Below are 57554 nucleotides of genomic sequence, written 5' to 3' on the forward strand. Positions count from 1 at the left end.
GTGTCCGTCAGCGGGCACGGCCTGATGACCTCGTGGAGTTGCAGCAAGAACACCGTCCCGAAGGGCTTCAACTACATCCTCGAGTTCACCGGCTACTACGAGAGCAGGTGCCCCAGCGGCTCGCGGAGATGGACCGACTTCCGCAAGGGCGTCCTCTGCGCCCGCGTCGTCTGAGCGCGGCATCCCAGCGGGCGGCCTTCGCCTGCCGCTCAGGCGGTATCGGCGCCCTGCTCGGCGTCGGCGGTGACGGCCACGGCGTTCGTGCGCAGTTCGCGGACGAACCGGCCGGCCTGCTCCAAAGCGTCGGCCGCCTCTGGGAGGAAGGACCAGAACAAGTGGAAGACGTGCGCTTCCGCCGGATACAGCTCGAGCCGGGCGTCCACCCCATGCTCATGGGCGAGGTCGGCCAGTGCGTGCGCCTCGTCGCTGAAGGTGTCGCCTGTCCCGACCTGGATGAGCATGGGCGGAAACCCCGTGAGGTCGGCGTTGAGCGGACTGGCCAGCGGGTCGTCGACCGGATGCGGACCGAGGTAGAGGTCGCGAAAGGAGCTCACCTGGTCTCTCTGGACGTCCGTCATGGCGTCGTCGCCGGACGGCGGGCCGAGCACGACACGACCGATGTCCACGCCGGGGCTCAGCAGGACGACGCGGCCGGGCAGCGGCAGGTCCTGCTGCCTGAGGCTGAGCAGCAGCGAAAGGGCCAGCCCTGCGCCCGAGGAGTCCCCGGCGACGGCGAGCTCCTCCGGTGGGGTGCCGCGGTCCAGGATCCACACGTAGGCGCGCAAGGCGTCCTCCACCGCCGCCGGGAACGGGTGCTCGGGGGCCAGGCGGTAGTCCGCCACCAGCGTGCTGACGCCGGCGGCGACCGCCAGCGCACCGGCCAGAGGGCGGTAGCCGTACGCGGAGCCCATCACGAATCCGCCGCCGTGCAGATAGAGCAGCCCGAGGGGGGCGTCCGGCGCGGGGTCGAGCTGCAATGCCTGGACGCCACCGGCGTTGACGGGCCGGACCCCGACCTCCGGGGGCTCGAACTTGGCGAGCAGTTCCTCGTTGCCGTCGCGCATCGCCTGAAGGCCGGCGTCTCCGGCGGCCAGGTCGAGCAGCGGCTCCCACATCCGTGCGATGCGGCTCTCCAGCTCGCCGCCGACCGACCGGGTCGCGGAGACCGCCTGGTCGACGTCCGCCAGGACGCGTTGCGCCCGCTCCAGCAGCACCTCGCCCGCCAGCGCCAGCTCCACCCGGTGGGTGGACCGCCGCAGCAGCGGGCAGCCGACCAGCCGTTCCAGGGCGCGGACCTGCCGGCTCAGCGCCGGCTGGGAGATGAACAGCCGCGCCGCGGCCCTGCCGAAGTTGAGCTCCTCGGCGACGGCGACGAACGCGCGCAGATGGCGAAGCTCGATGGCGTCCGGCGCCCGGAGCGTCGACAGCGTCGCTCCGTCCTCCGCGTCGCGATCCGGGGACCCGCGCTGGTTCATGCATCCGATTGTGGCGGACGCCTCCGGCCGCGGGCAGGTCCTCGTCCGTCCCGGCAATGCTGATCGCGTATGACCGCCATGCGCACTCGGCCTTTCCCTCCGGGCCTCTCCCCGTGTCAGCGTTCCGGGCATGACCTACTCGCCCGTCGACCGGCAAGGCGCCGCCCAGCGCGGGACCGTCGCACTGCGCTTGCGCGGCCGCACCGCACCGCAGGCGGCGCGCGTCTACTGGCCGCAACGTGCGTCCCACACCGCGGCACTGCTGCTGCTCTTCAACGGCGGGGGCGTGCCCGGTCTGATCCATGACGACGCCAACGCCCGAACGCTGTCCTCTCGGGCCGGCGTCGTGGTGGTGACCGTCCCGCACATTCCGGGGCCGGACGACTTCCGCGATGCGGTCGCGGCGGTGGAATGGGTCGCCGACCACGGCGCGGAACTGGGCGCGGACCCGGGCCGGCTTCTTCTCGCGGGGGACGGCGGCGGGGGCGGCGCGGCTGCGGCCGTCGCATTGCACGCCCGCGACCAGGGCTGGCCGGCACTCGTCCGGCAGATCCTGATCTTTCCCCGGATCCCGCTCCCGGGCCCCGGAGGAGCCGGGGGCCTACCCACCGGGCTTCTGGCGGGCGTGTCGCCGGCGATCGTGCTCACCCTGGACGGTCCGCGCCAGGACGACGGCGCCCCCTACGCCGCCCTGCTACGCGACGCCGGGGTTGAGGTCGACCTACTGCGCTACGACCACCGTCCCGGCGGCGAGCGGGTCGTGACCGATCTCGCCGTCTCCCTCCGGAAGGCCCTCAGCGCCCGCGCTCCGCCGCACCGGCCGGACCCCGCCGCCCGGCACACGCCGGAAGCCGCCGCCGTCAACGTCCACCAGCTCAATCGATCAGCACGAACCACAACGGAGGTTCTTCAGATGCGCAAGGTACAAGCAGGCCTGTTCAGTTCGGTCGACGGCGTGATCGAGTCACCCGACCAGTGGCAGCCCGGTTTCGACGAGGAGATGGGCGCGACGCTGGCGAGGATGCTCGACGAGCAGGACACCGTCCTCCTCGGCCGGGTGACCTACACCGAATGGGCGGAGTACTGGCCGACCTCGACGGACGAGCCGTTCGCCAGCTGGATCAACGGGACGCAGAAGTACGTCGCGTCGGAAACGCTCGACACCGTCGGCTGGGAGAACAGCACCCTGATCAAGGGCCCGGTCAACGACTTCGTCGCCCGGCTCCGTGAGAAGCCGGGAGGGGCCATCGGCATCGCCGGCAGCCCCACGCTGGTGCGCTCGCTGCTCCAAGCCGGCCTGCTCGACGAGCTCACCCTGATGATCAGCCCGGTCGTCGCCGGCGGCGGCCTAGCCCGGCTGTTCCCCGAGGACAGCCCCCAGACCGGCCTCAAGCTGGTCGAGGCCAAACCGACCAGCTCCGGCGCCGTGATCGCGACCTACGGCCCGGCCCGGTAGCCCCCGCACTCGCACCCGAGAACACGGCCTCTGGGGGCGGACGGGGCGGCGCGATGGAAGCGCGCCGCCCCGCCCGGGATGAAATGATTCACGGGTACCCGTCATGAGCTCCGTCCCGGGGTGGAGGGTCGTCGCATGCGGTATCTGGGGTTGGGCCCGCTGTCGTTGCGCGCCGGGGACGAATGGGAGTCCCTCGGCCCGACGAAATGGCGTGTCCTTCTGGCGGTCCTGTTGTGCCACGCCAACCAGCCGGTCTCGGCCGAACGCCTGCTCGACGAGATCTGGGGGACGTGCCCTCCGCAGAGCGCCCGCAAGGTTCTCCAGGGATACGTCTCCCGGCTCCGGCGGATGCTGCGGGACGATTCCGGCCAGATATTGGTCACCCAGCGGCTGGGATATCAGGCTCAGGGGTACCGTCTCGTGGTGGGCGAGGACGACTATGACGTCCACAGATTCGATCAATTGGCCGAAGAAGGGCTGCGTCAACTCGACCAGGCCCCGGACGGTGCCGTCGCTACTCTGAGCGCAGCGCTGGAGTTATGGCGCGGCGCCCCGTTCGAGGACGTCCCGTCGGCGCCGACCCTTGACGTGGAGAAGGCGCGGCTCCAGGAGCGCCGGGTGCGGATTCTGGAGGCCAAGGCCAAGGCGGAACTGACTCTCGGCCGCCACGAGATGGTCCTGCCTCAGTTGGAGAGCCTTGTGGCAGAGCATCCCCTGCGGGAATCGCTCCGTGCTCTTTTCATGACGGCGCTGTACCGCGCGGGCCGCCAAGCCGAGGCCTTGGCCGCCTACCGGGAATTGCGCGGGGCGCTGGTCGAGGAACTGGGCGTCGAGCCGGTGCCGTCCGTTCAACGACTGTACGAGCGAATTCTGAAGGGCGACACGGAACTGTCGCCGCCGCGCCCACGGGCCCATCACCGCCATCCGGTCGAGGATTCATCCGGGAGAGAGCGCGGGGTGCGGCAGTTGCCACCCGCCAGCACCACCTTCACCGGACGCCGGGGCGAGATCGCCACCATCCGGACCCTGCTCACCGGGCAGGACGAGCACGCCATGCCGATCGTGGCCATCGACGGTCCCGGCGGTGTGGGGAAATCGGCCGTGGCGATTCACGCCGGGCACGCTCTGGCCGACCGCTTCCCGGACGGCCAGATCTACGTCGATCTCCACGGCACCTCGGCGGGCACGGCGCCCCTGGACCCGAACGAGGCCCTCGGCCGGTTCCTGCGCGCGCTGGGAATGAAGGAGTCCGGGTTCCCCGTCGGCACCGAGGAGCGGTCGGCCCTCTTCCGCTCCCTGACCGCGAACCGGCGGCTGCTGGTCGTCCTCGACAATGCGGCAGGAACCGAACAGGTCAGGCCCCTGTTTCCGGCCGGGGCGGGCTGCGCGGTGCTGGTGACCTGCCGGACGGCCCTCACCACCCTGGACGGCGCCGCGCACCTGCACATGGCCGTCCTGCCCACGGATCAGGCCGTCGAACTGCTGGAACGGCTCGTCGGCGGCCAGCGGGCGAGGGCCGACGCGGAGGCGGCGGACGCGGCCAGGGAGATCGTGCGGCTGTGCGGCCGGCTCCCGCTGGCGCTGCGCATCGCCGGCGCGCGGCTGGCGGCGCGCCCGCGGTGGTCGCTGCGGGATCTCGTGGACCGGCTGGGGGACGCCCGCAGCCGCCTGGACGAACTCCGCATCGGCGATCTGGCCGTGCGAACGGGTTTCGAACTGGGATACAGCGGCTTCCGCACGGGCAGGGCGCCCGGTGACCTGGAGGCGGCGCGTGCCTTCCGCCTGCTCGGCGTCGTTCCCGGGCCGGATGTGAGCCTCTGGACGGCCGCCGCCCTCCTCGCGATGCCGATGGAGAGCGCCGAGGACGCGCTGGAGCGACTGGTCGACGCGAATCTGCTGGAGTCTCCGGCGCCTGCCCGGTACGCCATGCACGACCTGCTGCGCCTGTTCGCTCGAGAACGGGCGGAACAGGAGGAGTCGGAGGCCGACCGGTCGGCGGCGCTGGAACGCGTCCTCTCCGGTTACCTCAGCACCGCGCGGCGCGCCGTGGCGATCCTCGATCCGAAGCGGCCGTGGCCGGACCTCCCCGTGAACACCGATCCGTTACCGCTGCGGAACGCCGCCGAGGCGAAGTCATGGCTCCGCACCGAACATCCCAACCTGATCGCCACGGTCTCCCATGCTCTGACCGGGTCGGGAACGGCCGCCCGCCACGGAATCCTGCTGGCGCAGACCCTGCAATGGCTGCTCTTCCCGCGCGGGCACGCGCAGGAATTGCTGGCCATCGACGAACTCGCCGTCCAAGCCGCGCGTCGCCTGGGGGATCCGCACAGCGAAGCGCTGGCCCTAGACCACCTCGCGGGGGCCTACTGGCTGCACCAGCGGTACGACGACATGCGGGCCGCGCTGGAAACGGCCATCGCCGTCTGGCGCAGGCTCGGCGACCGCCAGGGTGAGCAGCGGTCACTGTGCAACCTGGCGGACGCGCTCACCGAACTCGGGCATTACGACGACGCCATCGCCGTGCAGAAGCGCCAGCTCGCCATCGCGGACGAGCGGGGGGACCGCGGGGATCGCGAGGCGATGCTGATCGGTCTGGGGAATCTCGGACGCAGCCAGCGCGGGCTGGGGCGGCTGCAGGACGCGCTGGCGTCCTTCGAGAGAAGCCTCGAATACGCCTCCGAAATCGGTGACCTGCACTATCGCGGCTTCGCCTTGTACGAGATAGGCGTCACCTACCTGGCGCTCGGAAGGTACGGCGAGGCGCGGGCTCACATGGACGAGGCGCTTCCCGTCTGGAAGAGCCCGGAGGCCGGTTTCGTCTGGCGGGGCCGCACCTGGAGTGCACTGGTCCCGTGGTGCGCGCGGTTCCCGACCGAACGGATCTACCCGGCGGCGCCCGCATCCTGAGGCTTGCGGGCCAGCACCCCGTATCTCCACCTGGAACCGGCGGACCGAAGGCCGGCGGTCTGCCCCGGGTGCGGCGACCCGGGCCGCAGCGGCCCCGCGAGGAGGACGTCGAGGTCGCCGACCATGGCGTGGGTCTCGGCACGGGTGCGGGGATAGACCGGAATACCGGCCTCGGTCATGGCGTCGGCGGCCGCGTGGCCGCCCGCGTCGGTGACGAAATGCGAGATGGCCAGGTAACTGCCCGGGGCCACTGCCTTCAGCAGCTGCTCGACGATGGCGGTGGGATGGTCGCCGTGGGGGACGAAGTCGAGCACGAAGAACAGCAGGAGAGCCACCGGCCGTTCCAGGTCCAGGAGGCGACGCAGCTCCTCGTTCTCCACGATGCTCGTCGGATGGCGCAGATCCGCCTCGATCATCGTGCTGCCGCCCGTGGTCAACAGCGCTTGGCCGTGCCGCACCACGACGGGGTCATTATCGACATAGACCACCCGGGAATCGGGCCGCACATCCTGCGCGATCTCGTGCACGTTCCGGCCGGCCGGAAACCCGGCGCCGATATCAAGGAACTGGGTGACGCCGCATGTGACCAAACGACGGACCGTCCACTCCAGAAAGCCGCGGTTCGCCAGTGCCGCCGACCGAACGTGCGGCGCCACTGACATCATGCATTCCATGGCCTCACGGTCGGCCGTGTAATTGTCCTTTCCGCCCAGGAGTGCGTCGTACAGCCGCGCCGGGTTCGGCCGGTGGTGATCGGGAAAGGCGGTCCCCGTCGTCATATCGTGTAGGGCGCCAGGCCAGGCGACCATGAGATCCTCCCGTCCGGGGTCAACACCGCCCACGCCACCGGATCGCGGGGGCTCAGGTGGAAGGGAAGCTCGTCGCTGGTCGTCCCATGGTCCAGTTGTCCCCACGCGAACACCCCGCGGGTGCAGGTGACGGCGCGAATCGCGGCCTCCAGGCACACCCGTGCGGTGGTCTCGTGCGTGCAGGTGCCGCTCGGACCGTAGTCACCGAGGCCGCCGCGGATCTGATACGTGTTCCACATGTACACCGGCCGCGGCTCCGCAATGGCGGCGTCCCCATTACGGGCATGACGTTCTTTGTCTGCACGCATTTCTTCCACGGAGGCTCCTCGGTGCCGCTCACGCTCCTTGATCCGCACATCCTGCACCGGTCGGGAAGTGCGGCGGTATAGCCGCGGTATAGCGGCGGAGTTCTTCGGAGATACCGATGACAATGCGATGAAGCCGTGTCACACTGGCCCGGAGCCGGTACCGCCAATGCACTCGTTTCATCTTCTCCGAGCACACCCGTGAGGTCCTCATGGAAGTGGATCAAAAAGTCGCCGGCACCCTGCGGGTCACGCGCGACACCGATCTCCCCGAACTCCGCCTCGAAGGCGAATTCGACGCCACGCAGCGCACGCCGTTCCTGGACGCCTTGGCGGACGTGACGCCCACCGCCGACGGGGAGATCCATCTCGATCTCGGCCGACTGCGCTTTCTCGACCTGGGCGCGTTGAACCTGCTGGTCAGGTACGCGAAGGAGACGGACGGCAAGACCCGTTTCGTCCTGCACAACATCCCGCCGGACGTGGACGGGCTCATCGAGAGCCTGGGCTGGGAGCGCATGCACGGCCTGCTACGAGCCGAGGAGGACGACCGATGACCGGAAACACCGAGACGCTCTCGCCCGCGAAGGGCCCGGGCACCTACGATCACCGCGCACTGTTCTTCGAGGACGAGAAGGACTTCCTCGCCACCACCGTCCCCTTCCTCCAGGAGGGCGTGGAGGCCGACGAGGTGGTGATGGCGGTCGTCACACCGGACAAGATCAAGCTCCTGCAGGACGCCCTGGGGCCCATCGGCCAGGCGGTCCAGTTCGCCGACGGCACCACCTGGTACCAGCATCCCGTGCAGGCCATGGCCGCCTACGACGCCTTCATCAAGTCGCAGGCGCTCCGCCCGATCCGCCTGGTGGCCGAGTCCAACTGGGAGGACCGCAAGGCCCACGAGGTGGTGGAGTGGCTGCGCTACGACGCGATCGTCAACGCCGCCTTCCGCGATAACGACGTCCGATGCATCTGCTGCTTCGACCGCCGCGCCCTCCACCCCGACCATCCCGAGATCCTCGAATACGCCCGCTACAGCCATCCCGAACTGATGGATGCCGGGATCGCACGGAACAACGACGAGTACCTGGATCCCGGATCCGTCAGCGAGCGATGCGACCGGCAGTTCATCGAGCCGTCCCCCGCCTCGGCCGCGAGCATGCAGATCGAACCCACCGGCCTGCACGCCGTCCGCGACTTCGTCGCCCAGCACGCCCAGCGCCACCATATGGCGGCCAAACCCCTGCGCGACCTCATCGTCGCCGTCACCGAGGTCGCCTCCAACGCCATCCGCCATGGCACCGCCCCCATCACCGTGAAGGTGTGGACCGCCGACGGCGGCCTGTTCTGCGAGGTGGTCGACGCCGGCCAATGGCACCCGGACGCACTGGTCGGCTACCTGCCGCCCCGCTCCGCCGCCGACCCCGGATTCGGCCTGTGGGGGGTCCGCATGCTCTGCGATGTCGTCAACGTCCGAGCCACTTCCGAGGGCACCACTGTGCGCCTGCGGACCCAGCTATAGCCCGTCCGCCACACGGGTTCGGCTTGGGGCCTTGCCACCTTCCCCTAGCGGCAAGGCCCCAACGCCCGTTCACCGTTGTCCACACCGAGGCCGTGGCGCCGAGGGCCCCAGCACCTCGCCCTTCCACCCGACGGGCCATTCCAAGAACACATCAAACCCACCACGCAAGCCCCCAGGCGGCACGCTGGACCCCGCGCCCGCCCCCACCGCGCCAACCACCGGCAACAGCACCCAACACCTATCTGCGATCTACCCCTTACGGGGAACCGCGCGCATGGCTGCACCACAACCCCACCGCTGCCAACCGACGATCCCGTCCCGCTTCCCAATTCCGTAACCGCTGTGTCGCCGGGGCGAACACAAGCATTTGCACATGCCCATCGCAGCGATCAGCGACGCCTGCCGAACCATGGTGCTCAGGGTCACCCCGAGCGCCGGTCAACCGTCTGCCGTCCTCGAGAGACAAACCCGTTGAAGCGCGTACGTGCGGCCCCGTGCGCGCCGTAATGTGCGTGACATGGCGCGGGCTGAGGTGCTGCGGGATCTTGTGGCGAGAGGACGGCAGTTCGATGCAGCGAGGCTGCACTCCCTAGCGGACGAGCTGAATCTCCCCATCTCCGACGTCTTCGTGATCGCGGGACATCCGGTGCCGGCGCACCTGCTGCCGCCCGCCCGCGATCGCGAGGTCATGCGCGAATTCGCCTACCGGGTGACCTACTGCGACCACGCCCTGCTGGCCTCCCTGACGGACTTTGTGTCGAACCTGGTGTCGACCACTCCTGCGCCCGCAGCCGAGATGCCCGTGGACGCAGAAGTCGCTCCGCCCGGCACGAGCGGATTCCCGAGGATCCTCAGCGGGCTCTTGCGCAACCGCGGTTTCGGGCTTTCGGAGCTGCCGTTCGCCGGGCTGTCCCGAAGCACGATCAACGGCATGCTGAGCGGACGCTGGTACAGCCTGCGGCAGCTCAAGGCAATGGCCGGGCCACTGGGATGGACATCCGAGGACCTGACCGCTGTGGCAGGCGAGCCGCTCGGTGCCTATAACGCCGGTTCTGTGCTCTGCCGGCACGTAGGGAAGGTGTACGTGGCCGCCATTCCCCTTACGACCGCGCAACTGATCCAGGCCGCCGTTGAAGCCGACCGCCTGAGCGGGCGGGAAGACCGGGGTGCGTGGCAGCCGTGGGCAGAGAACCTGTGCCCGGACGAGCCGTCGCCAGGGACTGACCTTCAGTGACTTGCTGCGGCCGGAGCCGACCGCCCTTGTCGAGCCGACCGGCGCCGGACGCGGCGGCATCGACCAATGACACCCCAGGCGAATGGCCCAGCCCTTGCACTACCGCTCGGTGCCTGGTCGCGGCTCGGTGAAGAGAGTTCAGCCGCGCCGTGAGGCTTGCAAGGTGATGCCCGCTAACCGGCTCGACCCGCCCCCGGCGCCCGCCCTGACTGGGGGCCGCCGGGTCGGTCTGAGGGGACGGCGTAGCGGCGGGCGCAGCGTCGTTGGCTTGGGCGTCTCCCGGGTCCACCAGGGCCGGGGGACTGGGTGAGGTGGGGGAGTCGAGTTGCGGCGGGTTGTGTGCGTCCTCGTGAACGTATAGGTACATATGATCATTTGAAGTGGGGGGTGGGCGTGCGGTCGCTGCAACCGGGGGACCCTGAGTGGGTCGGGCCGTACCGAATTCTCGCCCGGCTCGGCGCGGGCGGGATGGGGATCGTCTTTCTCGCCCGGTCGCCGGGTGCCCGGCTGGCTGCGCTGAAGCTCATCCGGCGGGAGTTCGCCGACGACGGGGCCTTCCGGGAGCGGTTTCGTCGCGAGGTCGCTGCCGCGAGCAAGGTGAGTGGGCTTTACACGGCCCCGGTGCTGGACTCCGACGCCGATGCGCCACAGCCCTGGTTCGCCGCCGGCTACGTCCCTGCGCCCACGCTGCGCGAGGCCCTCGCGAGCGTCGGAACGTTGCCCGAGTCCGCCGTCCGGGCGCTGGGCGCGGGACTGGCGGAAGCGCTGCGGGCGATCCACGGGGTCGGCCTGGTGCACCGCGATCTGAAGCCCGGCAACATCCTGCTGGCCGAGGACGGCCCCAAGATCATCGACTTCGGGATCGCCAAGGTCACCGACGCCACGCGGATCACCCGCACCGGCGCCATGATCGGCACGCTGGCCTACATGGCTCCCGAGCAGATCGCCGGAAGCAGGGACGCCGGGCCCGCGGCGGACGTGTTCTCGCTGGCGGGTGTGCTGGTCTACGCGGCCTCGGGGGCCAAGCCGTTCGGCGAGCGGGACCCGGCCAGAGTGCTCTATGAGGTCATGTACGAAGAGCCGTGCCTCGACGGCGTGCCCGCGTCACTGCGTGAACTGCTGGCCGCCTGCCTGGCAAAGGAGCCGGCCGGACGTCCCGCTCTGGAGTCGGTGCTCGCCGCACTGACCCCCGCCGATCCCCGGGCACTGAACTCACCCGCGCTGCGTCAGGAGGTGGCGGCCAGGGAGGCCGAGGCGACCAGGGTGGCGTCGCAGCCGGTCACCTCGCCCCCGCCGCCGCTGCGGGTCGATGACACGGAGGCGGGCAGGGTCGGGCGACGCCGGATCCTGGGACTGGCCGGAGCGGTCGCCGTCGCCGGCATCGGCGTGGGGACGACGGGCTGGGTGATGACCCGCGGGAGATCCAAGCCCGCCAGGCCCGCTCCCCGCGCCACCGCCCTCGCCGCGGCGCCCCCGCCCGCGTGGACGTTCACCCCGCCTCAGCCTGTCACCGGGACGTCGATGGTGCTGGTGGCGGACGGTGTCGTGCTGTGGGGCGGCGAACAGGAGATGTACGGGGTGGATGCCGGCTCCGGGCGGCAACTGTGGGCGAAGGACAAGGCCAACGCCGAGTATTCGGGCAACCTCGCCCGCGGATCGACGTTCGTCGTCCTCGGCGGCGTGGTCGGCGACTTCGAGGACCAGACGATCACGTTGGTCGACGCTCCGACCGGCAGGACCACGAACCTTCCCACGCCGCGCGACGTCAACCCCACGTCCGTCCTCGGTGTGGTCGGCGACACGGTCATCGTGCGTTCGAGTAGGGACTACTGGGCACTGGATCTGACCAGCGGCGAGATCCGGTGGCACCTCCCCGGCCGAGGGTTGACCTCCGGAGCGGTCGACCAGTCCAGCCTCTACCTCAGTACCGAGCCTTCCCTCGCCGCCCTCGACCCCGTCACGGGCCGCGAGCGCTGGGTCCGCACCTGGTCCGAGAGCGGCGGCGACCGGGACAAGGCAAGCCTGGACATCTCGGTTGCCGGCGGGCGGGTGTTCGGCAACTTCGGCGACACCCTCCAGGCGGTCGACACCGCCACCGGGAGGCCCGTGTGGTCGCGAGACACCGACGAGCAGTTCGGCACCGTCATTCCCGCAGGCGCCAACGTGATCTTCAAGGACAAGGTTCTCCAGGCCTACGACCAGGCGACCGGCGCAGCCCGGTGGACGCTGGCCGGTCCAGAACCGTTCGCCGACGACCGGGGGCAGATCGCGGCGACCGGCGGCTTCGTCGCGGCCGCCTTCAACGACCCGACAGGCCCGTCCCAGGGCATTCTCGTCGCCGGGACCGATGGCCGAGCACTGTGGGCGCACCGGGGGCCAGCGGAGACGCAGAGCGGTTGGGAAGTCGCGGCGTCCGGTTCGTCGGTCTTCGCGACCGACCACAAGCGGCTCTACCGCTTCCAGGTGGGGCGATGACGGCGGCGGCGCTGGAGCCCGGCGACCCCGAACGCATCGGGCGGTACCGTCTGCTGCGGCGCCTGGGCGAGGGCGGCATGGGGGTGGTCTATCTGGGCGCGTCCCCGGCGGGACGAGCGGTGGCCATCAAGGTCCTGCGTCCCGAACTCGCCGGAGACCTTGATTTCCGCGCCAGGTTCCGGGGCGAGGTCGAGGCCGCCCAGAAGGTCAGCGGCGCGTTCACCAGCCCGGTCGTCGAGGCCGAACCCGACGGCACCGTCCCGTGGCTGGCGATCGCGTACGTCAACGGCCTCAGCCTGAAGGAGACGATCGAGCGGTACGGACCCATGCCCGAGCCGCTGCTGCGCACCCTCGGCGCCGGACTGGGCGAGGCCCTGATCGCGATCCACGAGGCGGGCCTGCTGCACCGCGACCTCAAACCGGCCAACATCCTGCTCGCCAAGGACGGCCCCAAGGTCATCGACTTCGGCATCAGCAAGGCCGCCGACACCGCCACGCTCACCGCGGAGGGCCAGTTCATCGGCTCTCCCGGCTACATGTCCCCCGAGCAGATCCACGGAACGCGGCTCACACCGGCCGCCGACGTGTTCGCCTACGGCGCCGTGCTGGCCTTCGCCGCCACCGGCCGCCCGCCGTTCGGCAAGGACGCGGTCCCCACGATCATCCACCGGACCCTGCACGAAGAACCCGACCTGCGCGGCGTCCCGGCTTCCCTGGCGCAGCTGGTGAGCGCCTGCCTCAGCCGGGATCCCGACCGGCGTCCGCCCGCGAAGTTGCTGCCGACGCTGCTGGCCGCCCAGCCGGTCACGCCCGGCTGGCTCCCCGGCGACATGGGCGAGGAGTTGCGGCAGCGGGAGGACACCCTCGTCCTGGATCTGCGAACGGTCGCCGGCGCCCGCACCCGGCGACGGCTGCTGGTCGGCGGGGCCGCCATCGCCGGACTCGCCGCCATCGGCGGCGGAACCGCCGCGGCACTGGCCGCGACCCAGGACGCAAAGGGACACCGGCTCGCCCCGCCAAAGCTGCTGTGGCGGACCTCAATCCAAGACGAGGACGACATCACTCTCGTGGTTCGCTCTCGATCGGTCATCTCGGTCGCCCGCAAGGTCTTCGAGGACGATTTCCGCGGCTACTCGCTGGCCACCGGACGGCAGATCTGGTCCCAAACCGGCGACATGGCCGCCGGGCCGACGCTCATCTATACGACGGCCAACTCCGAAGGCGCGGTCGTCGCCATGGACGAGTCCCAGACGGTCAAGTGGACCTACAACGCACCGGAGAAATACCAGTACCCCGAACTCATGGTTTCGGCCAACGAACTGCTGGCCCTCAGCGGGGATCAAACGATCATCGGCCTGGATCCCGCCACCGGCCGCCGGCTCTGGATCCGCCAGTGGCCGCAGGCGTCGTACACCGTTCTCTACGGCATCCAGGGCCGCACCCTCCTTGGCGGGGCGGCCAAGGAGAAAGGCGAGAGCCGACACATCGCGCTCGACATCACGACGGGCGCGGTCCGGTGGTCCAGTCCGCGCGAGACGATGCTCATGGTGCCGGGTGACGGTGACCTGGTCTTCAGCAGTCCTTCTCACACCACTCTCGACGCGCTGTCGGTCGACACCGGCCGGAAGGTCTGGAGCGCAGACCTCCCCAACGCCGCAAGGGACCCTGACGGCAAGAACGCGCTCTTGCTCAACGTGACCGTGGCCAATGGACTGGTCTACATGAACGGGCCGACCATCTACGCCCTGGACGCGGCCACCGGCCGGCAGCGATGGACCTACACGCCGACCTCACCCGGCGGCCGGGCGGGAAACTTCCTAGTCGACGGGGGATACGCCTACGTCCTGGACAGCCCACAACTCGTCGCCCTCGATCCCCGCACCGGCAGGCGTCTCTGGTCCGCCAACACCCCCGCGCCCGACACCGCCCCACTGGTCGTCGCCGGCGGGCTGATCTGCCTCGGCGTGGCAGGCACCACGGGCTCGGGACTCTACGCCTGGGACGCCAAGACAGGACAAATCGTCTGGAATTACCCCATAACAACCACTGTCTCGAACAGGCAATGGGAACTCAGCGCCAACGGCCCCACCCTCGCCGCCGCACACGGCAAGGCACTGCTCGCGTTCCACCTCGGCTGAGAGGACCGGCATGATCGCCCGTGTCGCCGACCCGGGCCGGCCGGACAAGGGCCCGACCTACCCGTCTGTGATGTACCCCCTACCGGATTCGAACCGGCGCTACCGCCTTGAAAGGGCGGCGTCCTAGGCCGCTAGACGAAGGGGGCCTGGAAGTGGCGAGGTTGGCTGCCACGCGACCTGGCCAAGTGTAGAGGACGGGACGGGGCCGCGCGCAAACGGTTACTCGGGATCGGGGGTTCGGGTGGGGGAGGCGGTGTTGAGCGGGGTCGGGCTGCGGGACGGCCAGTCGGACGGGAACTCCGACGGGAACGGGGATGCGGGGGACGGGGGCGGGGACGAGGCGGGCGGCTGCGGGCTGATGGGGCGGTCGGGGCTGGGCTCCAGGTGGCGCTCGATGTGGGCGGAGGTCAGGCCGAGGCCGCCGAGGCGCAGGTCGTCCCAGCCCTGGAGGCGGTGGGTGGCGCGGCTGAAGTACAGGACGGACAGCTCGATGGGGGTCGGCTCCTCGTGTTCGAGGCCGCGGAGGCCGGCGCCGCCGGTGGAGCCCTGGACGAACAGGCGGGTGCCGGTGGGCATGAGCCTGGTGGAGCGGGCGTGGGCGTGGCCGCCGAGGATGAGGGGGGTCAGGCCGGTGAACGCCTCGCCCTCGGTGGGGTCGTGGGTGACGACGAGGTCGGGGGTGGTCCCGGCCTCGCGGAGCTTGTTCGCGAGGCGGAGGCCCTCGGCGCGAATCGCGTCGGCGCCGGTGAAGTCGTCGCGGGTGCTCTTGTCGGGGGTGAAGCGGGGGTCGCCGACGCCGTAGATGCGCAGGCCCTCGACCTCCCGGATCTCGTCGTCCAGGACGACGGCGTTCTTCTCGCGGTCGACGGCCTTCTGGGTGCCCACCGAGTCGTGGTTGCCGCGGACGTAGACGTAGGGGACCTTCAGGTCGGAGATCTCGCCGGCGAACTTGTCCTCGGCGGCGCTGCCGTGGTCCATGAGGTCGCCGGTGTCGACGATGATGTCGACCTTGAACTGGGTGGAGACGGACTTGATGACGTTCCAGGCGGCGGGGTTGAGGTGGATGTCGGAGACGTGCAGGACGCGGATGGTGGACGGGTCCGGCTCGTAGGTCGGAAGGGTCGAGGTGGTCGCGTACAGCTCGGAGACGTTGCCGACGAGGCGGGCGAGCTGGGCGCGGTATTCGGAGAAGCGCTCGACGATGCTGCGGGCGTCGCCGACGATCTGGGGGGCGTTGGCGAGCAGGCCCGTGTAGCGGGGTTCGGCGATGGACTGGGGGTTGAACGTCGCCCAGGTCAGGAGGGTGACGGCGGCGATGCCGAGGGCGGCGGACGCCATGCCGAGGACGGCCTGGCGCCAGGAGCGGAAGAGGGCGAGGGCCGCGATGAAGCCGGCGGCGAGGGCGATCAGGGCGGCGCGGACGAGGAGGTCGACGACGCCGTCGCGGATCTGGTCGGCGATGCGGTCGGTGAGGCGGTCGATCTCGGTGTCGTTCTCGATCAGCTTCTGGGCCTGCTCGGGACGGACGTCCTTAAGGCTCGCCTCCAGCGACACCGGGCCCCAGTGGGTGTCGAGCTGGAGGGAGCCGAGCGGCGGCAGTTCCAGGTTCGTCCCGCCGTGCAGGGACGGGCGGAGGCTGAGCTGGACGTCGGTGGGCCCGACGGGGGTCACGGTGCGTCCGCCGAGGAGGAGGCCGGCGTAGCCGGCGCCCAGGCCGACGACCATGACGAGGAGGAGCCGGGACGCGCGGCTGGTGATGACCGGGCGGACGCGGCGGGTGACGGGGGAGCAGAAGGCCCGGACGCGGGCGGCGGCCGCGGCGGTACGGGCTCTGGCGGGGGCGGAGCGGTCGAGGAGGACGCGGGGGATCTTCAGGGCGCGGGAGACGCTGAGACGCAGGATCGCGAGGGTGCCGGCCAGTGCGGCGCGGACCTTGGGCACATGTCCCCCTTCTGTCGAGCAGAATGAGCAGTGTGATCGAGTTGTCGCGTGATGCGTTCGAGGACCTGGTGGGCGAGGCTCTCGACACGATTCCACCCGAGCTGACCGCCCGCATGCGCAACGTCGTCATCGTGGTCGAGGACGATGCGCCTGAACGCGGACTTCTCGGGCTGTACCAAGGAGTACCCCTCACTGAGCGCGGCGACTGGTACGGCGCCGTCCTGCCCGATCACATTTCGATCTACCGCAATGAGATTCTCGAAATTTGCGACACCCCGGACGACGTGGTGGAAGAGGTCCGGATCACCGTGGTGCATGAGATCGCTCACCATTTCGGGATCGATGACCGGAGGCTACACGAGCTCGGATACTGAGCCGATGATTTGCGCACTGTAGGTCACATAACTGCCACGCAGCGTGAGTTAATGGGAGGGCCGCCCAACACCGGGCGGGCTGAACTGGAGCGTGCGTGGCGGGAAGGCAGACCGGGCGGCACCGTCGTCCCCCGGAACAGCAGGCGACCTACCGCGAGGTGTTCGCGGTGGGTGAGTTCCGTGCCCTCTGGCTGGCGCAGGCGCTGTCGTTCATCGGCGACCAGCTGGCGCAGGTCGCCCTGGCCGTCCTCGTGTACGACCACACCAGGTCGGCGCTGCTGACGGCGCTGGTGTACGCGCTGACCTACATCCCGCCGATCGTGGGCGGGCCGGTGCTGTCCGGGCTCGCCGACCTGTTCCCCCGCCGCACCGTCATGATCGTCTGCGATGTGGTGCGGGCGGGGCTGGTGACGTTCATGGCGCTGGTGCCGATGCCCGTCGCCGCGCTGTCGGGCCTGGTGTTCCTCACGGTCCTGTTCGGCACGCCGTTCTCCGCCGCCCGCGCGGCCACCCTCCCGGACGTCCTGGAGGGCGACCGGTTCGTGGCGGGGACGGCGATCAACAACATCACCCACCAGGGCACGCAGATGCTCGGGTTCCTGGCGGGCGGCGCGGTCGTCGCCGTCGTCGGGACGCATGAGGCGCTCGCCCTGGACGCGCTGACGTTCGGCGCCTCGGCCGTCATCCTGATCGGCGGGCTGCGGCGGAGGCCGGCGCCGAAGGGGCGCGAGGGCGACTCGCTCGGCCTGTGGCGCGGCACGCGGGACGGGGCGCGGCTCGTGTTCGGCGATCCGGTGCTGAGGTCGCTGGTGCTGTTCGCGTGGCTGTGCACGTTCTACGTGATCCCCGAGGGGCTCGCCGCCCCGTACGCGGCGACGTTCGGCGGCGGCGCGGTCACGGTGGGCCTGCTGCTGTCGGCGATGCCGACGGGGATGGTCGTCGGCGCGTTCCTGTTCAGCCGGTTCGTCCGTCCCACGAACCGGCTGCGGACGATGGGGTCGATGTCGATGCTCGCGTGCGTGCCGCTGATCGGGGCGGGCCTGCACCCTCCGTTGTGGGGGGTCGTCGCGCTGTGGGCGCTGTCGGGCGTCGGCAGCGCCTACCAGCTCGCCGCCAACGCCGCGTTCGTGACCGCGGTTCCGGCGGCGGGACGAGGGCAGGCGTTCGGCCTCGCCCAGTCCGGCATCCTCGCCGGGCAGGGCGCCGGCATCCTCATCGGCGGCGCCGCGGCGCAGGTGCTCGGGCCGGAGACGGTGGTGGCGCTCGCGGGTCTGCTCGGGCTGTCGGCAGCGGCGATGCTCACGCTCGTGTGGAACCAGGTCCGCGGCGGCGTCATCGGCGGCGTCCGCGAGCGCGTCGAACGCGTCGAACCCGTCGTCGCCGCGTCCTCTGCGGGCGGCGACGACCTGCCCGGCGGCATCAGCCGCTCGGCGTCCGCCTCCTAGGCGCCCGGCTCGCGATCCGGGGCGCCCGGCTCTGAGCGCCGTCTCAGGCGTTCGTGCGGTTCTTGTTCTTGTTGATCGCGTCCTTGGACTTCTGGACGGCGTCCTGGACGGTCGGGGAGTCGCTCGCCTTCTTGAACCAGTCCTCGGCGATCGACTTCGGCGCGTCCTCCTCGGGGATGATCACCCACGCGATCGCGTACAGCGCGATGCCGGCGCCGCCGAAGATCGTGAAGACGGCGAGTCCGAGCCGGATGATGTTGGCGTCGACGCCGAGGTACTGCGCGGCGCCCGAGCAGACGCCGCCGAGCATCTTGCCGTCGCGGGTACGTCGCAGCTTCTTCTCGGTGCTTTCAGGAGTCCCCATGGTGGTCTGCCCCGCGGTGTGCTCTGTGGTGTTCTTCTCCATGTCCATGCCTCGATCATGCCCAGCTGCGCGCGACTCTTACATCCGGATTCGCCCTGATCGGCCCCTGAGTGAACCCCTGCCCGGTCCCGGTGCCGTCCCCGACGTACCCTCATGGGCGGAACAGCCCCGCAGGAGGAGGCCGACATGGACGTGCTGCGCGTCGACGACCAGCTCACCGACGAGGAACGGATGGTCCGCGACACCGTGCGCGCCTTCGTGGCGGAGCGGGTCGCGCCGGGGGTGGCGGGCTGGTTCGAGGACGGCACGTTCCCCGTCCGTGAGCTGGCCCCCGAGCTGGGCAAGCTCGGGCTGCTCGGCATGCACCTGAAGGGCCACGGCTGCGCCGGGATGAGCGCCGTCGCGTACGGGGTGGCGTGCCGCGAGCTGGAGGCCGCCGACTCGGGGCTGCGCAGCTTCGTCTCCGTCCAGGGGTCGCTGGCGATGACGGCGATCCACAAGTACGGGTCGCAGGAGCAGAAGGGCGAGTGGCTGCCGAAGATGGCGGCCGGGGAGGCGCTCGGCTGCTTCGGCCTGACCGAGCCCGACCGCGGCTCCGACCCCGGCACGATGCTCACCCGCGCCCGCCGGGACGGCTCCGACTGGATCCTGAACGGCGCCAAGATGTGGATCACCAACGGGTCGGTCGCCGACATCGCGGTCGTGTGGGCGCAGACCGACGAGGGCATCCGCGGCTTCCTCGTCCCGAAGGGCACGCCCGGGTTCACGTCCGGCGACATCCACCAGAAGATGTCGCTGCGCGCGTCGATCACGTCCGAGCTGGTCCTGGACGACGTGAGGGTCCCCGCGGACGCGATCCTCCCCGGCGTGCGGGGGCTGAAGGGGCCGCTCGGCTGCCTGTCCGAGGCGCGCTACGGCATCCTGTGGGGCGCGATCGGCGCCGGGCGGTCCTGCTACGAGGCGGCCGTCGAGTACGCCAAGACCCGCGAGCAGTTCGGCAAGCCCATCGGGGCGTTCCAGCTCACGCAGGAGAAACTCGCCTGGATGGAGGTCGCGCTCGGGCAGGCCGGCCTCGTCGCCCTGCACATCGGGCGCCGCAAGGACGAGGGGAACGTCACGCCGCAGCAGGTCTCGTTCGGCAAGCTCGCGAACGTCCGCGCCGCGCTGGACGTCGCCCGGCAGGCCCGCACCGTCCTCGGCGCCAACGGGATCACGCTCGAATACCCGGTGATCAGGCACATGAACAACCTGGAGAGCGTCCTCACCTACGAGGGGACGCAGGAAGTGCACCTGCTGACACTCGGGAAGGCCGTCACCGGCCTGGACGCGTTCCGTTAAGGGACGCTTGAACCGTCCGCGTAGGGTTATTGACTGGACGTCCTGCCACGGACCTGGGAAGACTCACCAGCCCAGGTCGGATCTACCAGAGGGAGCGGCATGAGAGTCGGCATCGTCGGGGCCACCGGACAGGTCGGGGCCAAGATGCTCGAAATCCTGGCCGAACGCGGATTCCCCGTCGACGAGCTGCGGCTGTTCGCCTCGGCCCGGTCGGCGGGACGCAAGCTGCCGTGGAACGGCACGGAGATCACCGTCGAGGACGCGGCGGCCGCCGACTACTCCGGCCTGGACGTCGTGCTGTTCTCCGCGGGCAAGACCACGTCCAAGGCCCTCGCGCCGAAGGTCGCCGCCGCCGGCGCCGTCGTGATCGACAACTCCTCGGGCTGGCGGCTGGACCCGGACGTCCCGCTCGTCGTCGCCGAGGTCAACCCGCACGCCGTGGCGAACCGCCCCAAGGGGATCATCGCCAACCCGAACTGCACCACGATGGCCGCGATGCCGGTGCTGCGGCCCCTGCACGACGAGGCCGGGCTGTCCGCGCTCGTCGTGTCGACCTACCAGGCCGTGTCCGGCAGCGGGCTCGCGGGCGTCGCGGAGCTGCACGACCAGGCGTCCAAGGTCGTCCAGAACGCCGACAGGCTCACCGGCTCCGGCTCCGCCGTGGAGTTCCCGGAGCCGAGCGTGTACGTGCGGCCGATCGCGTTCAACGTCCTGCCGATGGCCGGGTCGATCGTCGAGGACGGCCTCGCGGAGACCGACGAGGAGCAGAAGCTCCGCAACGAGAGCCGCAAGATCCTGGAGATCCCGGAGCTGAAGGTGTCGGGCACCTGCGTCCGCGTCCCCGTCTTCACCGGGCACTCCCTGCAGGTCAACGCCCGGTTCGACCGCCCCATCAGCCCGGAACGGGCCAGTGAGCTGCTGGCGGGCGCGCCCGGCGTCGTCCTGTCGGACGTCCCGACGCCGCTTCAGGCCGCCGGCCAGGACCCGACGTACGTGGGCCGCATCCGCCGCGACGAGACCGTCGACAACGGCCTCGCCCTCTTCTGCGCGGGCGACAACCTCCGCAAGGGCGCGGCCCTCAACACCGTCCAGATCGCCGAACTGGTCGCCGCCGAGTAACGCCGGCCGCCTAGCTCGCGCGGCTGCCCCGGACTTCCAGGGCGTCCAGGAGGGCGGCGGTGCTCTGGGCGATCTCCTCGACGGCCCGGTCGAACGCCTCCGCGTTGTGGGACGCGGGGGCGCGGAACCCCGAGATCTTGCGGACGTACTGGAGCGCTGCCGCCCGGACGTCCTCGTCGGTCACGTCGGCGGAGTACGGCGGACGGAGCGTTTTGATACTGCGGCACATCCCCCCATTGTGCCCCGGCCTCGGACGTTTCACGGCCCCCCGGCGCTGCGAGCGCCGGGGGGCCGGGCGGGGGGCGGGGTCCCCGGTGTTGCGGCGGTGTGCACGGGCCGGGCCGAGATCCGTTCCGTGCGGCCGCCTGCGGTCAGCCCTGGGGGGTGGGGTGGGCTGTCCAAAAATGCACCGTGACGACCGGCCGGGTCAACGGATCAAGCCGCCACTGGATTTTCAATCCCGCTGAACAGGGCCCTGGAAAACTCTGAAACCGGGCCCTGAGCAGCACGGACGCATCGCTACTTGGTGATCGTGATGTCGTCCAGGCCGGCCTCCACGAGGCTTCCGGTGCCCGCGTCGGCGGCCTCCACGAGGATGCGGACGGTCTGCCCGGCGTAGGCGGAGACGTCGGCGGTCTGCGTCTGCCAGTTGCCCGCCCGGTTCGTCGCCGTGCCCGCCTGGTTCAGGACGGTCGTCGACCCGTTCGGCCCCACGACCGACACCCGCAGGAAGTCGGACGAGGAACTGTTGTTCAGGTGGGCGAGGTACCAGGCGAACGACAGGGTCCGCGTCCCGTCCGGCAGCGGGATCGCCGCCGACCGGATGCTGCTGGTGCCGCCGTCCAGGTCGTAGGACCCGGCGCCGGACCCGGCCGCCGCGCCCGTCGTCAGCGCGCCGCTGCCGCCGGACGCGGACAGCTGGAGGCTGGTGCCCGACCAGCTCGTCGGCTGCGGGGTGCCGCGTTCCCACGTGCCCGCGGTGGCCGAGTCGGTGCCGTCCGGGTCGGCCGTCCAGCCGGTGCCGGATTCGAGGTCGTCGGAGAAGACGGTGTCCCCGGGCGGCTCCTGCGTCCCGCCGTCGCCGCCCAGCGTCCAGACGGCGTGGGCGATGGCGTCGGAGTTGCGGTCCAGCGCGGTGTCGTCGATGTTGGACGTGGTGTCGCAGTACGCGTGGTAGCACCGGTCGAACGCGACGCCGGCCTGGCCGCCCCACATCTGCGCCTGCGCGGACGTCTTGCGTCCTTCGGCGCCGGTGAACAGGCCGCCGGCGGGGATGCCGACCCGGATGAACGGGCCGTAGTCGGAGCGCCCGTCGAACGCGGTGTCCTGGACGGGCACGTTGATCGTGGCGAAGTGGCTCCGCAGCACCTGCTCGATCTCGGCGGAGCCGGCGGGGCCGCCGCTTCCGCTGGAGCCGTCGCCGTCGTAGGCGAAGTAGCCCGGGTTGGGGGAGCCGACCATGTCGAAGTTGAGGTAGCCCCCGATGGCCGACCGCTCGCCTGACGACAGGTTGTTGACGTAGTGCGTCGACCCGATGAGGCCGAGTTCCTCGGCGCCCCACCAGGCGAACCGCAGGTGCCGGTCGGACTGGTGGTTCTCGCGGGCGACGGCGAGCGCCGTCTCCAGGATCGCGGCGGAGCCGGAGCCGTTGTCGTTGATGCCGGGGCCCGCGGTGACGCCGTCGAGGTGCCCGCCGACCATCAGGGTGTTGTTCGTGTCGCCGCCGGGCCAGTCGGCGAGCAGGTTGTAGCCGGTGGCGCCGCCGTAGCTGAACGACTGGATGCTGGTCTGGTATCCGGCCGCGTCCAGCCTGCCCTTCACGTAGTCGAGGGACGCGCGGTAGCCGGGACGGCCGTGGGCGCGGTTCCCGCCGTTGTTGTCGGCGATGTTCTGGAACTGCGACAGGTGGGCTTTGACGTTGGCGAGCGGGATGTCGGGTGCGGCGACCGTGGTGGTCGGTGCCGCCGCGGTGGGCGCCGCCGAGGCGGTGGCGCCGGGCAGGAGGGCGGCCACCAGCAGGGCCGCCGTGCCCAAGCTCGCGATCTTGCGCGATCTCATGTGTTCCTCCATGGGGAGCGCGGCCCGTGACGGGGGAGCGGGCCCCGTCACGGGCCGCGGGCGGGGGGCGGTCAGGAACTGGTGATCAGGATGTTGTCGATGCCGGCCTCGACGAGGCTGGCGGCGCCGGCGTCGGCCGCGTCGACCACGATGCAAACGGTCTGGCCGGCGTAGGCGGACAGGTCGTAGGTCGCCGTCTGCCACGCCGCGCCGCTGTCGGCCGCGGCGCCGCCCTCGCTCAGCACGGTGCTCGACCCGCTGGTCCCGACCACGCGGACCCGCAGGTAGTCGTCCGTCGAGCTGTTGTTCAGGTGGGCGAGGTACCAGGAGAAGCTCAGCGACAGGGTGCCGCTGGGCAGGCTGATCGCCGGCGACCGGACGCTCGTGACGCCGCCGTCGAGGTCGTAGCTGCCCGCGCCGGTCCCGGCCGCCGCGCCGGTGACGAGGTCGGCGCTGCCGCCGGCCGCGGCGATCTGCAGGTTCGTCCCCGACCAGCTGGTCGGCTGCGGGGTCCCGCGCTCCCAGGCCCCCGCGGACGCGGTGTCGGTGCCGTCCGGGTCGGTCGTCCAGCCCTGCCCGGACTCGAAGTCGTCCGAGAAGACCGTGCCCTGCTGGCCGTCTCCGACGGTCAGCGTGAACGTGGCCGTCCGTTCGACGGAGGCGCCCTGGGCGAGGACGGTCAGCCGGTAGGCGCCGTCAGCGGTTCCGGCCGGGACGTTCACCGTCATCGTGGACGACTGGCCCGTCGTCACGGTGCTCGGCGAGAACGTCGCGGTCGGGCCGGACGGGCTGCTCGTCGCCGACAGCGAGACCTGCTGGGCGCTGCCGCCCGTGGTCTGCGTGCTGACCGTCGCCGTCGCCGTCCCGCCCGCCGGGGTCCGGCCGGTGCCGGGGCTCAGCGAGATGGAGAAGTCGTTCTGCTGGGTGCCGCAGCTCGCCTCGCCGCTCTGCGCCGGGACGTCGATCGCGCTCCAGGCCGCCTTCACCGCGTTGCACTCGGTAGCGGACCCGGGGAACAGCTGCAGCGCCGCGTTGACCGTCTCGATGCGCGCCCTGGCGTGGCTCCAGTTCGACACCTTGCGGTTCAGTCCGCCCATGAAGATCTGGCCGGCCTTCTGGACGCCGATGCCGTTGACGGTCGAGCCGTCGCACGTCGGGCTGCTCGGGCCGTCGCTGGGGTTCGAGCCCTCGGCGAGCAGGTAGAACCAGTGGTTCTGCGGGCCCGCGGCCGCGTGCACCTCGGTGCCCGGGATCGCGGACGAGTAGCAGTTCGGGTCGCCGAGCGCGCCCGGGTTGTACATGTTGCGGATCGGGCCCTGGCCGACCAGGTCGACCTCCTCGCCCACCAGATAGTCCGGCGGGTCCAGGTTGGCGGGCTCGTTCATGTAGTGCTCGGTCAGCGCGCCGAAGATGTCGCCGGCCGACTCGTTCATGCCGCCCTTCTCGTTGCCGTTGCCGCCGCCGGCGCCGCCGGGCGTGGTGCTGAACACGGCGTGGCCGTTCTCGTGCGCGACGACGTCGGCGCCCGTGGCCTGCCGGGTACCGGACGAGTTGCGGCCGTAATTGGTGTAGCTGCCGTTCCAGTACGCGTTGGCCTGGTTCAGACCGACGCGCATGGGGAAGCCGCCGCCGCTGCCGTCGACGCCGTTGCGGCCGAGCCACTGGTCCAGCATGTCCCACTCCTTCTGGAGTGCATGCATGGCGTCGACGCAGGCGGTTTCCAGGCTGGTGCCGCTGCCGTTGCCCCAGGCGCTGTCGCTGCCGGTGTAGGTGGCGCCGTTCTGGCCGCCGCACCGGACGCCGGGACGCTGCGGGTCGCTCATCGACGTCGCCGCGGTGCTGAGGTCGACGGTGCCGTGGTAGTAGCTCACGTCGTCGGCCGCGTCCATGACCTCGTCCCAGGTCTTGACGACCTTGCCGGTCCCGGCGTCGACGAACACGTGCAGCTTCGTCGGCGCCTTCTTCTGGACGCCGCTGACGACGGTCTCGTAGACGAGGCGTCCCGAACCCTCGGCCATGACCTTCAGGACGGGCTTGGACGCGCTCTCGACCTTGGACACGCGGGCGCGGGACGTCTTCGCGGCCTGCGCCGCGGAGATCTCCGCCGTCGTCGAGACGTCGAGCTTCCGGGTCTGGGCGACGGACGTGCTCAGCACACCGCCGCTCGCGTTGGTGGTGACGACGAAGTCGCCGCCGTACACGGGCAGGCCGTCGTAGGTGCGGTCGTAGGAGACGTGCTGGAGGCCGTTGAGGCCGGACGTGACGCCGCGCCGCACGATCTTCTCTTCGGGGGCCTTCTTGAACTCCGCGGGCTTCGCCGAGACCAGGCGGTCGGCCGAGGCGGCGGCGACGGTGCGGGGATCCGGCTGCGCCGGGGCCGCTGGGGAGGTGCGGATCGTCGCACCTGTGGCGGGAACGGACATCGCCACGGCGAGGCCGACGGACAACGCCGCCGCCCCGAACGCGGTCTGGTGTCTCACGGGGGGTGCTCCTTCCACGTGCCGGGCAGGGCGGGGCACGTGGACGTCCTTGTGGGAGCGTTCCGCGGGGCCGCCGCCCGTCCAGCGGGGGTTGGGATGGGGGACTCATCCGGATGAGCTGACCCGAAGTGCACTCCTTGTTGTTAAAAGTGTCAATGAATCCATTTCATACTGAATTTTCAATTCCCCGGGAGCTGTTAATGAAAGTTCGGAAAAGGGGCTTTACGCAGCGCGGACGTGCCGGGCCGGCCGGGCCGGCCCGGCACGTCCGGCCGGGAACCTTCCTCGCGCGGTGAGCGTTCGGCGGGGCCGCCCCGCCGCCCGCCGCCCGCCGCCGCGGTCAGGGAGCGATCTTGTGGCAGAGCCAGGACAGGGCGAGCGGGTAGCGGTAGTCGATGCCGCCGTGCCCGGCGTCGAACAGCTCGAAGTGGATCACGTCCTCGGCGACGCCCGCGTCCAGCAGGGCCCGGTGGAACGCCTGCGCGCCCACGTCCAGGTACCACTCGTCGCGCGTCCCGCCGTCGATCCAGATCGCCCGCTGCGAACGCATCGCCTCGGCGTGGCCCGGAACCATCCGCACCGGGTCCCAGGCCAGCCAGCGCTCCCAGACGTCCTGCCGGATCACGCCGTCGACCGGGTCGAACGGCAGCTCGGGAGCGCCGTCGTCGCGCGCGGAATAGCACAGCGCCATGCCGAGGATGTTGAGCAGTTCCATGTCCTCGGGCTTGGTGAACGACGTGCGCCCGTTGAAGTCGTCCCACCACCGCCAGATGTCGCCGTCATATTTGCGCAGATGCCGGACGCATTTGGGGAACTCGGTCAGGTAGCAGTACTCGAACAGGGCGTCGCCCGCGTGCGTGGCGAGCGCGCCGAACAGGTCGGGGCGCAGCATCGGCGTGATCATCGCGCCGTAGCCGCCGCTGGACTTGCCGCTGATCGCCCGGTGCTCCGGCGCGTCCAGCGTCCGGTAGTGCCCGTCCACCCACGGGACGATCTCGTCGCAGATGTAGGAGTGGTAGCGGCCCGTGCCGGGCGAGTCGACGTACTGGCTGCCGCCGTGCGCCGTCCACGCGTCCACGAACACCACGATCGCGGGCGGCGCCTCCCCGGACGCGAACACCGCGTCGGCCGTCTCGGGGAACGGCTGCCGGTAGGGCATCCGGTTACGCCAGATCCCGACATGCCCGGTGAATCCGGTGATCACGTACACGCTGGGGTAGCGGCGCCCGGGGTCGTCGTCGTACCCCGGCGGGACGTACACCAGCACGGGACGCTGGTGCGGGTCCTTCAGCGGGTTGCCGCGCAGCAGCTCGCTGCTGACGACGTGCTCTTCCAGGCGTCCGGCGAACTCGGCCGACCACGGCAGCATGCGCACTCCCTCATCGCGGGGCGTTGATCACCTCCGACGCTAACCCAGCCCGCCCGGCGCCGCGCAACCGTCCGGGCCGGGTGTCACAATCCGGTAGCCCGGCTGGTCCACTGTCGAAAAGGGAAGGAAGCAGAGATGACCGAAAACGCCAAGCGCCTCCGCGAACTGCACCGCCCCGGGGACCCGCTGCTGCTGCCGAACGTCTGGGACGCCGCGAGCGCCACCACCGTCCAGGAGGCGGGCTTCCCGGCCCTCGCCACCGCGAGCGCCGCCGTCTCCGCGATGCTCGGCTACCCCGACCACGAGGGCGCGCCGGCCGAGGAGATGTTCGCCGCCGCCGGACGCGTCATCCGCGCCGCCACCGTCCCCGTCACCGTGGACGCCGAGGCCGGGTACGGACTGCAGCCCGCCGAGCTGGTCGAACGCCTCCTCGCCATCGGCGCGGCCGGCTGCAACCTGGAGGACACCTACGCCGGCGAACTCGCCGAGCCCGCGACGCAGGCGGCGTATCTCGCCGCCGTCCGGGACGCCGCCGGCGACGCCCTGGTGATCAACGCCCGGGTCGACACGTTCACCGACCAGGCCCCGGACCCGATCGACGCCGCGATCGCCAGGGGCCGCCTGTACCTGGAGGCCGGCGCCGACTGCGTCTACCCGATCATGGCGCCCATGGACGCCGTCCCGTCCCTGGTCAAGGGCCTGCCGGGGCCGGTCAACGCGAACAACTTCCCCGGCTCGTCCATCGCGGACCTGGCCGCCATGGGCGTCGCCCGCGTCTCCTACGGCCCGATGCCCTTCCTCCAGGCCCTGGAGGCGCTGAAGACGTTCGCGACCCGCGTCCAGGCCAAGGAGGACCCGTACGTTTGACGCTGTGAGGGCGCCCACTCCCGGGCGCCCTTGCAAGCACTCACTTACGATGGCACAGTGAGACGGAAATCGCCTCTATGTATCAGGGAGTGGGGCCGTATGACCGCGACCGCAGAGGAGACGTCGGCGGACGTCCTCCAGGAGTCCATGAGCGGCCTCGCACTCGCGGCCGCCGCCGCGAACGTAGTCATGCAGCTCGCCCGCCTCCCCGTCGGACACGGCGTCGCCAACAGCAAGGTCGACAGCGGCCGCGTCGACAAGCACCCGGTCAAGCGGACCCGCACGACCCTCACCTACCTCGCCGTCGCGCTGCTCGGCACCGACGACGAGCGCAAGGCGATGCGTCAGGAGGTCAACCGCGCCCACCGGCAGGTCCACTCCAGGGAACCCGTCCCGTACAACGCCTTCGACCCCGAACTGCAGCTCTGGGTCGCCGCGTGCCTCTACCAGGGCGTCGAGATCATCCACCGGACCCTCTACGGGGAACCGTCCCCCGAGGAGGTCGCGGAACTCTACCGGGCCGGCGCCCGCCTCGGCACCACCCTCCAGGTCAAGGAGGAGATGTGGCCGGCGGACCGGGCCGCCTTCGAGGAGTACTGGCAGGACGGCCTCAGCAAGATCGAGATGGACGACCTCACCCGGGGCTACCTGCGCGACCTGACCGAACTCCGCTTCATGCCCGCCCCGGTACGCGTGCCGTTCGCCGGGACGAACCGCTTCCTGACCCTGGGCTTCCTGCCCCAGCGGTTCCGCGACGAACTCGGCTACTCCTGGACGCCCCGCGACCAGCGCCGCTTCGACCGCCTCACCCGCGTCCTGGCCCGCACCAACGGCGTCCTGCCCCGCGCGGCCCGCGAGTTCCCCTTCAACTTCTACCTCCGCGACTTCCGCCGCCGCCTCAAAAAGAACCGCCCCATCGTCTGACGAGGTCAGCGGCCGTCGCCGAACAGGCACCGGCGGCCCTGCGGCGAGGAGAACATGGCGGTCGCGTCATGCCCCACCCCGGGCACATGCACCAGTTCGTGGACCACCTCTCCCGCCTTGTACGCCAGGTACCGGTGGTAGTTCTCACCGCGTTCCCTGCGCGTGCGCCCCTGGGCTTCGGCGGCGGGATGGACTTCCAGGAGGACCGCACCGGGGTCGGCGTCCTCCTCGCCGAGGAGATAGACGACGTCCCGCTCCGTATATCGGCGGAAGTATTCTCGGATCGGCTCTTCTACGTCTATATAAGGCGGGAGGGGGCCGCCGAAGCCGTACCGCCATTGATCTTCCAGGTCGCCGCACTGAATGTACGAATGCCCCTTCGGGCGATCCTTGTCGAAATACAGATAGGTCGACGGATTGGCGACGACGAACCGCACGGGAACCCTGAGATCGTCGGGTCCGTGCCCGACGGCCGCGTAGCGGTTGACGAACTGGCCGCCCGCCGAGTTGCCGACGACGGTCACCCTGCGGAGATCGGGGAACGCGTTCAGGGCGCGCAGCAGTTCGTCCATCACCGTGAACGAACTGACGTCGCCGAGGCCGCCCTTCCAGTCCTCGGTGCGCCAGTGCAGGTAGCCGGCCCGCTCCTCGCGTTCGCGTACGTCGTCCTCGGTGAGGAACTGCGGTGCGATGACCAGCCGGTGTGCGGCCTGCTCGATCGACCGGAAGTAGTCGAGGGCGTTCCGCAGCGCACCGTGGACGACCACTATGGCCTCGGTCAGCCCGCGGCGCGGCTCGTCGAGCGGTGCGGACGAGAAGAGGGCGAGCCGGCCGCCATTCACGCGCAGGCTGTCGTCACCCAGCTCGCCGATGGCCACGTTCTGGATGTCGGCCTGGTTGGCAAAGGTCATCCGTTCCCCTCGACGAGGCGCCATTCGCGCAGTGGTCCTTCTGGTTCATGCTCCGGCCGGCGGCGGTCAACCGGGATGATCAGGAGAACTTGATGGAACCCGCACAGTGCATTACCGATCTCATACACGCGAAACAAAGAGCTAACCACTCGCCCCGCGGGTCTGTCTCGCGGATGCCTGAGATCGGTCGCCATCCGGTCCATTGCAAGCCGTTCTGGTGAAACATGAGGTTAGAAGTCCCGTTTGTCCCCTTCTCTGGCGTCCCACACATCCCTCCCGCCCCACCCCTCCCACCGCCTCCCGAAGTCGATCGGGTCGACCCGTAGGTGAGGTACCTATGTCCTCGGCGGGCAGCGTCACCGCGGGCGCCGGCGGCGACAATGGGAATTGGAATCGGCTGGAAGGCTTTCCAATGGGTGTCGCGCTGCATATGGAGATCGCCGACAAACTCCGCGAAAGGATCAGGTCGGGGGACCTGGCCCCCGGTGATCGACTGCCGACCGAGCCCGAGCTGGAGCGCCTTTTCGGCGCATCCAGAAATACGATCAGGATCGCCGTGACCAATCTCGTCCACGAGGGATTGATCCAAATCCAGCCGGGCCGCGGGATGTTCGTTCCGAAGGGGCCGATCCCGTTCTTCGTGATCCTTTCCCGGGAGGAGGGCGGGGACGGGACGGATTCGCCGCTGGACTCCTACAGCTCCGGGGTCCGGGCGGCCGGCCGCAAACCGAGCATTCGCGACTTCGAGATGAGGATCGAGTATCCCGGCCGGGAGGTCGCCGGATGGCTGGAGATCGACGAGGACACGCAGGTCGTCGTGCGGGGCTCCAGGCGGTTCATCGACGACATCCCGTACTCGCTGCAGAGCTCGTACTACTCGATGGACCGTGTGCGCGGCACCGAGCTCGAGAGCAGGAAGGGGATTCCCCGGGGGACGATCCGGGTGCTCGCGGAGCTGGGGTACGAGCAGACCGGGTACCGGGACGAGATCGTCGCCCGGATGCCCACGCCAGAGGAGAAGACGTTCTTCCGGATCGGGCCGGGAATCCCCGTCATCGTCGTCTACCGCATCGCCTACACCAACGACTCCACGCCGATCCGCCTGACGGTCACCACGTACGCGGCGGATCGCAACAGGCCGTCCTACGACATCGGAGAGGTCCCCGAACGGCCCATGGCCTCGGGGCAGATCTCCATCGTGGGGTAGCGCTCACGCGTCCACCTGGGGCGGAGGGGCCCCGTAGCTAGGCAGGTGGCTCACATTTCGCGGACACTGCACTGCGGCATGTTCGCCGTTGACATCGCGTCCTTCGGCTCGCGACACGATCCGGCCGTCCAGCGGCACCTTCGCTCGTCGATTCACCGGATCGTGCGGGAGTCCTGCCGCGCGGTAGGGCTGAGCTGGGACGCCTGCTACTCCGAAGACCGCGGGGACGGCCTGTTCGTCATCGCCGGGCCCGAGGCCGGGATCGACGACCTCCTGGGCCCGCTGGCCATCCAGCTGCTCGCCGGCGTCCGGCGCCACAACAGGCTGGCCAACCGGGAGGCGCAGATCCGGCTCCGGGTGGCCGTCAACGCCGGATACATCCAGTTCGACGACCACGGCGCCACCGGTGTGGCGCTCAACCACCTCTTCCGGCTCCTCGACGCCGCGCCTCTGAAGTACAAGCTCGACGAAGTCTCGGGCGACTTCGCGCTCATCGTCTCCCACCGGCTTTTCGAAGAGGTCGTCGTGTACAGCGTCGGGGTGATCGAGCCGTCCTCGTTCCTGTGCGTTCCCGTCAAGGTCAAGGAGACTCTCGACCGCGGGTGGGTTTGGCTGCCGCCCACCCCCGGGTCCGTGCGGTCCGGGTCCGGCCTGGACGTGGAGGTCGCTGCGTCCGACGAGCAGCTTCTCGGCCTGCTGGCCGCGCTGGTGCGGCAACTGGATCAGCTCGTTCAGCGGCGGGCCTGAACCCGGGTCAGCGGTGGGTGGGGGCGTCGTCGGTGCCGGGTTCGTCGTTGGACGAGGGTTCGATCACCAGCTCGAACTCGCCGCGGTGCTCCCGGGTGCCCGTCAGGACGGCGTCCTCGAGGACTTCGGCGCCCTTGTTCTGGCGCTGCATCATCGGGTCGCTCCGGACGTCCTTGGTCAGGGAGACGCAGAGCAGGATCAGCACGATCGCGAACGGCAGCGCCCCGATGAAGGTGATGTTCTGGATGCCGTTCAAGGCCTTGTCCCCGCCGATCGCGAGCATGACCGCGGCGACGCCGCCGGTCATGGCGCCCCAGAAGATGACGATCCAGCGGGACGGGGTGGTCGAGCCGCGCTGCGACAGGGTGCCCATGACGACCGAGGCCGCGTCGGCGCCGGACACGAAGAAGATCGCGACGAGGATCATCACCACGACCGCGGTGACCGCCTCCCACGGCAGCTGGCCGAGCACGTTGAAGGTGATCTGCTCCTCCGACCCGTTCCCGTACGGGTTGCTGCCGTCGCGCTGCTCGCTGATGGCCGCGCCGCCGAAGATGGCGAACCAGATGAGGCTGACCACGCTGGGCACGAGGATCACGCCGGCGACGAACTGGCGGATGGTGCGGCCGCGGCTGATCCGGGCCAGGAACATGCCGACGAACGGCGTCCAGGAGATCCACCACGCCCAGTAGAAGATCGTCCAGTCGCCCAGGTAGGTGTCCATCGCCTCGCCGCCGGTGGCGCCCGAGCGGGACGCCATCTCGCCGAAGTCCTGGATGTACACGCCGATGGAGGTGGGCAGCAGTTCGAGGATGAAGACCGTCGGGCCGACGAGGAACACGAAGAGCGCCAGAACGGCGGCCAGGACCATGTTGATGTTGGACAGGTACTGGATGCCGCGGGCGATGCCGGAGACGGCGGACACGACGAAGCAGATCGTCAGGACCATGATGATCAGGATGAGGACGGTCGTGCCGAGGGTCTCGATCCAGCCGGCCTCCTGCATCCCGGTGCGGATCTGCAGGGCGCCGATGCCGAGGGAGGCGGCGGAGCCGAACAGGGTGGCGAACAGCGCGAGGATGTCGATGAGCTTGCTGACCGGGCCGGTGGCGTGGCGGCGCCCGAGCAGCGGCATGAAGGCCGCGCTGATCAGCTGGGTGCGGCCCCGCCGGTAGTGCCCGTACCCGATCGCCAGGCCCAGCACCGCGTAGATCGACCACGGATGCAGGGTCCAGTGGAACATGGTGGTGGCCATGGCCGTCTCGATCGCCGGCTCGCTCTGCGCCGGGTCGGTTCCCGGGGGCGGCTCGACGTAGTGCAGCAGCGGTTCGGCCGCGCCGAAGAACATCAGCCCGATCCCCATGCCCGCGCTGAACATCATCGCGATCCAGGAGACGGTGCGGAACTCCGGTTCCTCGTCCTCCCGGCCGAGGGGGATCTTGCCGTACCGGCTGAACGCCAGCCACAGTGAGAAGAGCACGAACCCGGTCGCCGCGAGGACGAACAGCCAGCCCACGTTCGCGAGGAGCCAGTCCAGCGTCGACTGCGCCGACGAGCTGAGGCTGTCGGTCCAGGCCGCGCCCCAGAGCACGAAGGCCAGGGACAACACCGCGGTGACGCCGTAGACGATCCAGTCGGTACGGGTACGCCTCCCCTTGTCCATGGAAACGGGGAAGCCGCCGGGCCCGTCGCCCCGTCCATCGGGCTCACGCTCGATCGTCTTCATGTTGCTCTGCTTTCCCCAAAGAAACGCTGTTCAGTGACACGGCAGAGCAATTCATTCTCGACCTGCGCACACCCGGCGGCCGGGAGGTGCGTCCTACGCCGTGGCCTTCCGGGCGTCGTTCACCGCCTGGACGAGTTCGTCCACGTCCGCTGACGTGGTGCGGTGGCTGATGACGCAGGCGCGGAGGGCGGCGCGTCCGTCCAGCCGTACGGGGCTGATCCACGCGCGTCCGCTGCGGACCACCGCTTGGGCGACCGCGTCGTGGTGTTCCCAGGTGCCGTCGCCGGGATCGGCGAAGCAGACGACGGGGAGCGGGGTGTCGTTGACGATGTCCCATCCGGTGGTCTTGAGCGCCACGCGGAGGTCGTCCGCCAGGCGGGCGTCGCGTTCGAGCTGCTCGGCGTATCCGGCGCGGCCCGCGACGGCCAGGCTGAGGAACAGCTTCAGCCCCATGAACCGCCGCGACCACTGCTGGCTGGACGTGTAGGGGTCGATCGTGCCGGGGACGTCGGCCGGCATGTAGGACGTAGTGACCCGGAAGGTCTCCGCGAGCCCGTCGGCGTCGGTGGACAGGAGGGCACCCGCCCCCATCGGGACGCTCAGCCACTTGTGCGCGTCCAGCGTGATCGAGTCGGCGCGCTCGATGCCGGCCAGCGCGGGCCGCAGCCGGTCGGACAGCGCCGCCGCTCCCCCGTAGGCGGCGTCCGCGTGGAGCCGCATGCCGAGGTCGCCGCAGAGGTCGGCCAGCTCGTGCAGCGGGTCGATGACCCCGGCGGCGGTGGTCCCGGCCGTCGCGACGACGAGGAACGGCAGGTCGCCGTTCGCCCGGTCGGCCGCCGCCCGGCGGGCCAGGTGCGGCACGTCCAGTCCCAGGCCGGGCCCGGTGGGGACGAGGCGCACGGCGTCCCGTCCGATGCCGGTGGCGTGCGCGATCTTCAACCAGGCGAGGTGGCTTTCGGCGGACGCGTACATGACCGGACGGCCGTTCAGCGCCCGCAGCCCCTCGGTGCCGTACCGCGGCCAGGTCCGCGTGAGGGCCAGCAGCACGGCGGTCATGTTCGCCTCCGCGCCGCCGCTGGTGAACGACCCGGCGACCGTCTCGGGTGGGTAGCCCAGCCGTCCGCCGAGGAACCGCAGCAGATGTGCTTCGATCTCCGCCGCCGCGGGCGCGTGCGACCACGCGGCGAGCTGCGGGTTGAACGCGGCGGCCAGGGCGTCGCCGATGACCCCCATCAGGGTCGGCGTGGGGTTGAACAGGCCGAAGTACCGGGGATGCGTCGTGTGGACGGTCGCCGCCCGCAGCAGCTCGGCGACCTCGTCGATCACGGCCTCGGGGTCGGCCGGGCGGTCGAAGTCGTACGCGGCGACGGCGGCCCTGAGATGACGGGCGTCCACCGGCGGGCTCACGTCCCGCGCGGCGATCAGCTCGCGCTCGTCCCGGAGCACGTCGGCGACGTGCCGCCAGAGCCGGTCTGCCACCTGCTGCGGCGGGTCGAAGGAGGCACGTCCAACGGGGAAATCGTCCATGCCTCCACCCTCGCCCCGAAGGGGAACCGCTCCAAGTGGCAGAAACGACCATTACCGCTAAATTAGTGACATGCATACGCTGGCCGTGGCCGTCACCGAGGGCGTGCCGATCTTCGAGCTGGCCATCCCGTGCGAGGTGTTCGGCTACCGGCGGCCGGGGCTCGGCACGTCCTGGTACGACTTCCGCCTCTGCGCCCCCGCCGGGACACGCACCGCCGCCGGGTTCGCCGCGGACGCCGAATACGGGCTCGGCACGCTCGCCGAGGCGGACACCGTCGTGATCCCCGCCTGCGCGAACGTCCTCGACGGCCAGCCGGACGACCTGGTCGAGGCCGTCCGCGCCGCCCACGCCAACGGCGCCCGCATCGTGTCGCTGTGCACCGGAGCCTTCGTGCTGGCCGCCGCCGGCCTTCTCGACGGCCGCCCGGCCACCACCCACTGGATGCACGCCGGGCAGCTCGCGGCCCGGTACCCGAGGGTCCAGGTGGACGCGTCCGTCCTCTACATCGATGACGGGGACATCCTGACCAGCGCGGGCACCGCCGCCGGACTCGACCTGTGCCTCCACGTCGTCCGCACCGACCACGGCGCCGCCGTCGCCAGCGCCCTCGCCAAACGTCTCGTGATGCCCGCACACCGTCCGGGCGGCCAGGCCCAGTACATAGACGCGGGCACGACCGTCCAGGACGCGGAAGAGCTGGGGCCCCTTCTCGACTGGGCCCGCCGGCGCCTGGACGAACCACTGACCGTCGCCACCCTGGCCCGCCAGGCCAACGTCACCACCCGCACCCTCATCCGGCGCTTCCACTCCGTCACCGGGACGACGCCCATGGCCTGGGTGCGCGGCATGCGAATCGACTACGCCCGCGAGCTGCTGGAGACCACGTCCCTCCCCGTGGACCAGGTGGCCGAATGCTGCGGCCTCGGCAGCCCGGCCAACCTGCGCCACCACTTCACCCGCACCGTCGGCGTCCCGCCGACCGCCTACCGGCGCGCGTTCTCGTCCCGTCCCTGGCAGCCGCCGCCGCGGTGACGGCCGCACCGGTACGGCCGCGCGTAGGGCCGGTTCACCGTGCGGGCGTGCCCGTCGCCCCCGTGGAGAACTCCTCGATGCCGAGCACCCGCAGCAGCTCCAGCCGTTCGCGGGCCTCGTCGTCCGCCGGGGTGAGCACCACCAGCTGCTGACCCTGGTCGGGGGTGACGAGGGTTTCGCAGTCCATCGTCAGCCGGCCCACGCGGGAGTGCAGCACGGTCTTGCGGTCGGCGCGCCGGACCGCCACCTCGTGCTCGGCCCAGAGCCGCCGGAAGTCGGCGCTCGCGGCCCGCAACCGCTCGACGAGCCCGGCGACCACGGGGTCGCCGGTCCGGCGGCCGGCGGTCGCGCGCAGGTCGGCGACGAGCTGACGGGCCTGGTGCTCCTGCTCCTCGGGCGGGTGTGCGGCGCGTGCGGCGGGCTCGGTGAACCAGCGGTACACGACGTAGCGCCGGTCGCCGGAGAAGCCGGTGTGATCGCCCGACAGCAGGACGGACGCCCGGTTCTGGGCGAGGACCTCTCCCAGGTCGGACACCACCATGGCCGGGGTGCCGCCGAGCAGGTCGAGCATGCGCACCAGGCCGGCGCGGGCCAGGCGGGCCGCCCCGTCGGCGGGCGGGGGCCGGTGGCCTGCCAGGTGGAACAGGTGGGCGCGTTCGTCGTCGGACAGGCGCAGCGCCCGTGCCAGCGCGCCGAGCAGCTGGGTCGACGGCTGACTGCTGCGGCCCTGCTCAAGGCGTACGACGTAGTCCACCGACATGCCGGCGAGCATCGCCACCTCCTCCCGGCGCAGGCCGGCGGTGCGGCGGCGGGGTCCTTCGGCGAGACCCACCTCGGCCGGGCGGATCGCCTCGCGGCGGCGGCGCAGGAAATCGGCGAGTTCGTCACGGCGCATGGCTCCATGGTGCCTCGCGGCGGACGAGCCCATCCAGGGAGCGGCTCTCCCACGATGAACGCTCCTCTCCCGTGCGCCGCCGCGCGGACGCAAGGTGGGTGACAGAGCGACGACGAAGGAGAAAACACGATGCAGACACGAACGTTGGGCAAGACCGGCCCGGCCGTTTCCGCGCTGGGCCTGGGCGCGATGGGCATGTCGGGCGCGTACGGCGCGGCCGACCGCACGGAGAGCATCGCCACCGTGCACGCCGCGCTGGAGGCCGGCGTCACGCTGTTCGACACCGGCGACTTCTACGGCATGGGCCACAACGAGTCGCTGCTCGCCGAGGCGCTGCGCGGCCGGGACCGGGACGGCTACCGGCTGAGCGTCAAGTTCGGCATGCTGCGGGGTCCTGGCCACGAGTTCGGCGGGATCGACGGCCGTCCCGAGGCGGTGAAGAACTTCCTGGCCTACTCGCTGACCCGGCTGGGCACCGACCACGTCGACATCTACCGTCCCGCCCGGCTGGACCCGGCGGTACCGATCGAGGAGACGGTCGGCGCGATCAAGGAGATGGTGGACGCCGGGTACGTGCGGCACATCGGCCTCTCGGAGGTCGACGCCGCGACGATCCGCCGGGCGCATGCCGTGCACCCGATCGCCGACCTGCAGATCGAGTACTCGCTGATCTCCAGGGCGGTGGAGGCGGAGGTCCTGCCGACGCTGCGGGAGCTCGGCATCGGCCTGACCGCGTACGGCGTCCTCAGCCGCGGCCTCATCTCCGGGCACTGGACCCCCGGCCACACCGCCGGCCCCGGCGACGGCCGCGGCTTCAGCCCGCGGTTCTCCGACGGGAACGTCGAGCACAACCTCGCCCTCGTGGACGCGCTGCGCCGGATCGCCGCCGCGAAGGGGGTCACCGTCGCCCAGCTGGCCATCGCCTGGGTGGCCGCACAGGGCGAGGACATCGTGCCGCTGGTCGGCGCCCGCACCCGCGAGCGGCTGGCCGAGGCGCTGCCCGCGATGGAGGTGGACCTCACCGCGGACGACCTCGCCGAGATCGAGGAGGCGGTGCCGCCGGGCGCGGCCCGCGGCGACCGGTACCCGCCCGCCTTCATGTCCGGCCTCGGCGTGGGGAACTGAACCCCGTCCCCGGTGGAACCCGCTCCGGCGCCCAGGGCCGGTTGCGTTTGAGGGATGCCGGTCAGGCTCGCGACCGGAGCGGGGCGGGGCGGGACGGGAACGGGTTACGGGCGTCACCGGGATGGTGGGATGGGCGACCGAAATCGGGGGATGAGGGAAGTGTGGCCTTGGTCACACTTGTCGCTTGCGTCCCAGTAGATCACCTCTAGAACAGTGTTGTTCCCTTTTAGTCACTGTTGCCGGTTATAGCGTTTCGTGTTCCCCTAATTTAGGCAATGTCCGGTTGCAGATCACTCCTGGCCGATTCCCTTCCACCGACGCACCGACACCTGACACACCGCCACACCCGACACGACGCACGCCACCCACCCACGACGCACGCCACCTACGACGACGCACACAGCGACAGCGGAGGTCCGGATGCGCAAGGAGACGCTGGAGAGCTTCGTCCTCGGAGACGTTCTCCGGTCGCAGGCGCAGGTTCACCGAAGGCAGACGTTTCTCAAGTTCCGGGACGGCGAGATCACCTACGGCGAGGTCGACTCGACCGCCGACCGGCTGGCCAGGGCGCTGTCGGGCGCCGGGATCGGCCGCGGCGACCACGTGGGCGTGATGCTGCCCAACTGCGCCGACTTCGTCCATCTGATCTTCGCGCTGGCGCGGCTGGGCGCGGTCGCCGTGCCGATCAACATCGCGTACCGGGGCGAGCTGCTGCGGCACGTGCTGGACAGCTCCGATGCGGGCTGGCTGGTCATCGACGGGCCGTACGCGGAACGGATCGCCGGCGTCGCGGACCGGCTGCCGAAGCTCGGCGGGGTCGTCGTGCGGGACGCGGCGGCGAACGGGGTGCTGCTCGACCGGCTCGGGAAGCCCGCGCGGGACCTGGCGGCCCTGCCGGACGACGGGGACGGGCGCGTCGAGGTGCCGGTCGGGTTCGCCGACATGCAGGCGATCATGTACACGTCGGGGACGACCGGGCCGTCCAAGGGCGCGATGGTTCCGCATGCGCTGGCGCTGACCTGCGCCTATGACTCGCTGGACTTTCTCGACCGGTGGGGCAAGACGATCTACTGCCCGCTGCCGCTGTTCCACGCGGCGGCGTTGTGGGACGGGATGCTGTCGGCGCTGCTGGGCGGCGGGTCGATCGCGATCGTCGAACGGTTCAGCGCCTCGAAGTTCTGGGACGACGTGCGCCGCTTCGACGCGCAGGTGTGCATGAGCGTGTTCTCGATGATCCCGATCCTGCTGAACCGCCCGCCGACGTCGCGTGACCGCGACCATCGGCTGGAGACGTTCTACATGGGCAAGTCGAACCTGGACGAGCCGATGCGTGAGCGTTTCGGGGTCCGGTCGGTGGAGACGTACACGAGCACCGAGGCCGGCATCGCGACCGGCAGCCCCTACGGGGAGTGGCGGACGGGTTCGTGCGGGCAGGCGCACGAGGAGCGGTTCCAGGTAGCGGTGGTGGACGAGTACGACCGGGAGGTGGGTCCGGGAGAGCCGGGTGAGCTCGTGCTGCGGCCGAAGCAGCCGTTCGTGCTGACGACCGGCTACTACGGGAACTGGGAGGCGACGACCCACTGCTTCCGGAACATGTGGTTCCACACCGGAGATCGGGTATGGCGCGATGACGACGGGTACTTCTTCTTCCTCGACCGGATGAAGGACGCCATCCGCCGGCGTGGTGAGAACATCTCGGCCTTCGACCTGGAGACCGAGATCAACCAGCACCCGGCGGTGCTGGAGTGCGCCGCCATCGGCGTGCCCTCGGAGCTGGAGGACGAGGACATCAAGGTGTCGATCGTGGTGCAGCCGGACACCGGCATGGACCCGGCCGAGCTGATCGCCTACTGCGAGGAGCGGCTGCCGCGGTCGATGGTGCCGCGCTACGTCGAGTTCGTGGAGGCGCTGCCGCGCACGCCGACCGACAAGGTCGCCAAGTTCAAGCTCCGCGCACAGGGCGAGAGCGGCATCACCGACACGACGTGGGACCGGGAGGCGGACGGCCGGTGAACTGGGACGACACGCCGGAGCAGGCCGCGTTCCGCGAGGAGGTGCGGGCCTTCGTCAAGGAGAGGTTCCCCGCGTCGTACCGTCCGGCGGACGGCGAGGAGCAGAGCCTCGAACCGGAGGACGTGGCGGGCTACAACTGGCCCGTCGACCGGGTCGCCGACGATCCGGGACGGCGGCAGGGCGCGCGGGCGTGGGCGGCCGCGCTGGCGGAGCGGGGCTGGATCACGCCGCACTGGCCGCGCGAGTACGGCGGCGCCGGTCTGTCGGCGCTGGAGGAGTTCATCCTGCACGAGGAGATGATGCGGGCGCGGGTGCCGACCGTGAACGGCATCGGCGCCTTCCTCCTCGGCCCGACGCTGCTCGTGCACGGCACGGAGGAGCAGAAGGCCCGGCATCTGCCCGCGATCGCGAAGGGCGAGGCGACGTGGGCGCAGGGCTTCTCCGAACCGGGCTCCGGCTCCGACCTGGCGTCCCTGCGCACCCGCGCCGTCCGCGACGGTGACGAGTACGTGGTCGACGGCCAGAAGGTGTGGACGTCGCTGGGCCAGTACGCCGACTGGCTGTTCGTCCTCGTGCGCACCGATCCCGACGCCGGGCGTCCGCACCGGGGCATCACGTTCCTGCTGATCAAGGCGGACGCGCCGGGCGTGACGGTCCGTCCCATCACCGACCTGCGCGGCGCGGCGCCGTTCTGCGAGATCTTCTTCGAGGGCGTCCGGGTGCCGGTGGCGGACCGGGTCGGCGAGGAGAACCGCGGCTGGTACGTCGCGATGTCCGCGCTGGGTTTCGAACGGGCCGGGATCGGCGCGACGATCAAGTACGAGCAGGCGCTCGGCGAGCTCGTCGCCTACCTGCGGTCGCCGGAGGGCGCGCGGTACGGGCGCTCCAGCCCCGCGCTGCGCCAGGAGATCGCCCGCCGGCAGACCGAGATCCGCGTCCTGTACAACCTGGCCCGCTACACGGTGTCGCGGCAGGCGGCGGGCGAGGAACCCGATTTCGAGGCGTCCATCAACCAGCTTTTCGGCGCGGAGCTGCACCAGCGGCTCGCCCGGACCGGCGCGCGGGCGTTCGGACGGTCCGCCGCCCTCTGGGAGCGCGAGGGGGCTCCCCTCAACGCCGCGTTCACCCACATGCGCAGGGACTCGGTGGCGTCCACCTTCCTCGGCGGCACCACCGAGATCCAGCGCAACGTCATCGCCACCCGGGGCCTGCACCTGCCCCGCGAATGAGCAACCGGCCCCGCAGCCGACCAACGAGGAGGAGCGAGCGCATATGCCCGACGAGAACGCCTACGAGACCGTCGATCTGCGGATCGAGGAGAGAGTCGCCTGGCTGACCCTGAACAGGCCGGACAAGCTCAACGCGCTGACGCCGACGACGATGACGGAGCTGCGCGACATCTTCACCCGCGTCGACGACGACGAGGACGTCTGCGCGGTCGTGCTGCGCGGCGCCGGCGAACGCGCGTTCTGCGCCGGGATGGACCTCGCGTGGTCGGAGAAGCTGACCCCGCGTGAACGGATCGAGCAGGGCCGGCTCGGCGAGAAGACGTTCGCGATGATGGAGCGGACGTCGGTCCCGGTGATCGCGGCCGTGCACGGCTACGCCGTCGGCGGCGGCCTGGAACTGGCGCTCGCCGCGGACTTCATCGTCGCCTCCGACAACGCCAAGATGGGCCTCGTCGAGATCACCCTGTCGGCGCGTCCGCCGTACCGCCCGAAGATGACCGAGGACGGCGACCCCGACCAGCCCGAGTTCGGCGGCTCCGCGCCCGGCTGGGGCGGCGTGAAGCGGCTGCCGGAGCGGATCGGCAAGGCCCGCGCGAAGGAGCTGCTGTTCACCGGCGCGCGCATCGGCGCCGACCGGGCACTGCAACTGGGGCTGGTCAACGACGTGTACCCGGCGGACGAGTTCGACAAGCGGGTCGGTGAGCTGGCCGAGCGGATCGCGGCGATGAACCGCTACAACCTGCGCCTCGTCAAGGAACTGGTCACCTACGGCTACGACTGGATCGAGCCCCACCCGAGCTAGGAGAACCCGTGCAGATCTACCGCATCGATCATGTCGCGCAGGTGGCGGCCGACCTCGACGCGCAGGTCGGGCTGCTGGAGGGGCTGTTCGGGTTCCGGCGGGTCCGGAGCTGGGACAACCCGGGCGAGGGCGCGCGCGGCGCCCGGCTGGAGATCCCCGGCAGCGGGGGACAGGCGTGGGAGGTGGTGGCGCCCGCCGGCGACGGCTCCTCGCTGCAGACCTGGCTGGACGACCACGGCGGACGTCCCGGCCTGCACCACGTCGGCGCCGAGGTCCCCGACCTCGAGGCCGTCCGCGCGGAGCTCGACGAACGCGGCATCAAGCCGACCGACGGGGTGCCGGGCCGGTGGCTGGAGGCGTCGCTGACCCCGCCCGAGCACGGCCCCGGCGTCCTGTTCCGCCTGCGCGGCCCGGGCGGCCTCGACATGTGCGGCGACTCGGCCGGCCCCGCCGCGGAGGCCACCGGGCCGGATTGGCCGTCCCTTGGGATCGTGGCGCTCGACCACGTCTGCCAGGCGTACCACGACCGCGACGAACTGGCCCGCTGGTACCGCGACCTCGCCGGGTTCGTGCAGGTGTGGCGGACACCCGACGACGAGCATCCCGACATGGCGGACCTCGTGCTGAACATCCCCGGATCGACGATCTGCTGGGAGGTCATCACCGCGCGCGGGGAGGACTCGTTCATCGAGAAGTTCCTGAACCGCAGCGGGCCCGCCGCGCACCACGTCACCTTCGAGGTCGCCGACTGGGACGCGGCGATGGCGGCCTGCGAGCACCACGGCACGCCGACCTTCGACGAGAACGAGGGCAGCACCGACGGCGCGGCGTGGCGGGACACGTTCATCCATCCGAAGCACACCGGCGGCGTCCTCGTCCAGCTGTTCTGGGAGGAACGGCCGGGCGTGTGGGTCCGCTCCGACAAGATCCCGCCGCGATGGACCTGAGCCGCACCGAGGACCAGGAGCTGATCGCCGACACCGCCCGCGAGCTCCTGGAGTCGCGGGCCGCGTCCGCCGGGGCGCGGGCGGTGGCCGGCGACCCGGCCGGCTACTCCGCCGCGCTCTGGAAGGAGATGGTCGACCTCGGGTGGACGGGACTCGCCTTCCCGGAGGAGCACGGCGGCGTCGGCGGCGACTTCCTCGACGTCTGCCTGCTGTTCGAGCAGCTCGGCTACGCGCAGGTCCCGAGCCCGCTGCTGGCGTCGGTGGCGTGCTGCGGCATGCCGGTGGCCCGGTTCGGCACGTCCGAGCAGAAGGAGCGGTGGCTGGGCGCCATCTCGGGCGGCCAGGTCGTGACCGCCGCGCCCCTGCCATGGGATCGTCCCGGGGACGGACCGGCGGCCGCACGTGACGGCGACGGCTTCGTCCTGAACGGCACCGCCACGTTCGTCCCGTTCGCCGCTTCGGCCGAGCACATCCTCGTGGTGGCGCGGCTGGACGACGAGCCCCGCGCGTTCTGGGTGGACGCCACCTCCCCGGGCGTGATGCTCCAGCCCCTGGGCACGGTCGGCTGGGACCGCCCCTGCCACGTCGAACTGTCGGGCGTCCGCGTCCCGGCCGAGGCCGCCCTGGGCATGGACGCCGCCAACGCGATCTCCCTGTTCGGCGCGGCCGCCACCTGCGCCGAGATGGTGGGCGCGGCACAACACGTCCTGGACATGACGGTGGAGTACGCCACGGAACGCGAGCAGTTCGGGCGCGCCATCGGGTCGTTCCAAGCCGTCCAGCACCACTGCGCCAACATGTCCATCGACGTGCTCGGCTCCCGGTTCATCGCCTACGAGGCCATCTGGCTCCTGTCGGTGAACCGGGACGCGACCCAAGAGGTGTCGATGGCGAAGGCGTGGGTGAGCGAGGCGTACGAACGAGTGTGCGCGCTCGGCCACCAGGTGCACGGCGCGATCGGCTTCACCCAGGAACACGACCTGCACCTGTTCTCCGAGCACGCCATGGCCGCCTCCCTCTCCTACGGCGACGGCGACCTCCACTACGACACCTTGGCCACCGACCTGAACCTTCCCTGACGTTCCAGGCGCGCCCGCCCGCCTCGCCGCCGCGGTCGCGGGCGCGCATGGACGCTCACTCCGCCGCGGCGGTCTCCGGGGAGGTCCTGCCGGCCACGATGTCGTCGGCGAGCGGCAGCACCACCGCGGCGATCTCGGCAATGGTCTCCTCAGGGACGCCCGCCGCGGCGAGCGAGGCCACCAGGTGCTCGGCGACCCTGTCGAAGTGCCGCTGTTCGATGCCCAGCCCGAGGTGGACGGCCTTCATCGGGCCGCCCTGATAGACCATCGGCCCGCCGAGCGCCTGCCCGAAGAACTCGACCTGGCGGCCCTTCACCGATTGTCCCTGAGGATGCCCCGGCCTTCAGGCCGGGGAGGAATCCGGTCTCCTGCGGAGCAGGACAGGGGCAGAGCGTTCGCCTCCAGGGCGGACGGTCGTGGGTCATCGGCGATCTGAGCGTTCTCGCTCACGTGTTCGAAGTGGTGCGGTAAGTTCGTGTCATGGCGCGGACGGGACTGCAGGAGGGGCTGGGTGTCGCCCGGTACACCTACCGTGTCCGCCTGTCCGGCCGGGCTGAGCATGCGCTGCTGCGGGAGTGGGACCGGTGCCGATGGATCTGGAACCAGTGCGTCGTTGAATCCCGCGCCGCGCACCGGGCGGGGCACAAGATCGGCCCGGCGGCTTTGGACCGGATGCTGACCGGCTGGCGCGGGAGCCGTGGTTGGTTGCGGGCGGGTGCCAGTGTGCCGCAGCAGCAGATCATCCGGGATTTCGGCCGGTCCCGCGCCAAGGCGATCAAGGACATCAAGGAGCGGCTGCCGATCCGGCGGCGCGCCGGGATACCGAACTTGAAGAAACGCCAGGTAGCGGATCCGACGTTGAACTACACCCGGCGCGGGTTCCGGCTGCGTGAGGGCGTCCTGCTGCTGGCGGGCGGCATCGCCGTTAGGGTGCTGTGGTCGCGGGAGTTGCCCGCCGAGCCGTCGTCGGTGCGGGTGTACCGCGACAGCCTCGGCCACTGGTACGCCTCCTTCGTCGTCCCCGCACAGATCGAACCCTTGCCCGCAACCGGGCGGGCGATCGGCGTGGACTGGGGCGTCAAAGAGCTGGCGACCACCACCCGCGACACCCACGACCTTCCCCACCCCCAGCACGGCAAGACGGCCGCCGCGAAGCTGGCGAAGTACCAGCGGCAGATGGCCCGCCGCCGCACCCCCAAGGGCACGCCCGGCTCCAAGGGGTACAAGCGTGCCGCGCGCCGAGCCGCCGATCAGTACAAAAAGGTGCAGCGGCAACGGCAGGACACGGCCCGCAAGTGGGCCAAGCGGGTCATGCGCGACCATGACCGGGTCGCGGTGGAGGACTTCAAGCCCAAGTTCCTGTCGCGTTCGACGATGGCGCGCAAGGCCGCCGACGGAGCCATCGGCGCCACCAAACGCGAGCTGATCGGCATGGGCCGCAAGCACGGCCGCCTGGTCGTGCCGGTCGACCCGAGAAACACCACCACCGACTGCGCGAACTGCGGAGCGAGAACCAAGCACGCACTGCCGCTGTCGGAACGCACCTACACCTGCACCAGGTGCGGGGTGTCTCGTCCCCGGGACAAGAACTCCGCACACGTGATGCTGGTCCGGGCAGGTTTCGTCCCGGCCGGTGCCGAGGGCATAAGACCGGGGAGCCCGCCGGGCTCCCAGGCGGCCTGAGCCGGAAATCCCCACCAACCCCATGACGGGAAGGAATCCCCTTCCATTCAGGGAGGGGAGGATTCAACTTGTTGAGGTTCATCCCGACGAAGTAGGTGCTCAGCATGTCGTCGGCGAGGATCCGCTCGTAAAGCCCGTCCACCACCGCCGTCAGCGCTTCCTCTCCGCCGATCGCCTCGTAGATGCTCATCCCGTGTCCTCCTCACTTATTGGCGCTGCGCCAATAACAGCCCAGATTACGGCCCCAACCATGAGCACGCCAGTGCCCCCCGGGAGCCACTGCGCGCTTGGAGGGCGCGGCTTAGAAGATCGTTTGCGCTCTGACCCGTCCCAGGCCCGACGACCTGCGCAACTCGCTCCGCGCGGACCTAAGACTTCGCGCGCGCACGAGGATTTCACCCTCATCACAGCTTGAGTGGTCGGGTGGTGGACGGCGAAGGGCCCGTCCCCCGGAATGGTTCTCGGGGGCGGGCCCTTCGGGTTGGCTCAGCTCAGGTCTAGGTTCCCGCCCTTGACCTGGTTCGCGAACGCCTGCCACGCGTCGGGGCCGAAGACGAGCTTCGGCCCGTCCGGGTCCTTCGAGTCCCGCACCGCCACCGCCGCCACCAAGTCCGCCACCTCGACGCACGCATGTCCGGTGTCCGTACTACGGCTGCTCTTCCGCCATTCAGCGACGGAGATCGGCACCATGGACGCCACCTCGACGCACTGGTCGCCGGTATTAGTGCTGTAGCTGCTCTTCCGCCACCCTGACGGCACCAAAGCGCCCTCAACCCATTGACCGCCAGCGTCGCCGCTGCGGCGGCTCTTGCGCCATTGCCTGGCCTGCGGGTCCTGTGTGCTCATAGTCTCTCCAAGATCGTCCGGAGGAGCTCCAGGGAGTCCTCAGCGCTCATCGCCGAAGCCCTGACCAATCCGAAACGTACCCCATACTTCCGGACAACCGCGGAATGATCGACGAGCTGTCCACCAACATGGCCCTCGACGAGCACAGCGTCTGGCTCGTCCTGAAAAGCCAGGATCATGAATGCACCGGGCAACCCCGCGTAGGCCCCCGTGCCGGACGGGACGATCTGGATCGTGACATTGGGCAGTTCCGCCAGGTCGATGAGGTGCTGGATCTGTGCCCTCATCACCTCCGAGTTTCCGATCGGACGGCGGATGGCTCCTTCGTCGAAGATCGCGAACACGTGCGGCGGGTTCTCTCGATCAAGGATCTCCTGGCGCTTCATCCGAGCTGCAACCAGCTGGTCCACTGCGTTGGACGCCTTCCCCAGTTTGAGCACCTCGCGTGCGTACTCGGGTGTCTGGAACAGCCCGGTGATGACCATGGTCTCGAAGATGTGCAGCACCTCGGCCTCGGCTTCCCGCGAGATGAAGTCCGGAAAGCCCGGTGGCAGGACGGCGAGGCGTCCGAAGTCCTGGATCCACTCCCAGATGCGGTGGAACGTCCCGTCCGTCTTGAAGAAGACGTCACAGTCCTTGGCGAAGTCTTCGGACGGAGGGCTCCCGCCGGACTCGATCTGGCCGATTCGCTGAGGCGTGTAGCCCAGCCTCTCGGCGAACTGCGGTCGCGACAAGTTGGACAATTCCCGCTTAGCGCGCAACTCCGCGCCGAAGTATTCAGCGGGCGAGGATGGGGTACCGGGGTCGCGGGGGCGGCGAGGCACGGGTTACCTCCGAAGATTCGAAAATAAGATCATTTTTCTGAGGGGGTGCGGGCTTTCCTGCGTGTTCTTTCCCGCACTTCCTGAAGATAGCGCGATTACGGGAAGCTGGGTAGCGGTAACGGAGAGAAATCGACCGCGAAAGCTCACACTCATCATGGACACGCCCGTCAACCCTGCTGACCAGGCGTTGGATCAGCTCCGCCAAGACTTCCAAGGACATCGGATCTGGCGCGCGACGCGCCACGACGGAAAGCTCGGCGACTGGGTCGCCACTTTGCATGACCCAAGGGTCGGTGTAGAACCGACCGTTGTACGCAACAACGCAGAAGAGCTACGTAAGGCGCTGACCGTCGAACTCAATCGCGCGACCAATCGCACTACGGGTCAGCGTAGTAGGTGGGATCGATGGTAAAGCGATGGAACGAATCCCAAAGTCGCTCTGCGTCGAACCCCACTTCCTCTGTAACGACTCACCTCGAACGGCTCTCGACGGAAGTCGCACGAGAGGGCTGGCAGACCGTCCCCCGGTATGACGGGCCGCACCCGCTTCTCCGGGTATTCGATGCCGCTGTGCCCCATTTCGGCGAAAGTATCGGCCTCGTCCGAGAATCGGCGTCCCGCACGTGGTGGTACCAGTCGAGCACGGGCGAGAACCTCGCCCCGTTCGACCGGCCGGGCCTCGCCGCCGCGAGGATCACCCGCATCCTCACCCCGTTCGTCACGGCCGTCCTCGCCGCTCGCACCCACCAGGAGTCGGCGATCGACGCGACATGCCCGGACATTCCAAGCGCCCCGGACCCGGCTCACGCGGTCACCATCGCCAAGCTGCAAGAACGCTTCTCGGGGGTCATCTGCTGGTGGGGCATCTCGACCAAGGAGTGGTGGGCGCTCATCCCCGGCGGGACGCAATGGAAGATCGTCAACGCGCCCGACCCCGACGACCTCATCCAGGCCGTCCTCAAGGCCCACCCGACGAGATAGCCCACGAGAGCGCGGGTTGTGCGGTCCCCGGCCGTCGTCTGACCGGCCGGGACGACCCCGGCCGGGCGTCCCCCAGGGCGTCCCAATCCTGAGCCGATCGATATGATCATCTGCTCTAGGGGGCGTTCGAGGAGGACTCGTGCCTGAGCGGATGGACCTGCTGCCCACGGATCCGGACTCGGTCGGCCCGTACCGTCTCGAGCATCGGCTGGGCATCGGCGGGCAGGGGACGGTCTACGTCGGCGCCACGAGCACCGGCGAGCCCGTGGCGGTCAAGCTGCTCCACCCGCACCTTGTCAGCAACGAGCAGGCGCGGACGCGGTTCGTCCGCGAGATGCAGATCGCCAAGCGGGTGGCGCCGTACTGCACCGCGGAGGTGCTCGACAGCGGCATCGAGGGCGGCCACGCCTACATCGTCAGCGAACTCGTGGACGGTCCCTCGCTGCAGGAGTCGGTGCGTGAGACCGGACCGCGCGGCGGGGCGGCGCTGGAACGGCTGGCGATCAACACCGTGACGGCGCTGGCCGCGATCCACCGGGCCAACGTGGTCCACCGCGACTTCAAGCCGGGCAACGTCGTGCTCGGCCCGGACGGCCCGGTCGTCATCGACTTCGGCGTCGCCCGCGCCCTGGACCTCAACCAATCGATCATCACCAGCCAGGCCGTCGGCACCCCCGGCTACATGGCGCCCGAGCAGATCATGGAGGACGAGACCGGCCCCGAGGCCGACATGTTCGCCTGGGGCGCGACCATGGTCTTCGCCGCCACCGGCAAGCGGGCCTTCCGCGGTAACTCGCTCCCGGCGGTGATGCAAGCGATCCTGCATGACGAACCGGTGCTGGACGGATTGCAGGGGCCGCTCGGCACGATCGTTCGCGAGTGTCTGGCCAAGGACCCGTCCCGGCGCCCCACCGCCGCCGACGTCGGCGACCGCCTGCGCGATCTCCCGCCCCCCGCGTGGGAGACCGAAGGCTCCGCGCTCCCCGAGCCAGACGAGCCGGATGAGCCAGACGAGCCGGCGGACGCGGACTTGCGACCGGCCTCCACTCCGGCCTCCGTTCAGGACACCGCTCCGGTCGTGCTCCGGAGACGGAGCGGCCGCCGACGCTCGCTCCTGATCGGCGCCGCCATCGTTGCGTTCACCGCGGCCCTCGCGGGCGCCTACACCCTGTTCCCGTCCGACGGGGAGGGCAGGGCGTCCGGGACGCCGGTGGCCGCGACGTCCTCCGGCGCCCCCACCGGTACCGAACCTCCGGCGAGCCCGAGCGAGTCCGCGAGCGGCGAGCGCGGCCCGGCCCCCGCCACCTCGAAGGCACCGCCCGAGCCGTCAGGCCGGGCACCGGCCGGCTCGGGCGGTCGCGCGCCCCGGTCGTCCGAGCCGTCAGGCGGCGGTGGAGGAGAAGAGAAAGAGGCGCCCTCCGGCCCGAGGACGCTGGGCGCCGTCTCGCCGAGCGACGCGACCGGCTACTGCGAATCTCGCGGATACTCCGGCGCGGCACGCCAGTACGACGGCAATTACTCGTGCTACGGCGCACCCGGCAGGGCATTGGTCACCACGACCGAGATCTGCCGCTGGATGTACCCGAACCATGCGAACGTCAAGGCCGACGGCAACACCTGCGTGTCCTACTGAGCCCGGATACCCGCACCCGTCCGGGCGTCTGCGCGTTGCCTGGAGTTCACCGAAGGTGCTTACAGTGACCCTCCCATCCTGATCCGGTGTTAGAGGGGCCATGACGCAACCGCTGGTCAGCGTGATCGTCCCCGTGTACAACTGCCGGGGCACGGTGGGGCGGGCGCTGGAGTCGGTCTTCGCGCAGACGCTGGCCGCCGAGAAGGTCGAGGTCATCGTCGTCGATGACGGCTCTACCGATGGCACGGCCGAGTTGCTGGACGAGCTGGCCCGTACCCGCGACCGGCTGGCCGTCGTCCACCAGCCCAACTCGGGCGGGCCGGGCGCGCCGCGCAATCGGGGGCTGGAGCGGGCGGCCGGGGAGTTCGTGTTCTTCCTCGACGCCGACGACCGGCTGCACCCCGAGGCGCTGGAGCGGATGACGGCGATGGCCGAACGCAACGGCACCGACATCGTCCTCGGCAGGCAGGTCGGGACCGGGGGCCGCAAGGTGCCGGGGGTCTTCGGCCGCACCGTCGAGCGCACCCATGTGCTCGACCCGGACTGCGACCTGTTCCCGCGGATGTCGATGGCGGCGCTCCAGCTGTTCCGCCGGTCCCTGATCGATCGCGCTGGGCTGCGGTTCACCGAGGGACTGCTCTCTCACGAGGACCAGCTGTTCACCGCCGGCGCCTACCTGGAGGCGAACGGCGTCTCCGTCCTCGCCGACCACGACTGCTACTACTGGGCCGCCAGGGAGGACGGGACGAGCAGCACCCAGGTCGGCGGCGCGGCGACCGCCGACGTGCACGCGATCGCCGGACGCGCGATGGCGCTGGTCGCCGAGTACACCGAACCCGGCGAGATCCGGGACCGGCTGCACTACCGGTACCTGTTGCTGGAGGTCTTCGTTCTACTTGAGCAGCGCTACCTGAGTTCGTCCGGTGAAGAGCGCGAGAGCACTCTCAAGGGGTGCCGCGAACTGCTGGAAACGTGGCTCACCCCAACGCTGCTGAAGCGTTACGGCCCCCGGCACCGGATCCTCGCCCATTGCCTGGGGCACCACCTCGACGAGGAACTGGCGGAGGTCATGCGATTCCACCAGTCCGGGCAACGCGTCGGCGTCCACCTGGAGGACGGGCGCGCCTACCTCACGTACCCCTTCTTCCGGGATTCCGCCGCGGCCATCCCCGACGCGTGCTTCGAAACCGGTGCGCCACCGGTGCTCCGGCACGACCTGACCGGGGTGGTGTGGGAGAACGATGCCCTGGTGGTCAGCGGAAAGGTCCTCTTCCGCGACGTGGACGGTGGAACTCCCCGCCTCGATCTGGTGCTGGAGGACGGTGCCGGCACCGGTCATCGGGTGAGCTTGAGCTGCGAGACCGCGCCCGCGGTGCGGACCGGCGATGGACTCGCCACCACCTACAGGACGACGTTCCGCCCGGCGCGGGCCTCCCTGCCGGACGGCCGCTGGACGGTGCGCGTGGAGGCGGCCCTCGAAGGGCATGTCCTCAGCGTTCCCCTGACGAAACCGCGGGGCATGGCCGTCCCGCACGCCGCCCTCGTCGAGACCGGGGAGCGACGGCGTCTCGTCCGGCCGTTGCCGCCCGCGCCGCGGGAACGCGGGCGGCTCGCCCTTGAGGTGGGCGGCGGCCTCAGCCCGGCCGACCTGCGCAACGTCGAGATCGGTTTCGGGCCGGGCGGGCGGCTATGGCTGCGGGGGGAGCCGCCACCCGTCCTGCCGCCCGGCCCGCCGCCGGGCTTGAGCGTCCTGCTCCGGCATCACGAGGACGACGGCACCGTCCTCCGGGCGCCGCTGGCGACCGACCCGGACCGGTGGACGCACCACCGCGCCGACGTCCCGCTCGCCGGTGCCCGGCCCGGGCGCTGGCGGGCGTCGTTCGAGATCGACGGGGTGGGCGACCCGGTCCGGATCCGCGTCCCGGACGGCGACGGCGTCCTCGGGCCGGTGACCGCGTCCGTCCTGCCGCCGCGCCGCGTCCACGTCCGGCTCGACCGTGACCCGCTGACCGTGCACGTCAGGGCTCCGCTGGCGGCACGGCTGCGGCGCCTGCGTCACCGGGGCGAGACGGAGTAGACCATCCGTTTCCCTGGGTGTTCGCCGACGGTCCAGAGGTCGCCGAGCCCCGGGCTGGACGGGTCGGTGCCCGTCTGCCAGTGCGCCAGGTCCTCCGGGCCGATGCTGAGCTGCTGCTCGCCGTCGACCTGGAGCGTCGTCGTGGACGACGTCGCCGGCGCGGTCGTGTAGAGCGTCCCGGCGGTCGATGTGCCCCGGCTGCGGCTCAGGTACCAGCGGCCGTTGAACCGCGTCGCGCCCTGGACGTTGCTGACCGGCAGCTTGTGGGCGGTGTCGGCGTTCCACCGGTACGCGGTGTTGGTGATCAGCTCGCTGTTGCCGTCGAAGGCGCCGGCGATGGGCCATGCGGCGACGCGCCCGTTGACGGCCTCGCCTCCGGCGCAGTACTCGCCCGCCACCACGTGGTCGGTGCCGCTGCGGTCGAGGGAGACGTGCGAGAACTGCGGGGACCCGTCCGAGGCGGTGCACTTGGTGCCGGTCGAGGCCGTCCGCGTCCAGGAGCCGACCTGCGGCATCACGTAGCGGTAGCCGTAGCCGTAGTACATGTCGCCGTGGAGGCCGACCTTGTCGGCGCCGCTGGTGGTGCCGTTCTCGGACGCGCCGAGGTCGTAGATGCGGCGCATGTCGAACATGCGGAAGCCGCGCGCGGTGTCGGCGACGAACAGGTGGTTGCCGTACCAGAGGATCCCGCCCGCGTGCAGGGACGTGTTGTAGCTGCCGTTGGACGGATCCATCGACACCCGGACGGTGTCGTAGTCGCCGTTGGCTCGCGGATACACCAGCAGGACGTGCCGGTAGGCGCCGGTGTCGGGATTCATGAAGCTGATGCGGACGCCCTTGACCATGCCGTCTTCGAGGTCGTTGTGGTCGTACCAGCTGACCAGGACGGGCTGGTAGCCGTCACCCCACTGCTTGTCGGCCTGCATGTCGGCGACCGTGGTCACGCCCTGCGGATACCACTGGGTGGTGGCGTTGTCGCCGTCGTTGAAGCAGACGCTCCGCCTGATCGCGACGGAGCTTCCGGACTGCAGGGCGTTCGGCTCGCACGCCTCACCGGTGCCGGCGGGGTCGTCGTCGTCCTGCCGGTTGAGGTCGTTCATGATGTTGGTGACGGTGCCCTTCACCAGCGGAAGGGCGTCGGCGCGGTCCCGCAGTTCCGTCCCGTAGGCGTTCGGGCGGAGCTGGAAGTTCGACAGGGACAGCTCGTCCGCTGCGGCCGGGGCCTGCATCACGGCGGCCAGCGGAAGGGCGAGGGACAGGACGGTCAGGGAAGCCAGACTTCGACGGCGGCGCATGCGCACTCCTCACGGCCGGGCCCTGCCTTGAACAGCTGGGGGAGCGGCTGGAGGCACCGGCCAAGATCGCGTTACTGTCGGCCCGTCCAACGTGACATGAATGCGTCATTCCCGCTATGTCGGACATTCACAAGTGATCAGCTTCACATTTTCAGTACTGAGACTGCAAATGTCGTGGAATATGCGGTCAAGGCCGACATAACTCCCAAAAGATGTCGAAACGCCGGGCTGCAATGCCCGGTGCGCGACGTCGCGAGCTCTGCGCGATGCGCCGGTGAGGACGTGGCCCGGCGGCGTAGATTTGCGGGATGAACGTGGTCATTGCCGTCACCGCGACGCTGCTGGTGACGTGGATTCCGGCGCTGGTGTGGTGGCGGCGGCAGGGCCGCGGCGGTGACCTCGGCGGGCCCGCGCGGCGCGCGACGTTCGAGACGCTGCACACCGCGTCCCGGGCTGCGCCCGCGTTCCGGGCCGGGCTGACCGAGCAGGGCGCGCAGAAGGCCGCGCGGCAGCTCCGTGCGCTGCTGGACTGCGCCGCCCTGGCGATCACCGACGGGGAGCGGCTGCTGGCCTGGGACGGGGAGCACGACCACCACGCCGACGAGGGCCCCAAGCACGCCGAGGTCACGCTGGGCAGCGGGCGCACCCAGGTGCACGACGTGGCCTGCGACCGGCTGGACTGCCCGATCCGGCGGGTCGTGGTGGTGCCGCTCGCCACCGACGACCGCGTGGTCGGGACGCTCGCCGCCTACGGGGAGGACATCCCCGCCGGGCTCATCCGCGCCGCCGAGGAGGTGGCCCAGTGGGTGGACGCGCAGCTCGAACTGGCCGAACTCGACCATTCGCGGACCCTGCTGATGGAGGCGGAGATGCGGGCGCTGCGGGCGCAGATCTCGCCGCACTTCATCTACAACTCGCTGACCACCATCGCCTCGTTCGTCCGTTCCGACCCCGAACGGGCCAGGGAGCTGCTGCTGGAGTTCGCCGGGTTCACCCGCTACTCGTTCCGGCGGCACGGCGACTTCACCACGCTGGCCGAGGAGCTTCGCTCCATCGACCGGTATCTGCTGCTCCAGCGGGCCCGGTTCGGGGAGCAGTTGCGGGTGACCCTGCGGATCGCGCCCGAGGTGCTGCCGGTCGCCGTGCCGTTCCTGTGCCTGCAGCCGCTCGTGGAGAACGCCGTCCGGCACGGCCTGCAGGACAGGTCGGAGCCCGGCGTCATCACGATCGTCGCCGAGGACGCCGGGTCCGACTGCGTGATCAGCGTGGAGGACGACGGGATCGGCATGGACCCGGACGACGTCCGGCGGCTGCTCGCCGGCGAGGTGCGCCCGCTGACCGACGACGGCGACGCGGCCGGGATCGGGCTCGCCAACGTCGACGACCGGCTGCGGCAGGTGTACGGCGACGAATACGGGCTCGCCGTGGAGACCGGACCGGGCGCCGGCACGAAAGTGACCGTGCGCGTCCCGAAGTACAAGCCCGGCGTGACGGCGTCCTGAGGCAGGGTGTCCGTGCGCGTGCCCGAGTACGGGCCCGGCGTGACCGCGTCCTGAGCTCTTGACTCTCGGGCGTGCATTGACTGGAATGTCCGTGCTACGTGGGAAGGACGGTGTCGTGGGCCTACGTGTCCTGGCCGTGGACGACGAGGCGCCCGCGCTGGACGACCTCGTCCACCTGCTGAGCGCCCACCCGCGGATCGGGGAGATCCACACCGCCCGGGACGGCGCCGCCGCGCTGCGCAAACTCGACCGGGCCCTCGCGGACGGGCGGCCCATCGCCGCGGTCTTCCTCGACATCCGGATGCCCGGCCTGGACGGCACCGTCCTCGGCCGGGTGCTGGCCCAGTTCGCCCGCGCGCCGAAGATCGTCTTCGTCACCGCCTACGAGGGCCACGCCGTCGACGCGTTCGAGATCAAGGCGACGGACTACATCCTCAAGCCCGTCCGCCCCGAGCGGCTGAACGAGGCCATCAGGCGCGTGACCGAGGCCACCGGCGAGGACGACGACGAGCCCGCGGACCCGGCCGAGCCCGAGCCGATGCCCGTCGAACTGGGCGGGGTCACCCGGTTCGTCACCCCCGCCGAGGTGCTGTACGTCGAGGCGCAGGGCGACTACGCGCGGCTGCACACCTCCGCAGGAAGCCACCTGGTGCGCATCCCGCTGGCCGCGCTGAGCGAACGCTGGACGGGCGCCGGGTTCGTCCGGGTGCACCGCAGCCACCTGGTCGCGCTGTCGGCGATCAAGGAGCTGCGGCTGGACTCGGGGCGCTGCACCGTCCTGGTCGGCGACACGGAGCTGCCGGTGAGCCGCAGGCACGTGCGTGAGCTGCGCGACCTGCTCGTGCGCAGGGCGAGGCGGTCCCCCTGAGCCCCGGCGAGCCCGCCGCCGGCGAGCCGCCTCCCACCGGGCCGGGCCCCGGCGGGCCGACCCCCGGCGAGCCCGGCCCGGGCGAGCGGCCGCCCGGAATCGCACCCGGCCGGGTCCTGGTGACCGGGCCGCGGACCCGGGCCGTCCGCCGGCCCCGCTACCCCGTCACCCGGGAGATCGACGAGCAGACCGGGCTCGGCGAGGCGTACATGCGCTCGCTGCTGCGCACCCAGCTCCGGCTCGCACTCGGGCTCTGCCTGGTGCTGGCCGCCGTGGTGATCGGGCTGCCGCTGCTGTTCGTCCTGGCCCCCGAAGTGCGCGAGCAGGAACTGCTCGGCCTGCCGCTGCCGTGGGTGGTGCTCGGCGGCCTGATCTACCCCTGGTTCGTCGGCTGCGGCTGGTGGTACGTCCGGCAGGCCGAACGCAACGAAGACGACTTCGCCGACCTGGTCGACCGAACCCCGGCCTTCAACGACCCACCCACACCAGGTGACATGCCCACACCAGGTGACGTGCTGGCCACCGGTGATGTGCCCGTGCCCGGTGACGTGCCGGTGCCCGGTGACATGCCCGCCTCCGGCGACGCGCCCGCCTCCGGTGACGTGCCGGTGCCCGGTGACGCGCCCGTTGCCGGTGACATGCCCGCCTCCGGTGACGCGTCTGCCGGGCGGCCATGAACGCCGCCTATGGGCTCGCCGGGGTCCTGCTGGTCGTCGTCGCCACCATCCTCATCGGCGTGCTCGGGCGCATCTCCCGCACCACCTCCGACTTCTACGTGGCGTCCCGCACGGTCACGCCGCTGCGCAACGCGTCCGCGATCGGCGGCGAGTACCTGTCGGCCGCGTCGTTCCTCGGCATCGCCGGGCTCATCCTCGCCTACGGCGCCGACATGCTGTGGCTCCCCGTCGGCTGGACGGGCGGCTACCTCGTCCTGCTCGTCCTGGTGTCGGCGCCGCTGCGCCGCTCCGGCGCGTACACGCTGCCCGACTTCGCCGAGGCGCGGCTGGAGTCCATGTCGGTGCGCCGCGTCGCCAGCATCCTCGTCGTGCTGATCAGCTGGCTGTACCTGCTGCCCCAGTTCCAGAGCGCCGGGCTGGTGCTGCGGACGGTGACGGGCTGGCCGGTGTGGACGGGCGGCGTCCTCGTCGCCGTCGTCGTCGCCGTCAACGTGCTCGTCGGCGGCATGCGCAGCGTCACGCTCGTCCAGGCGTTCCAGTACTGGATGAAGCTCACCGCGCTCGCCGTCCCGCTGATCTTCCTGCTGCTGGCCTGGCGGTACGACGGCGCGCCCGGCCTGTCGGGGGACACGCCGCCGCGGTTCGCCGACCGCACCACCGTCTCCGTCGGCCTCGCCGTCACCGTCGACGTCGCCACGCCCGTCCAGGTCGTCGTGGACGGGCGGGTGGACGGGCAGCCCTACAAGGCGGCCCCGGTCACCCTGACCCTGGGGTCGCATCACATCGCGCAGAACACGTCCGTCACCTTCCCCGCCGGCGCCGACGTGCCGCACGTGACCGGCAGGCCCGTCACCACCGACCACGAGTGGGCGATGCCGCTGGACGGCCGTCCCCACTCCCTCTACGCCACGTACTCGCTGATCCTCGCCACGTTCCTCGGGACGATGGGGCTCCCGCACGTCCTCGTGCGCTTCTACACCAACCCCGACGGGCGGGCCGCGCGCCGCACGACCGTGATGGTGCTGTCCCTGCTCGGCGCCTTCTACCTGCTCCCCGCCGTGTACGGGGCGCTCGGGCGCCTCTACACCCCCGAACTGCTGATGACGGGACGCGCCGACGCCGTCGTCCTCACCCTCCCCGGGCGGCTCATCGGCGGCGCGGGCGGCGACCTCCTCGGCGCGCTGGTGACCGGCGGCGCGGTCGCGGCGTTCCTGTCGACCTCGTCCGGGATCACCGTGTCCGTCGCCGGGGTGATCGCGCAGGACATCCTGCGCGGCGGGGTGCGGTCGTTCCGCGCCGGCACGCTGCTCGCCCTCGTCGTCCC

Annotated in this window: 48 protein-coding genes, 1 tRNA gene and 1 pseudogene (2 of these 50 running past the window's edge); 31 read left to right on the plus strand and 19 right to left on the minus strand. The window is 70.6% G+C overall.

Annotation, left to right across the window (positions count from 1 at the left end; genetic code table 11):
* Window positions 1-174, plus strand: partial view of a serine/threonine-protein kinase gene (locus AB0C35_RS23595; protein WP_358459296.1) — the 3' end only. Its footprint begins 1539 nt before the window's first position; 174 of the gene's 1713 nt are visible here — the last part of the coding sequence; the start codon falls outside the window, past its left edge; it ends in the stop codon at window positions 172-174.
* Window positions 175-209: 35 nt separating this feature from the next.
* On the opposite strand, the gene AB0C35_RS23600 is transcribed toward AB0C35_RS23595, so the two are convergent.
* Window positions 210-1475: an alpha/beta hydrolase fold domain-containing protein gene (locus tag AB0C35_RS23600; protein WP_358459299.1), complete on the minus strand. Its 1266-nt coding sequence runs from the start codon at window positions 1473-1475 to the stop codon at window positions 210-212.
* Between the two features lie 130 nt (window positions 1476-1605).
* Here AB0C35_RS23600 and AB0C35_RS23605 point away from each other — a divergent pair, with 130 nt between their 5' ends.
* Together AB0C35_RS23605 and AB0C35_RS23610 are read left to right on the plus strand one after the other, a co-directional pair.
* Window positions 1606-2931, plus strand: coding sequence for an alpha/beta hydrolase fold domain-containing protein (locus AB0C35_RS23605; RefSeq protein ID WP_358459302.1), 1326 nt, complete (start codon window positions 1606-1608; stop codon window positions 2929-2931).
* A 135-nt stretch (window positions 2932-3066) separates the two neighbouring features.
* Window positions 3067-5841, plus strand: coding sequence for a BTAD domain-containing putative transcriptional regulator (locus tag AB0C35_RS23610; protein ID WP_358459305.1), 2775 nt, complete (start codon window positions 3067-3069; stop codon window positions 5839-5841).
* On the opposite strand, the gene AB0C35_RS23615 is transcribed toward AB0C35_RS23610, so the two are convergent.
* Together AB0C35_RS23615 and AB0C35_RS23620 are read right to left on the minus strand one after the other, a co-directional pair.
* Window positions 5817-6620 (minus strand): SAM-dependent methyltransferase, encoded by an 804-nt coding sequence (locus tag AB0C35_RS23615; protein ID WP_358459308.1) that lies wholly within the window; start codon window positions 6618-6620, stop codon window positions 5817-5819. The two genes, AB0C35_RS23610 and AB0C35_RS23615, sit on opposite strands and share 25 nt — an antisense overlap.
* Window positions 6617-7006, minus strand: coding sequence for a hypothetical protein (locus tag AB0C35_RS23620; RefSeq protein ID WP_358459311.1), 390 nt, complete (start codon window positions 7004-7006; stop codon window positions 6617-6619). The genes AB0C35_RS23615 and AB0C35_RS23620 overlap by 4 nt, the downstream gene beginning before the upstream one ends.
* 161 nt (window positions 7007-7167) lie before the next feature.
* Between AB0C35_RS23620 and AB0C35_RS23625 the strand changes: the two genes are divergently transcribed.
* The 5 genes from AB0C35_RS23625 (at window position 7168) to AB0C35_RS23645 (ending at window position 14324) form a co-directional block, all read left to right on the plus strand.
* Window positions 7168-7512: an STAS domain-containing protein gene (locus AB0C35_RS23625; RefSeq protein ID WP_358459314.1), complete on the plus strand. Its 345-nt coding sequence runs from the start codon at window positions 7168-7170 to the stop codon at window positions 7510-7512.
* The gene (locus tag AB0C35_RS23630) at window positions 7509-8477 is read left to right on the plus strand and encodes a sensor histidine kinase (protein WP_358459317.1); all 969 of its coding nucleotides are present in this window, start codon (window positions 7509-7511) and stop codon (window positions 8475-8477) included. Before AB0C35_RS23625 ends, AB0C35_RS23630 begins: the two co-directional genes overlap by 4 nt.
* A 517-nt stretch (window positions 8478-8994) precedes the next feature.
* Entirely contained in the window at window positions 8995-9711 is a 717-nt protein-coding gene (locus tag AB0C35_RS23635; RefSeq protein ID WP_358459320.1) for a hypothetical protein, read from the plus strand.
* A 393-nt stretch (window positions 9712-10104) separates the two neighbouring features.
* A complete protein-coding gene (locus AB0C35_RS23640) occupies window positions 10105-12186 on the plus strand; it encodes a PQQ-binding-like beta-propeller repeat protein (protein WP_358459323.1) in 2082 nt (693 codons plus the stop codon).
* On the plus strand, window positions 12183-14324 hold the full coding sequence (locus AB0C35_RS23645) for a PQQ-binding-like beta-propeller repeat protein (protein ID WP_358459326.1): 2142 nt from the start codon (window positions 12183-12185) through the stop codon (window positions 14322-14324). Before AB0C35_RS23640 ends, AB0C35_RS23645 begins: the two co-directional genes overlap by 4 nt.
* A gap of 73 nt (window positions 14325-14397) precedes the next feature.
* Here the strand turns inward: AB0C35_RS23645 and AB0C35_RS23650 are convergent.
* A tRNA-Glu gene (locus tag AB0C35_RS23650) sits at window positions 14398-14470 on the minus strand.
* Window positions 14471-14543: 73 nt separating this feature from the next.
* Entirely contained in the window at window positions 14544-16265 is a 1722-nt protein-coding gene (locus tag AB0C35_RS23655; protein ID WP_358459329.1) for a metallophosphoesterase, read from the minus strand.
* Window positions 16266-16297: 32 nt separating this feature from the next.
* On the opposite strand from AB0C35_RS23655, the gene AB0C35_RS23660 reads away from it, so the two are divergent.
* A complete protein-coding gene (locus AB0C35_RS23660) occupies window positions 16298-16639 on the plus strand; it encodes a metallopeptidase family protein (RefSeq protein ID WP_358459332.1) in 342 nt (113 codons plus the stop codon).
* A 95-nt stretch (window positions 16640-16734) separates the two neighbouring features.
* Window positions 16735-18084, plus strand: coding sequence for an MFS transporter (locus tag AB0C35_RS23665; RefSeq protein ID WP_358459335.1), 1350 nt, complete (start codon window positions 16735-16737; stop codon window positions 18082-18084).
* Window positions 18085-18127: 43 nt separating this feature from the next.
* On the opposite strand, the gene AB0C35_RS23670 is transcribed toward AB0C35_RS23665, so the two are convergent.
* Window positions 18128-18496: a PspC domain-containing protein gene (locus AB0C35_RS23670; protein WP_358459338.1), complete on the minus strand. Its 369-nt coding sequence runs from the start codon at window positions 18494-18496 to the stop codon at window positions 18128-18130.
* 138 nt (window positions 18497-18634) lie between these two features.
* On the opposite strand from AB0C35_RS23670, the gene AB0C35_RS23675 reads away from it, so the two are divergent.
* Together AB0C35_RS23675 and AB0C35_RS23680 are read left to right on the plus strand one after the other, a co-directional pair.
* Window positions 18635-19786 carry an acyl-CoA dehydrogenase family protein gene (locus AB0C35_RS23675; protein ID WP_358459341.1) on the plus strand — a complete coding sequence of 384 codons (1152 nt, stop codon included), beginning with the start codon at window positions 18635-18637 and terminating at the stop codon, window positions 19784-19786.
* A gap of 99 nt (window positions 19787-19885) precedes the next feature.
* A complete protein-coding gene (locus tag AB0C35_RS23680) occupies window positions 19886-20905 on the plus strand; it encodes an aspartate-semialdehyde dehydrogenase (protein WP_358459344.1) in 1020 nt (339 codons plus the stop codon).
* Window positions 20906-20915: 10 nt separating this feature from the next.
* Here AB0C35_RS23680 and AB0C35_RS23685 read toward each other — a convergent pair whose 3' ends face one another.
* The 4 genes from AB0C35_RS23685 to AB0C35_RS23700 all read right to left on the minus strand — a co-directional run bounded on the left by AB0C35_RS23685 (window position 20916) and on the right by AB0C35_RS23700 (window position 26812).
* Window positions 20916-21134 carry a DUF2277 domain-containing protein gene (locus AB0C35_RS23685; RefSeq protein WP_358459347.1) on the minus strand — a complete coding sequence of 73 codons (219 nt, stop codon included), beginning with the start codon at window positions 21132-21134 and terminating at the stop codon, window positions 20916-20918.
* Between the two features lie 290 nt (window positions 21135-21424).
* A complete protein-coding gene (locus AB0C35_RS23690; RefSeq protein WP_358459350.1) occupies window positions 21425-22963 on the minus strand; it encodes a M28 family peptidase in 1539 nt (512 codons plus the stop codon).
* Between the two features lie 71 nt (window positions 22964-23034).
* A complete protein-coding gene (locus tag AB0C35_RS23695) occupies window positions 23035-25443 on the minus strand; it encodes a M4 family metallopeptidase (RefSeq protein WP_358459353.1) in 2409 nt (802 codons plus the stop codon).
* A 340-nt stretch (window positions 25444-25783) separates the two neighbouring features.
* Window positions 25784-26812: an alpha/beta hydrolase-fold protein gene (locus tag AB0C35_RS23700; RefSeq protein WP_358459356.1), complete on the minus strand. Its 1029-nt coding sequence runs from the start codon at window positions 26810-26812 to the stop codon at window positions 25784-25786.
* A gap of 135 nt (window positions 26813-26947) precedes the next feature.
* Between AB0C35_RS23700 and AB0C35_RS23705 the strand changes: the two genes are divergently transcribed.
* Together AB0C35_RS23705 and AB0C35_RS23710 are read left to right on the plus strand one after the other, a co-directional pair.
* On the plus strand, window positions 26948-27679 hold the full coding sequence (locus AB0C35_RS23705) for an isocitrate lyase/phosphoenolpyruvate mutase family protein (RefSeq protein WP_358459359.1): 732 nt from the start codon (window positions 26948-26950) through the stop codon (window positions 27677-27679).
* A gap of 99 nt (window positions 27680-27778) precedes the next feature.
* Window positions 27779-28603 carry an oxygenase MpaB family protein gene (locus AB0C35_RS23710; protein ID WP_358459362.1) on the plus strand — a complete coding sequence of 275 codons (825 nt, stop codon included), beginning with the start codon at window positions 27779-27781 and terminating at the stop codon, window positions 28601-28603.
* Window positions 28604-28608: 5 nt separating this feature from the next.
* On the opposite strand, the gene AB0C35_RS23715 is transcribed toward AB0C35_RS23710, so the two are convergent.
* A complete protein-coding gene (locus tag AB0C35_RS23715; RefSeq protein WP_358459365.1) occupies window positions 28609-29514 on the minus strand; it encodes a hypothetical protein in 906 nt (301 codons plus the stop codon).
* A 412-nt stretch (window positions 29515-29926) separates the two neighbouring features.
* Between AB0C35_RS23715 and AB0C35_RS23720 the strand changes: the two genes are divergently transcribed.
* Window positions 29927-30721, plus strand: coding sequence for a GntR family transcriptional regulator (locus AB0C35_RS23720; RefSeq protein WP_358459368.1), 795 nt, complete (start codon window positions 29927-29929; stop codon window positions 30719-30721).
* A 78-nt stretch (window positions 30722-30799) separates the two neighbouring features.
* Window positions 30800-31468, plus strand: a complete 669-nt coding sequence (locus tag AB0C35_RS23725) for a hypothetical protein (RefSeq protein WP_358459371.1) — start codon at window positions 30800-30802, stop codon at window positions 31466-31468.
* Window positions 31469-31475: 7 nt separating this feature from the next.
* On the opposite strand, the gene AB0C35_RS23730 is transcribed toward AB0C35_RS23725, so the two are convergent.
* Window positions 31476-33194, minus strand: a complete 1719-nt coding sequence (locus tag AB0C35_RS23730) for a BCCT family transporter (RefSeq protein WP_358459374.1) — start codon at window positions 33192-33194, stop codon at window positions 31476-31478.
* Window positions 33195-33287: 93 nt separating this feature from the next.
* Window positions 33288-34721, minus strand: coding sequence for a pyridoxal-dependent decarboxylase (locus tag AB0C35_RS23735; protein ID WP_358459377.1), 1434 nt, complete (start codon window positions 34719-34721; stop codon window positions 33288-33290).
* Between the two features lie 70 nt (window positions 34722-34791).
* Between AB0C35_RS23735 and AB0C35_RS23740 the strand changes: the two genes are divergently transcribed.
* Window positions 34792-35754, plus strand: a complete 963-nt coding sequence (locus tag AB0C35_RS23740; RefSeq protein WP_358459380.1) for a helix-turn-helix domain-containing protein — start codon at window positions 34792-34794, stop codon at window positions 35752-35754.
* 34 nt (window positions 35755-35788) lie between these two features.
* On the opposite strand, the gene AB0C35_RS23745 is transcribed toward AB0C35_RS23740, so the two are convergent.
* Window positions 35789-36649 (minus strand): helix-turn-helix transcriptional regulator, encoded by an 861-nt coding sequence (locus AB0C35_RS23745; RefSeq protein ID WP_358459383.1) that lies wholly within the window; start codon window positions 36647-36649, stop codon window positions 35789-35791.
* 129 nt (window positions 36650-36778) lie between these two features.
* Here AB0C35_RS23745 and AB0C35_RS23750 point away from each other — a divergent pair, with 129 nt between their 5' ends.
* From AB0C35_RS23750 to AB0C35_RS23775, 6 genes are all read left to right on the plus strand, one after another.
* The gene (locus AB0C35_RS23750) at window positions 36779-37774 is read left to right on the plus strand and encodes an aldo/keto reductase (protein WP_358459386.1); all 996 of its coding nucleotides are present in this window, start codon (window positions 36779-36781) and stop codon (window positions 37772-37774) included.
* 420 nt (window positions 37775-38194) lie between these two features.
* A complete protein-coding gene (locus tag AB0C35_RS23755) occupies window positions 38195-39787 on the plus strand; it encodes an AMP-binding protein (protein ID WP_358459389.1) in 1593 nt (530 codons plus the stop codon).
* Window positions 39784-41016 (plus strand): acyl-CoA dehydrogenase family protein, encoded by a 1233-nt coding sequence (locus AB0C35_RS23760; RefSeq protein WP_358459392.1) that lies wholly within the window; start codon window positions 39784-39786, stop codon window positions 41014-41016. The genes AB0C35_RS23755 and AB0C35_RS23760 overlap by 4 nt, the downstream gene beginning before the upstream one ends.
* Window positions 41017-41059: 43 nt before the next feature.
* Window positions 41060-41818 (plus strand): enoyl-CoA hydratase/isomerase family protein, encoded by a 759-nt coding sequence (locus AB0C35_RS23765; protein ID WP_132200815.1) that lies wholly within the window; start codon window positions 41060-41062, stop codon window positions 41816-41818.
* A gap of 8 nt (window positions 41819-41826) precedes the next feature.
* The gene (locus AB0C35_RS23770; protein WP_358459395.1) at window positions 41827-42765 is read left to right on the plus strand and encodes a VOC family protein; all 939 of its coding nucleotides are present in this window, start codon (window positions 41827-41829) and stop codon (window positions 42763-42765) included.
* On the plus strand, window positions 42756-43844 hold the full coding sequence (locus AB0C35_RS23775) for an acyl-CoA dehydrogenase family protein (RefSeq protein ID WP_358459397.1): 1089 nt from the start codon (window positions 42756-42758) through the stop codon (window positions 43842-43844). Before AB0C35_RS23770 ends, AB0C35_RS23775 begins: the two co-directional genes overlap by 10 nt.
* Before the next feature lie 55 nt (window positions 43845-43899).
* On the opposite strand, the gene AB0C35_RS23780 is transcribed toward AB0C35_RS23775, so the two are convergent.
* Window positions 43900-44160, minus strand: coding sequence for a group 1 truncated hemoglobin (locus AB0C35_RS23780; RefSeq protein ID WP_358459400.1), 261 nt, complete (start codon window positions 44158-44160; stop codon window positions 43900-43902).
* 164 nt (window positions 44161-44324) lie between these two features.
* Between AB0C35_RS23780 and AB0C35_RS23785 the strand changes: the two genes are divergently transcribed.
* On the plus strand, window positions 44325-45527 hold the full coding sequence (locus tag AB0C35_RS23785; RefSeq protein ID WP_358459403.1) for a transposase: 1203 nt from the start codon (window positions 44325-44327) through the stop codon (window positions 45525-45527).
* 76 nt (window positions 45528-45603) lie between these two features.
* Here AB0C35_RS23785 and AB0C35_RS23790 read toward each other — a convergent pair.
* The 3 genes and pseudogenes from AB0C35_RS23790 to AB0C35_RS23800 form a co-directional block, all read right to left on the minus strand.
* Window positions 45604-45717 (minus strand): annotated as a pseudogene (locus AB0C35_RS23790) (group 1 truncated hemoglobin); the annotation flags it as partial.
* Between the two features lie 296 nt (window positions 45718-46013).
* On the minus strand, window positions 46014-46373 hold the full coding sequence (locus AB0C35_RS23795) for a DUF397 domain-containing protein (protein ID WP_358459406.1): 360 nt from the start codon (window positions 46371-46373) through the stop codon (window positions 46014-46016).
* Window positions 46370-47197, minus strand: coding sequence for a helix-turn-helix transcriptional regulator (locus AB0C35_RS23800; RefSeq protein ID WP_358459409.1), 828 nt, complete (start codon window positions 47195-47197; stop codon window positions 46370-46372). Before AB0C35_RS23800 ends, AB0C35_RS23795 begins: the two co-directional genes overlap by 4 nt.
* Window positions 47198-47767: 570 nt before the next feature.
* On the opposite strand from AB0C35_RS23800, the gene AB0C35_RS23805 reads away from it, so the two are divergent.
* The 3 genes from AB0C35_RS23805 (at window position 47768) to AB0C35_RS23815 (ending at window position 51888) form a co-directional block, all read left to right on the plus strand.
* Window positions 47768-48178, plus strand: coding sequence for a hypothetical protein (locus AB0C35_RS23805; protein ID WP_358459412.1), 411 nt, complete (start codon window positions 47768-47770; stop codon window positions 48176-48178).
* A gap of 139 nt (window positions 48179-48317) precedes the next feature.
* The gene (locus AB0C35_RS23810; protein WP_358459415.1) at window positions 48318-49811 is read left to right on the plus strand and encodes a protein kinase; all 1494 of its coding nucleotides are present in this window, start codon (window positions 48318-48320) and stop codon (window positions 49809-49811) included.
* A 100-nt stretch (window positions 49812-49911) separates the two neighbouring features.
* Window positions 49912-51888 (plus strand): glycosyltransferase family 2 protein, encoded by a 1977-nt coding sequence (locus AB0C35_RS23815; protein ID WP_358459418.1) that lies wholly within the window; start codon window positions 49912-49914, stop codon window positions 51886-51888.
* Here the strand turns inward: AB0C35_RS23815 and AB0C35_RS23820 are convergent.
* Entirely contained in the window at window positions 51867-53183 is a 1317-nt protein-coding gene (locus AB0C35_RS23820) for a hypothetical protein (protein ID WP_358459421.1), read from the minus strand. The two genes, AB0C35_RS23815 and AB0C35_RS23820, sit on opposite strands and share 22 nt — an antisense overlap.
* A 308-nt stretch (window positions 53184-53491) precedes the next feature.
* On the opposite strand from AB0C35_RS23820, the gene AB0C35_RS23825 reads away from it, so the two are divergent.
* From AB0C35_RS23825 to AB0C35_RS23840, 4 genes are all read left to right on the plus strand, one after another.
* Complete coding sequence (locus AB0C35_RS23825) at window positions 53492-54685, plus strand: histidine kinase (protein ID WP_358459424.1); 1194 nt, start codon at window positions 53492-53494, stop codon at window positions 54683-54685.
* Between the two features lie 85 nt (window positions 54686-54770).
* Window positions 54771-55553, plus strand: coding sequence for a LytTR family DNA-binding domain-containing protein (locus AB0C35_RS23830; protein ID WP_358459427.1), 783 nt, complete (start codon window positions 54771-54773; stop codon window positions 55551-55553).
* A 119-nt stretch (window positions 55554-55672) separates the two neighbouring features.
* Entirely contained in the window at window positions 55673-56230 is a 558-nt protein-coding gene (locus AB0C35_RS23835; protein WP_358459430.1) for a hypothetical protein, read from the plus strand.
* Window positions 56227-57554 carry the 5' portion of a cation acetate symporter gene (locus AB0C35_RS23840; protein ID WP_358459432.1) on the plus strand. Its footprint extends 400 nt past the window's final position, so 1328 of the gene's 1728 nt are visible here — the first part of the coding sequence; the start codon lies at window positions 56227-56229; the stop codon falls past the right edge of the window. Before AB0C35_RS23835 ends, AB0C35_RS23840 begins: the two co-directional genes overlap by 4 nt.

It is taken from the genome of Spirillospora sp. NPDC048819 (assembly GCF_040650055.1).
In the GTDB taxonomy this organism is placed as follows: Bacteria; Actinomycetota; Actinomycetes; order Streptosporangiales; family Streptosporangiaceae; genus Spirillospora.

Excerpts from the sequence above, each read along its gene's own strand:
- AB0C35_RS23600 (WP_358459299.1), bottom strand. The coding sequence starts at position 1,475 with ATGAACCAGCGCGGGTCCCCGGATCGCGACGCGGAGGACGGAGCGACG.
- AB0C35_RS23605 (WP_358459302.1), top strand. The coding sequence starts at position 1,606 with ATGACCTACTCGCCCGTCGACCGGCAAGGCGCCGCCCAGCGCGGGACC.
- AB0C35_RS23610 (WP_358459305.1), top strand. The coding sequence starts at position 3,067 with ATGCGGTATCTGGGGTTGGGCCCGCTGTCGTTGCGCGCCGGGGACGAA.
- AB0C35_RS23615 (WP_358459308.1), bottom strand. The coding sequence starts at position 6,620 with ATGACGACGGGGACCGCCTTTCCCGATCACCACCGGCCGAACCCGGCG.
- AB0C35_RS23625 (WP_358459314.1), top strand. The coding sequence starts at position 7,168 with ATGGAAGTGGATCAAAAAGTCGCCGGCACCCTGCGGGTCACGCGCGAC.
- AB0C35_RS23630 (WP_358459317.1), top strand. The coding sequence starts at position 7,509 with ATGACCGGAAACACCGAGACGCTCTCGCCCGCGAAGGGCCCGGGCACC.
- AB0C35_RS23635 (WP_358459320.1), top strand. The coding sequence starts at position 8,995 with ATGGCGCGGGCTGAGGTGCTGCGGGATCTTGTGGCGAGAGGACGGCAG.
- AB0C35_RS23645 (WP_358459326.1), top strand. The coding sequence starts at position 12,183 with ATGACGGCGGCGGCGCTGGAGCCCGGCGACCCCGAACGCATCGGGCGG.
- AB0C35_RS23670 (WP_358459338.1), bottom strand. The coding sequence starts at position 18,496 with ATGGACATGGAGAAGAACACCACAGAGCACACCGCGGGGCAGACCACC.
- AB0C35_RS23675 (WP_358459341.1), top strand. The coding sequence starts at position 18,635 with ATGGACGTGCTGCGCGTCGACGACCAGCTCACCGACGAGGAACGGATG.
- AB0C35_RS23680 (WP_358459344.1), top strand. The coding sequence starts at position 19,886 with ATGAGAGTCGGCATCGTCGGGGCCACCGGACAGGTCGGGGCCAAGATG.
- AB0C35_RS23685 (WP_358459347.1), bottom strand. The coding sequence starts at position 21,134 with ATGTGCCGCAGTATCAAAACGCTCCGTCCGCCGTACTCCGCCGACGTG.
- AB0C35_RS23690 (WP_358459350.1), bottom strand. The coding sequence starts at position 22,963 with ATGAGATCGCGCAAGATCGCGAGCTTGGGCACGGCGGCCCTGCTGGTG.
- AB0C35_RS23700 (WP_358459356.1), bottom strand. The coding sequence starts at position 26,812 with ATGCTGCCGTGGTCGGCCGAGTTCGCCGGACGCCTGGAAGAGCACGTC.
- AB0C35_RS23705 (WP_358459359.1), top strand. The coding sequence starts at position 26,948 with ATGACCGAAAACGCCAAGCGCCTCCGCGAACTGCACCGCCCCGGGGAC.
- AB0C35_RS23710 (WP_358459362.1), top strand. The coding sequence starts at position 27,779 with ATGACCGCGACCGCAGAGGAGACGTCGGCGGACGTCCTCCAGGAGTCC.
- AB0C35_RS23715 (WP_358459365.1), bottom strand. The coding sequence starts at position 29,514 with ATGACCTTTGCCAACCAGGCCGACATCCAGAACGTGGCCATCGGCGAG.
- AB0C35_RS23720 (WP_358459368.1), top strand. The coding sequence starts at position 29,927 with ATGGGTGTCGCGCTGCATATGGAGATCGCCGACAAACTCCGCGAAAGG.
- AB0C35_RS23725 (WP_358459371.1), top strand. The coding sequence starts at position 30,800 with ATGTTCGCCGTTGACATCGCGTCCTTCGGCTCGCGACACGATCCGGCC.
- AB0C35_RS23730 (WP_358459374.1), bottom strand. The coding sequence starts at position 33,194 with ATGAAGACGATCGAGCGTGAGCCCGATGGACGGGGCGACGGGCCCGGC.
- AB0C35_RS23735 (WP_358459377.1), bottom strand. The coding sequence starts at position 34,721 with ATGGACGATTTCCCCGTTGGACGTGCCTCCTTCGACCCGCCGCAGCAG.
- AB0C35_RS23740 (WP_358459380.1), top strand. The coding sequence starts at position 34,792 with ATGCATACGCTGGCCGTGGCCGTCACCGAGGGCGTGCCGATCTTCGAG.
- AB0C35_RS23745 (WP_358459383.1), bottom strand. The coding sequence starts at position 36,649 with ATGCGCCGTGACGAACTCGCCGATTTCCTGCGCCGCCGCCGCGAGGCG.
- AB0C35_RS23750 (WP_358459386.1), top strand. The coding sequence starts at position 36,779 with ATGCAGACACGAACGTTGGGCAAGACCGGCCCGGCCGTTTCCGCGCTG.
- AB0C35_RS23755 (WP_358459389.1), top strand. The coding sequence starts at position 38,195 with ATGCGCAAGGAGACGCTGGAGAGCTTCGTCCTCGGAGACGTTCTCCGG.
- AB0C35_RS23765 (WP_132200815.1), top strand. The coding sequence starts at position 41,060 with ATGCCCGACGAGAACGCCTACGAGACCGTCGATCTGCGGATCGAGGAG.
- AB0C35_RS23775 (WP_358459397.1), top strand. The coding sequence starts at position 42,756 with ATGGACCTGAGCCGCACCGAGGACCAGGAGCTGATCGCCGACACCGCC.
- AB0C35_RS23785 (WP_358459403.1), top strand. The coding sequence starts at position 44,325 with ATGGCGCGGACGGGACTGCAGGAGGGGCTGGGTGTCGCCCGGTACACC.
- AB0C35_RS23795 (WP_358459406.1), bottom strand. The coding sequence starts at position 46,373 with ATGAGCACACAGGACCCGCAGGCCAGGCAATGGCGCAAGAGCCGCCGC.
- AB0C35_RS23815 (WP_358459418.1), top strand. The coding sequence starts at position 49,912 with ATGACGCAACCGCTGGTCAGCGTGATCGTCCCCGTGTACAACTGCCGG.
- AB0C35_RS23820 (WP_358459421.1), bottom strand. The coding sequence starts at position 53,183 with ATGCGCCGCCGTCGAAGTCTGGCTTCCCTGACCGTCCTGTCCCTCGCC.
- AB0C35_RS23825 (WP_358459424.1), top strand. The coding sequence starts at position 53,492 with ATGAACGTGGTCATTGCCGTCACCGCGACGCTGCTGGTGACGTGGATT.
- AB0C35_RS23830 (WP_358459427.1), top strand. The coding sequence starts at position 54,771 with ATGTCCGTGCTACGTGGGAAGGACGGTGTCGTGGGCCTACGTGTCCTG.